This is a genomic window from Polycladidibacter stylochi (assembly GCF_001562055.1).
GTDB lineage: Bacteria > Pseudomonadota > Alphaproteobacteria > Rhizobiales > Stappiaceae > Pseudovibrio > Pseudovibrio stylochi.
Map to the genome: position 1 here is coordinate 115,057 of NZ_LLWE01000042.1, position 57,671 is coordinate 172,727.

The window sequence follows — 57,671 nt, forward strand, 5'->3', positions numbered from 1 at the left end:
TCTTGCAGCTGCTGGAACTTTTTCTATTTCAGACACGGCAAAACTATTGCGCACGCGCGGTCAGGCCATGCAGGCAGCTGTACCAGTAGGTGAGGGTGCGATGGCAGCTCTCCTTGGTTTGGACTTTGATGCTGCGATGAAAGTTGCGGACGAAGCCGCTGAAGGGGAAATCTGCCAAGCAGCAAACGACAATGGTGGTGGTCAGGTCGTGGTTTCCGGCCATAAGAGTGCTGTTGAGCGTGCCTGCGAAATCGCCAAAGCAAATGGCGCTCGCCGCGCTGTTATGCTACCTGTATCCGCACCGTTCCACTGTGCGCTCATGGCGCCGGCTGCAGAAAAAATGGCGCAAGCACTTGAAGAAGTACAAATGAATGCCCCATCTGTACCGTTGGTGGCAAACGTTCTGGCTAGCGAAATTGTCGATCCGGCACAAATCAAGCAGCGCTTGATTGAGCAGGTGACAGGAACCGTTCGCTGGCGTGAGTCCGTTTCTTTCATGGTTGGCCAGGGGGTCGATACATTGCTTGAGATTGGTGCAGGTAAAGTGCTGTCGGGCATGGTGCGGCGTATCGAAAAATCTGCAAAAGCTGTGGCGATTAACGGCAGTGAAGATATTGATGCATTTATTGCGCAAATTACCGAAGCCTGATTGGCTTCGAAAGCAATCGTAATTTTAAAAAAGCCGAGGAGATAAGCGGCATGTTCAATTTAGACGGCAAACGTGCACTGGTCACTGGTGCGACCGGCGGTATTGGCGAAGAAATCGCCCGTGCATTGCATGCTCAAGGGGCGGTGGTTACATTATCCGGTACCCGCGTTGAGAAACTTGAAAAGCTTGCTGCAGATCTTGGAGAGCGCGCATTCATTAAAGCGGCGAACCTTTCTGATCGTGCCAGTGTTGACGAGCTGGTACCTGGTGCCGAAGAGGCTATGGGTGGCCTTGATATTCTGGTAAATAACGCTGGCATTACCCGCGACAATATTTTCATGCGCATGAAAGATGACGAGTGGGATCAGGTGCTGGAAGTCAACCTTTCTGCAACTTTCCGTATTTGTCGCGCTGCCATTAAAGGCATGATGAAGCGCCGTACTGGTCGCATTATCGGTATTACCTCTGTTGTTGGCGTCACAGGTAACCCGGGTCAGGTGAACTATTCTGCGGCAAAAGCTGGCATGATTGGTATGTCCAAGTCTTTGGCCCGCGAAGTTGCTAGCCGTGGTATCACTGTTAACACCATTGCACCTGGCTTTATTTCCACAGCAATGACTGATGAACTCAATGATAAACAACGCGATTCGATTTTAACAAGCGTTCCTGCCGGACGTCTTGGCGAAGCGGCTGAAATTGCCTCTGCGGCTGTTTATTTGGCGAGTGATGAAGCTGCATATGTGACAGGTCAAACGCTGCACGTAAACGGCGGAATGGCCATGATTTAATAACCGGAGAGGGCAGATTATTGCCTTTTCTTTTGAGAACTGAGGCTTCTTTCTTTGATGGGTGGTCAACGCAAATAAAGTGTGCTACCAACCCGCCGATTAGAGTTTCCTCTTGCAAGCGGGGGTCCGGTTGAGATCACTATTACAAATACTAATGGCAATAATGATCTGAAAAACTCAAGATGTTATAGTATACATCAATCAACCATATGAAGGGCCCGCGCTGCGGACTGAAAACTACCTTGAAACCACTTGAGGACTAAAAATGAGCAATGTTGCGGAACAGGTAAAAAAAATCGTTGTTGAGCACCTCGGCGTTGAAGCCGACAAGGTTACTGAAGCTGCTAGCTTCATCGACGACCTGGGTGCAGACAGCCTGGACACCGTAGAGCTGGTTATGGCTTTCGAAGAAGAGTTCGGCGTTGAAATCCCTGACGATGCAGCAGAATCCATCCAGACTGTTGGTGATGCTGTTAAGTTCATCAGTTCTAAGCAGAACTAATCACCAGAAATGGTATCATGGCGATGAGCTGTTTACAGCTCATCGCCTATTTCTGTTTTATTTACCATAAATCCATTGGGCTTATGGTCTTTTTGAAAAGTGCAAGGTCATGCGTCGAGTCGTCATCACTGGTATTGGCATGGTGAGCCCGCTAGGAAGCGGAGCAGAAATTTCATGGCAGAGAATTCTTGAAGGCAAAAGCGGTGCCGCACGCATCGAAGGCTTCGAAACAGACGATCTTCAAACCAAGATTGCCTGTCAGGTGCCTCTTGGCGACGGAGCCGATGGAACCTTTAATCCAGATGACTGGATGAGCGCAAAAGAGCGCCGTAAGGTTGACGATTTTATTCTATTTTCCATTGCAGCCGCTGATATGGCTCTGGAAGATTCAGGTTTTAAAGCCGAGAGTGAAGAAGAAAAATGCCGCGCTGGCGTGTTGGTAGGTTCCGGTATTGGTGGCTTGCAAGGTATTGCTGAAACCGCCGTTATGATGGAGCAAAAAGGCCCGCGCCGTGTCAGTCCGTTCTTTATTCCTGGCCGTTTGATTAACTTGGCTGGTGGCCAGATTTCCATCCGTCATGGCCTTAAGGGGCCAAACCACGCTGTTGTTACAGCCTGCTCCACCGGTGCGCACGCCATTGGCGATGCCGCCCGTTTGATCGCTCTTGACGATGCCGATGTAATGGTTGCAGGTGGTACTGAAAGTTCTTGCTGTCGTATTGGTATTGCTGGCTTTAACGCCTGTAAAGCACTCTCCACCGGTTACAATGATGAGCCGGAAAAGGCATCGCGCCCCTATGATAAAGACCGTGATGGTTTTGTAATGGGTGAAGGCTCAGGCGTTGTCGTGTTGGAAGAATACGAGCACGCCAAAGCACGTGGCGCAAAAATATATGCCGAAGTTGTGGGTTATGGCCTCTCTGGTGATGCCTACCACATTACAGCACCAGCCTCAGATGGAGATGGTGGTTATCGTTGTATGCAGGCCGCGCTAAAACGTGCTGGCATCTCACTGGCTGACGTTGATTATGTCAACGCCCATGGTACTTCAACACCACTTGGTGACGAAATCGAATTAGGTGCCGTAGAGCGTTTGGCTGGGGATTCCGCTAAAGATTTGACCATGTCTTCGACTAAATCATCTGTTGGTCACTTGCTTGGTGCTGCAGGCGCCGTTGAGGCAATTTTTACCGCCTTGGCCATACGTGATCAAATCGCACCGCCGACAATCAATCTTGATAATCCTTCTGTGGAAACACCAATCGATTTGGTGCCAAACAAGGCTAAGCCAATGAAGATTGATTATGCATTATCCAACAGTTTTGGATTCGGTGGTACAAATGCATCGCTTGTACTTAAAAAAGTTGATGCATAATCGTTGATCCCTAAATAGTTAAGGGGCCAGAATTCGCAGTGCGGTTTCTGGCCTTTTTTTTAAGGTCTTTAAGATTTAATTGCCTTGTAAAAGGGCGATGTAATTAGAGGTGAGTATGGCACAGTCCACTGACAACGGGCAGAGTGAGGGTAATAACCCAGAAGCGCCAGCGCAAAATAACGTCGAATACAACAGACCCAAAAGTGCGCGCCAAGCAATTATTCCCGATGTGCCCCCACCACCGGTAAAGCGTAAAGGGCGTAGTCCGTTTATCGCCATTTTGAACTTTTTACTTACCTTGGCTGTCTTTGCTGTTATCGCGGCTGTTGTGGCAATTTACATTGGTAAGACATCGTTCGATGAGCCAGGACCTTTAAAACAAGAAACCGCATTTATGGTTAAGTCGGGTGCACGGCTACGCGACATTGCTAATGAGCTGGAAGCGCGGAAAATTATTCGCGATGCTTATATCTTTGAAGCAGGTGTGCGCATCTATGAACAGCATGCCCATCTAAAAGCAGGTGAGTACGCCTTACCAGCCGGTGTTTCCATGCACAAAATTATGGAAATACTTACCAGCGGCAAAGCTATTTATTATTCGATTACCTTCCCTGAAGGCTGGACATCCAAACAAATCGTTCAACGTATCAATGCAAACAAGGTATTAACTGGTGAGCTAAAATCCACGCCGGATGAAGGTTCGTTACTGCCAGAAACATATAGCTTTGCCCGTGGTATGACCCGTCAGGAACTTGTTGCTAAAATGCAAATGGCTATGAAAAAGCAACTGGCTTTGGCTTGGGAAGGTCGCGATCAGAATTTGCCAATAAAATCTCCTGAAGAGTTAACAACTCTCGCCTCTATCGTTGAAAAAGAAACGGGCGTTGCCCATGAGCGACCAATGGTCGCTGCGGTTTTCGTTAATCGTTTGCGTAAGAAAATGCCTTTACAATCTGATCCGACTATTCTCTACGGATTGTATGGGGGAGATGCATGGACAAAAGACCGCTCTGCGATAAAACGCTCTGAGTTAAAAGCTAAAAACCCATATAACACCTATCAAATTCGCGCCCTTCCTCCAGGACCAATTGGCAACCCGGGCCGTGATGCTCTGAATGCAGTAGCGAACCCGGCCAATACAAAAGACTTGTACTTTGTGGCTGACGGTACTGGTGGACATATTTTTGCGCAAACCTATAAACAGCACCAAAGAAATGTTGTTAAATGGCGCAAAATAGAGCGTGAAAAGCGCCGCAAGCAGGCCGAAGAAAAAAAGAACAACTAAACGCCAAGAGGGCTGTTTTCTTGCAGCCCTCTTTCGCACACTCAAACTGATATTTTGGAGTGTATGATGACACTGTCAAGTATGACAGGCTTTGCACGCCTTGAGGGCAACTGGAAAGAATACCATTGGGCCTGGGAAATAAGGTCCGTTAACGGCAAGGGGCTGGATATACGTATGCGCTTACCACAGGTTGGTGATAGCATCGAGGCCACGTTAAGAAAAAAAATATCCGCAGTGCTGCGTCGTGGTAATATCTCTCTTAATCTTCAATTCCACAAAGACCAAAGCGACCTGCAATTGGTTGTAAATGAAACGGTATTGAAACAATACCTTTCAATTGTAGACAAACTACAACAACTATTGCCGGATGCGCCTTCACCTACAATTGATAGTATCCTGGCTCAAAAAGGTATCTTGGAAGCTCAAGAGACAGAAACAGAAGAAGCAAAGCAGCAGCTGCAACAGCAACTACTTATCAGCTTTGATATGCTTCTAGTTGAGTTACAGGCCATGCGTAAAAGTGAAGGCGAAGCCATTCATAAGCTTTTAACTGACCAGCTCGGCAAAATAAGTGATTTAACAGCAACAGCAGAGGCTTTGCCATCGCGTCAGCCCGAGGCAATTAAAGCCAAACTTGTAAAACTTCTTGATGATATAATGAACGCGAGTGCCGGAAAACTGGATGAGCAGCGTCTTTATCAAGAAGTTGCCATTCTAGCAACGAAAGCCGATATTCAAGAGGAATTGGACCGCTTAAAGGCACATGTAGAGGCCTGCCAGCAATTGCTCGACAAAGATGGTAGCGTCGGCCGTCGCATGGACTTCTTGGCTCAAGAGTTTAACCGCGAAGCCAATACCTTATGTTCAAAGTCTAACAGTGTTGAACTCACAGCAATCGGATTAGAGTTGAAAACTGTAATTGACCAGCTCCGAGAGCAAACGCAAAACGTTGAATAAACGATAAAAACACCTTTAAAGGAAGTTTGCTATTTCATAGAAGCACTCAAACTGCTTTAAACTATTATTTTGACGCGTATTCATAGCCGAAAACCGGTATCCACTTTTCAGGAATACGCTTTAAAAAGAAGAGAGCACAACATTGTCGTTAGCAAATGGTTCACTCAATCGCCGCGGCTTAATGCTGGTTTTATCCTCGCCATCAGGTGCAGGAAAGTCAACTTTGGCGAACTTACTTTTATCTGATGAAGATAAGCTCGTCCTTTCTATTTCGGCAACCACACGTGCAAAAAGGTCGACAGAGCAAGATGGTGTACACTATCACTTTCTAGATAAGCTGACGTTTGAAAACCGCATAAAGGAAGGCAAGTTCCTGGAGTGGGCGCAAGTACACGACAATTACTATGGAACACCAAAAGATGTGGTTGAGCAATCACTTGCTAATGGGAATGATGTTCTGTTTGATATCGACGTTAAAGGTAAACGTCAGCTATCTGAAAAAATGCCGGATGATGTGGTATCAATTTTTATCATGCCCCCTTCTGTTGCTGAAATGCATAACCGCTTAACAAAGCGTGCTGAAGACAGTGAAGAAGCAATCAAGCGGCGTATGCAAACGGCTGTAAGTGAGGTCGAGGCGTGGCAAGCCTATGACTATGTTCTTGTCAATGATCGCTTATCTGAAACGCTTGAACAAATAAAAGCAATTTTACGAGCCGAAAGGCAAAAGCGAACACGCCAGCAAGGGCTTTTAAACGAGATGAGCACCTTCATTGAAGATTTAAAGAAAAAAATATCGCAATAACAAACCACTAGCAAAACACGTTGAGCTAATCATTCAATTAGATGGTCCAATTTATTAAAGTAAACTGGATCACAAAGTTGAGCCAAATAACGACAGAAGCTATTATCTTGAAGTCAGTTTGAGCAGATGAACCACCATCAAACTGACTTCAAGAAAAAATCAATTCTCGCCTTAGACGATATTTGCTACGCGCTCATTGCAGCATCAAACTTATTTGCCAGCGCAACAAAGCCTTCCACATCGACGGTCTCGGCACGTTCAGTCGGCTTTAAGCCAGCTTCCACGATAATAGCTTCGGCATCTTTAGAAAGTGATTTCAGGCTTGCTCGCAACATCTTGCGCCGTTGACCAAATGCAGCCGCCGTGACACGCTCCAGACTTTTCAAATTGCACTCAAGCGGGCTTTCTTTAGGGTGTAATTGTACGACAGCTGAAACAACTTTTGGCGGTGGAGTGAAAGCCTTTGGATTAAGATCAAAAAGAATTTCCGTATTACAACGCCAGTTTGCCAAAACGCCAAGACGCCCATAGGCCTTGCTGCCCACTTTAGCCACAATTCGCTCGGCAACTTCTTTTTGGAACATCAAAGTCAGCGATTGCCAAAAACTTGGCCACCGGTCACTGGTGATCCAATTCACCAGCAATTGAGTACCTACGTTATAAGGAAGGTTTGCAGCAATTTTAATTGGGCCATCCCCTAAAATACTTGGGTCAAACTCAAGAGCATCTCCCTCAATTACCTGCAAACGCCCAGGGTAATGGGCACTTATTTCCTCAAGTGCAGGTAAACAGCGCCGATCTTTTTCAATCGCAATAACCTTAGAAGCGCCTTCTGCTAACAGAGCGCGTGTTAATCCCCCAGGTCCTGGACCAACCTCTAAAACACAAGTGTTTTCAAGTGGTCCCGCATTTCGCGCGATACGAGATGTGAGATTTAAATCCAGCAAAAAATTCTGGCCAAGAGACTTGCGCGCATCAAGGCCATAAGTCGCGATGGTTTCACGCAGGGGGGGGAGGTCGTCAATTTGGGCCATCAAAGGCTTTCCGGTTCACTAAATGCGCTTGCCAGTCGAAGGGCAGCAGCAAAGCTTTCTGGGTTTGCAATACCATGTCCGGCAATATCAAACGCTGTACCATGGTCGGGTGAAGTGCGAACAAAAGGTAATCCCAATGTCGCATTAACAGTTTCGTCAAAGGCTATTGTCTTAACCGGTATAAGCGCTTGATCGTGATAAGCGGCCAGAACGACATCATAGTTTTGTCGTGCCCTTTCATGAAAAAGCGTATCTGCAGGATGAGGGCCGGTTACAGATAGTCCTTCATCTTGCAGCTGCTTAATAGCAGGACGCATGAATTCGATTTCCTCACGTCCCATACTGCCGTCCTCGCCGGCATGCGGGTTCAACCCAGCTATGGCGATACGCGGTTGCTGTATTGCGAGGTATTTTTGTAAATCTCTATGCACACAGCGGGCAATAGATATCATCGTTTCACTTGTCAAAGTGTTTGCGACATCTTTCAAAGGGATGTGTACCGTCATCGGAACAGTCATTAAGTCAGGGCCTGCAAGCAACATGACCGGATCAACATCCTGATTATAATATCGCTTGGTTAGCTCCCCAAGAAACTCGGTATGCCCAGGGTGCTTGAAACCAGCATCATATAAGACAGATTTTGCTATTGGATTAGTTGTCACAGCACGTGCAAAACCCTGTTGAACGTGGCGAACGGCACACTCAATAGACTCAATAATAGCGCCAGCATTTGCTGACGTTGGTGCGCCAACACTGGATTTAAACTGCTGCTTTAAAGGTATGACTGGCAATTGATTTGGATCTAACTCAACGAGTTGATCCTCTTCAATAACTTGGAAAGGTATATGGTAACCCAGTTGCTCGGCCCGTTCCTGCAGCATGTCAGGACAAGCTATGCAGTAGAACAATGGGAGTTCCAACTCGAAGCGTTTTAACCAACTTAGAAGCGTTATTTCAGGTCCAACCCCGCAAGGATCGCCCATAGTTACAGCAATCGGTTTTTGCAAATGTAGCATTAAACAGCTTCCCAAGTTAAACACATACCAAGTGATCAATACATCTTATATGCATTTACTACAATGAAGGGCTAAGGCAACTGTATAATTCATAAACACAAATACCTGCGCATTTGTCATGCACAGGTATTCATTTTCAAAAAGAAAAGCGCTAACGCTGTTCGATCACAGCACGGGTTCGAAGGTCACGAAGATAGCGGCGAGACATTTGTTGCCCCTCTTTATTACGCAGCTCACCTTCAGCCTCTTGTCGAGCACTCGCATCACTGTTAATGGAGCGCTTGCCGCAAAGTGCGATCATCTCGTAACCGGCACTAACTTTTGTTGGCGCAGTTAACCGACCAACAGACATTTTTTCAAGTTGCTCAAGGTTTGCTCTTGGTATTTCCGTTTCTAAACGGCGCCCAACAGGCTTTACGACAACTTCTTTAAGTCCTTTTGCAAGTTCCAGCCCTGAAGTGCATGATGTAAAACGAGAGCGTAACTTTTTCATCTCCGACTTACGTTTATTGACCAGTGCCTTACTTGCTTTTTCCGGAACGACAAATAAAACGCGCTGTAGATTGTACTCTACAGTTTTCTCATTACTTTTCGCACCATTAGACTGCATAGCTGCAATCACATCAGATTCATTAATGCGTACAGTAGCCCGAAAACGCCGCATAACTGCATGCGACCAAGCAATTTCAGCACGAAGCCGTTTTTTCAAGGTTCTCGGATTAACGCCGTTTTGTTTAAGCGCACTACTAAAATTTGCTGGGCTTAGTTTTAAGCGTGCGGCAATGGAAGCATAAGCGCTATCAACTTCTTTATCTTGCACTTTCACACCAACGCGCTTGGCTTCTTGCAGTTTAAGTGTTTCGTTTATCAACTCTTCTCTAGCACGTCGTTTTGCAAGCGCAGAATTAGCACGTGTGGTCAGCGCTATTAATTTACTTCTCTGCTGGAGCTCATAATTTGTAATAGGTTGGTCATTGACGACCATTTCTATTCTCGTAGCAGCCTTCAAGGGGAGACTAGAGATAAGAACAAAGCTAAGTAGTAAAAAAGTTTTATGAAACAGGTTTATTATTTGGCCCTGAATCCTTGGCATATTTAGGCTCCCACTAGCAAAAATGACGTTATCTCTTTAACGTAAGTGATAATTGGCACAAATTTCTTTAAAATGAAAGACTTCTAGTACCATTATTATAATCTGACGCACTTTGGATTAATCGCAGATGAAGGCGGCGTTTTTATTTACCAACGCTGGAAGAAAAGTCGGTACCACCAATGGTTCTGAAGTTAAACCGGAAGAAATAGATTTGATTAACGGCTTCGCCGTCATTGCGGCTTCTATCTTCGCTATAGGAAACCGACATGGAAAAACCTTCGTCGTCATAGCCAAGGCCTACAGTGTCTTGCACGAAGTTCTTATTTTGCAAATCATAACGGGCAGAGCCGTATAAACGCCAGCTGTCAGCCAGCCGAAGGGCGCTTGAACCCAATACTTCTTCACGGTCATCAGGCACACCGGCATCCGGGCGCGCTTTCAAAAAGGCGTAACCAATAGAAGAGGTGAGGGGACCAAAGCGTCCACTTGCATTAACTTCCGTTCTTTGTAAATCAAAGCCGCTTTCATCAAATCGGGCGTTGGCACCAAGCCTAAAGCCACTATTTGTATCAATATAAAGTGAACCAACGTAATCAGAACCGGACGTCTCTAACCCGGAATCTCCGGTTGCAAACAAAATATCAGGGGTGGCATATGAGTTTTGACCGGCAAGTTGATATGAGCGCCCAAACAAGGCACTAACAAACGATCCTTGATCAAACTGCAGTCGATATTGCAACCCTAGATTTGCTCGAACACCGCCTTCATTACGGTCAAAGCCGGAAAACTTATCCCAGTTAAATAGGGTCGAAGCATCAAAAACAATACTCTGCGCATCTTCATTGGGTAGTTCGCCAATATGCGCTTCATTTGGCCGAGCAATAAGTTGGGCAATCGGTTCAATAACCTGATTACCACCTTTAAAGCTGGCCAACATGGGATATCTATATTCAAGCCCGACGGCTGGCATACCGCGAAAGACCACGGCATCACCGGTTAAGTCAGGTATATTGTGGTCAACTGTCCCTAAAAAATAAAGGTTCGTTTTAGCGTAAGCAAAAGGTGTGAAAACCTGTCCAATAGAATCTATATAGGTTCTGCGCCAGTTCAGATTAGCGCTCAGTCGTGTAAATGTTCCCTCAACCCCGCGAAAACGGTTGATGCCATTTATACTAAGCGCATCTGTTGTACTACGTGTTAGGCTGGTTAAATTGCCATCAAAGGAGAGTTCTCCCCCCATAACACTTTGATCAAATATAATAGAATTGTCGATTACGGGATGTATGATAGGCTGTTTGCTTTGTAACTCATCATTAAGCGGTGAGAACTCAGCGCTCGGATTGTTAGGGTTACCGCTCCAAGGGCGATCTTCCTGACTAAGTTGAAAGCCCATTATGCGTGCATCAAAGCGATTTTTGTCGTTTATTCCTGTTAAATACACCTCTGACTTATCAGAGGCGGTTCCTAACTGGGCAAAAGAGTAATCATTCACAACTGCCCGGTCACTTTTATAGGTGCCATCCCAACCTAATGTCCAGCCGGAGGCAATGCTGAAGCTACCGCTCGAATTGAGCATGAACCTATTATCAACATTTCCGCTTGAGCCATTATACTCCTGCGGATTAAATTGATGTATTCCACCGAGTGTCGCTTGATAGGAACCACTAGCAAGCTTTTGTCGCCATTCAACTTTTCCAAAAGCACCTTGCTTTGTAAGTGGTATAAGCGTCGCGGTTAAATCATAGCTCGGATCCAAGGCCCAATAATAGGGAACAGCTGCACCGTATCCTGCACGGTCCGTATGCACATATTTGGGTGTAAGAAAGCCAGATTGCCGTTTTACCGTAGGGTCAGGCATTGTGAAGTCAGGAAATAACGCTATAGGTATACCAAGAAACTCAACACTAGCCCCTTGAAACGTAATTGTTTTTTCTTTTTCGCGGTGAATTATTTTTGTGGCTTTAATTTTCCAAAGCGGCTTTTTCTTAGTATAGGCAGTATATTCACCCTGATCCAGAATAATATCTTGGTTGGCTTCTCTTGTTGCCCGCTTCGCTATCATCTTTGTAAATTGTGGCGTATAAACTGTAACAGCCTCAATAAATCCTTGGGCAAAGTCATCGGAGAGCTGTAAATTATCGGCCTCGATTAAATTCCCATTGGGCTCAGTCATCCTGACATGGCCATGCGCACTAAATTGGGCACTTTTACGATCATATACAACTTTACGTGCTGTAACCGTATAGGCTTCGTAGTAAATCTCCACATGCCCTTGAGCTGTGATCACATCTTGATCGATATTATAGGTAAGCTCATCAGCTTCAAGCATCATCGGCTGATTATCAGCAGCTTCTGCTCCAATATGTTTTACAGAAGAAAGTGGCGTAGCGTCAGCACTTAATGGAATAAGTGCATTACTCCCGCTAACCAACAAAGCGATTACAGAAGTTGTTTTCAAAAGCGAAGCAACGAATACCTTGCCGGTCATTTCAACTCGCCAACGCGGGAACGGTCTTGGCATTAGCCGTCCTCCTTGTTTAAGAGAATTGAATAACCCATAAGTACTCCAAATACACCTGGCGCCCAAGCAGCTACAGCAGTTGGTATAATGCCGGCGCCACCTAAATCCTTCATTAGTTCAGATACTACGTAAAGCACGAACCCGCTAATAATACCACCCACAATAAGGTGTCCTATCCCCCCAAAGCGAGAAATTCTGAGGGAAACTGCCGCAGCGATTAAAATCATTGCAATTAACAGCAGCGGTTTAGCTAATAAGCTATAGTATTGAAGCTCATAACGATAGGCAGGAAGCCCCGCACGTTGTGTGAGTTCAATGAATCGGGGCAAGCGCCAGAAGCTAATCGATTCGGGCGTTCCGATAGTCTCTCGAATTTCTGTGGGTGTGAGAAAAGTACTTACAGTATAGTTTTCATAGTGCTGCGGCTCTCGATCCTGAGAGTAAACGATAGCGTCCTTTAACTGCCAATTATCATTAGCCAAAAGTGCGGTTACAGCTTCGATGCGCTCAAAGAAATCGCCATTTCTATTAAACGAAAAAACGGTAACTCCGTTCAGTTTTGCGCCGTGTTTCATTACATGATTGGCATGAATGATCGACTCGCCATCAATACCGTCTTGCCGCAACCAAACTTCTCCAGAGCTGTTCAGTATATAACTCTGGTCAATACTGAATAGACCTTCTGCAAAACTATCGGAAATCTCCTTCAAGCGAACAGCAGCTGGATTGTAAACCACAACTGCAAATATGCCTAGAAAAAGGCCAGTAAGTACAGCGGGCGCTGTAAATTGCCAAACAGACATCCCAGAGGCTCGGGCAATCACTAGCTCCAAGCTTCGAGAAAGGGATACGAAAGCCCACATTGACCCGAAAAGTACAGCAAAGGGGATAACCTGTTCTAAGAGCAATGGAACTCTGAACAGGGAAATGAGTAATACGGTGGTGATAGAAAAGCCATCTCTATCGCCACCGCGACGAATGAGCTCCAATACATCAAAAAGAAAAATCAGGCATGCAGCGAACAAAAAGAGTAAAATAATTGACTTAAAAAAACGACTTGAAATATACCATTGCAAGGTGAAGCCACGCGTTAAGAACATGTGATTAGCCCCCATGTGCTGTGTTTTTATTGCGTGAAGTAATTTTCCTCATAAAATAGTCAGCGTAATCACCAAGCTTTCTTAACCAGCGAACTTCACGGCCAGAGAGTATCGACCATAAGCAAAACAAAAATGCAGTTAACGGAACTGCGTATAATACCGGGTATGCACTAGGTATGGCTGTTACAAGCATTGTTGCGCCGAAACCGGCTGTGCGTAATAGAATACTCGTCGCCATTGCACCGAAAATAGCCGCCCCAGAGCCTTGCCGAGTTGTTCTGGCTCCACCCATAAAAATAAAGGCAATCATGCCGAAAACGATTGGATAAAGAGGTTGACTAAAGCGGTCATGAAATTCGGAAATAAAACGACTTCGTTTTCGTAAACTATACGCATCTTTATAATCGGTACGTATCAAGTCAAATGTTGGGCGTTCACTTGCTTTTAAAACGGGCGTTTGCTCCTCGGCTACCATACTGGATAGATCAAAGCCATAATTTTCAAAGCTAACGATCGAAAGGTTGTTATCTTCAACCGAACGTCTTTGAATAGTGCCATCAAACATTACCAATAGTGTCCTGCCGGAAATTTCGACAATGCGCCCTTGCTTAGCGGTATAGGTAAACCATTCTTTATCTTCTCGGCGATCGTTTAACAATAAACTCTCAAGTAAACCGTCCCCCGAGCGATTGCGTATGTGAAATACCAACCCCTTCTCGATACCAATAAAGCGCCCAGGCTTAATGATATTGGCGACCAAGTCCACACGAACGCGAGTTATTTCTCCGCGCAAAAGTGCCATACCAGTTGGTGAAAGCGATAGCGTTAAATAAGCAATGAACCCTGATATTAGAATAGCAAAAAGCATGATAGGCTTAAGTATGATACTTCTGGAAGCCCCTGCTGCGTTCAGGACGATAAGTTCACTATCCCGAGACATACCGTTAAGAACTATTACCATCGCGATTATCATTGCAAATGGGGCAACAATAACAACAAGAAAGGGTAGCGCCAGCGAGGTGATATATAAATACTGAAGAAGTGTTTGACCTTTAGCTGTAACGAGATCCAGTTGTCGTAACGCTTGCGTAGCCCATACGACGCCCGTCATCGACAATAGTGTTATTAAAAACGAGCCAAGGGCTTTTTTAATAATATAGCGTTCAATGGTCTTCATTGGTACCTTGGCAATTATTCATCGGAAAGCAATGATATGCGCTGTCACAGCCACATAAACGATTGATTCATCACTTGCATAGCATGGATTATGCTTAAGCGCTCATATAGGTTGTTTTTTTAAAGTATTTTATGTGCATTTCCATAATCGAAGTTATGCTGTGAATGAAATAAAACATTCACCAGCTTTAAGACATTCTTTTGGGGTCAGTTGCTGTTTATTCCCTTGAAAACAATCAAAACAACCGCCATTGTCACCCTACGATTTAAGATAAATCTCGCCAGCTTTGTAACGGTCAGCACTCTTCAAGAGTACAATCCTTTCAAATGCTTGCTGTAAATGACTATATATAATTAAAAACAATGGTTGCATGTATCCTCATATATTTGAAGATCGTGCTTTCCCTATGAAAGAAGGATCATATGGCAAAATTACCAAATATTACATTTATAAAAGCTGGATCAACGACAAGCGAAACGCTGGTGCTTCCGGTAGCTAAAAACTTAGAGCTTTCAAGTACTGTTGCTGAAGTAGTTTCTAATTGCGAAAAAACAATCAAAACAGCAGCAGATATTTCAAAATTCACTGGAAAAAAATCTACATTCTTAAACCTGTTGACCCCCGCAGGGACTGAACTTGAGCGTCTTCTGCTTGTCGGGCTAGGGGAGCGCCAAAAGTTAGAAGAAAGCGATCTTGTTTATTTAGGCGGTGATATCTGCGGCAAACTATTGGCTCTAAAAGCTAAGAGTGCACACATTCTGAGTGATTTTACCAGCGAAGAAGCTGCATTGTTAGCCGAAGGGGCCTTGTTGCGGGCCTATAAATTTGACCAGTTTTTGACGAAAAAAGATGAAGAAGAAGATGCTGACATTCAGCTAAATCTATCGTTTATTGTTTCCGATGTGGCGCAAGCTGAAGCCGCATGGCAACAGCGAAAAGCCGTTGCTGAAGGTGTGCTTCTTGCACGCGAGGTGGTTAATCTGCCCCCCAACTATCTAGGGCCTGTCGAATTTGCACAAAAAGCACAAGAGCTTTCCAAAGTCGGCATCGAAACCGAAGTCCTTGATGAAGAGCAAATGCAAGCGCTGGGTATGGGAGCGCTCTTGGGCGTTGGTCAAGGATCCGAGCGGCCATCACGTCTTGCTATCATGAAGTGGAATGGTGGCAAACAAGACGAAGCGCCTGTTGCTTTCGTTGGTAAAGGTGTTGTGTTCGACAGCGGCGGTATTTCATTAAAGCCCGGTGCTGGCATGGATGAGATGAAAGGCGATATGGGCGGCGCAGGCGCAGTAATCGGCTTGATGCATGCCGTGGCAAGCCGCAAAGCAAACCTCAACATTATCGGTGTTCTCGGTCTTGTCGAAAATATGCCAGATGGTAAGGCTCAGCGTCCAGGTGATATCGTTACTACAATGTCCGGGCAAACCATCGAGATCTTGAATACCGATGCTGAAGGTCGTCTCGTTTTGGCTGATGCACTCTGGTACACGAATGACCGTTTCAAGCCGCAGTTCATTGTTGATCTTGCAACACTTACAGGCGCCTGCATGGTTGCCCTAGGCAACCATCATGCAGGTCTCTTCTCTAATGATGATGATTTAGCTGCACAGATTACGCAATCAGGTCAAAAAACTGCAGAGAAAGTCTGGCGTCTGCCATTGGGTAAAGAGTATGATAAAATGATCGACACCCCCAATGCAGATATGAAAAATACGGGTGGCTCGCGTATGGCAGGCGCAACAACCGCAGCGCAACTCCTGCAGCGATTTGTCGGTGAAACCAAGTGGGCCCATATTGATGTTGCAGGTACTGCAATGGGCTCAACAAAAACATCAATTTCCAAAGGTTGGGCTTCTGGCTTTGGTGTTCGTTTGCTTGACCGCTTCCTTGCGGACTTCTACGAAAAATAAAGCATAGCTGAGAAGCAATGTAGGCAACCAAACATGGGCTTGGAAAATTTCTTAGCCCATGTTTGGTTCCAATAGTTATTTTTCAAAGGGTGGGTCGATAACCCCATAAGAACTAAAGCCGCAAACATCCATAAGTTTGATATATGCAGCTGTAAATCCTCTTAGCGATATTTTAATCGAAAGCTGATCACCGCCATAAATCGACATTGTTTTATTGCGTCTCATGGCTCGCAATAACGGTTGCAAGAGCTCTGGCGCTGCAGTAGCTGTTGCCCGCTTGATATTATATTCATCTGTAAAGCCATGGCCAAGAGCTGGTATAATAATACCGTTATCAAATACAAAACGGGTTGGTTTCTCTACGGAGATAACTGGGCGACGACCATTATGCGTAAAGTCCTCGTAATAAATATGAGGATACACATGTGGAGGTCCCACATCGCCATTCGAAATAGAAAGTGTTACAGTTGGCTGGCCGCGCCCTCTGCGCCCAATTGCACGTGTAAAGGCGTTGCAAGTAAGGCGGACATCTTCTCCCGTATCAACCTCGTCAATATAAACGGTCCAGTCGTGAAAGGAAAAGGTTGGTTTGGGTTCAGCATTAACCTTTAAGGTTGATACAACAAAACTCATAACCAAAAATAATAGTAATCTCATGTACATACCACTTTCTAACAAAAGGTCTTGCACACTTAGATTGGCATAAATATTCACCTATTTCTATCAATAAAGACAGGTTTAAACATAACTTGAACGAAAACTCTTATGATGAAACAAAAAATCCCAGATTTGGAAATAGCAGAAGAGTAAGAAGTTACTCTGCCATATCTAACAGGTCTTATAATGTTCGCACTGGGAACTTTTTTCAGGCAGCATCGCGCCGACAGCAGCTGTAACACCAACGAGAGCAAAAACCAAAACTATAAAAATGCTTACTCTTTTAATCATTGTTATCACTCAGAACTCGAATCTATTTATAAATAGCGTGTAGCATAGCTAAAGAATGACTCGCCACAAGCACAAACTGTTGGATACTTTTGCAAGCCACAACGGCAATATCAAGGCAACAAAACACAATACCCACACTAAAATATCGTTTAAAATTATATAGTTATCCTTTTATTAGTTTCGTAAAATTTGTTCGTCTTTTGATCTGATCACTCTGGCTATTCACATGGATTATCAGCAGATTAATTCCCACTAACTTCGAGTTTGTATATAGAAATAAAACCAATAAAACAAAATTACGAAATAGCTGTTGCAGCTTGAGTTATAAATGGCACTTACGCCAAGTATTGTAGGCATCCCGAACCTTAGGGCCCAGTGAATGAGCGAAATACTATTTTATCAGCTTTCAAAATTTCCATTAGATCGAGCGCTGCCCAAACTACTGGAAATTTGCTTAGAAAGAGACTGGGTCGTTGCAGTGCAATTCAGCTCCAAACAGCGTTGCGACGCGATGAATAATTACCTCTGGACTTATGCTGAAGATGGTTTCTTGCCTCATGGTACGAGAGAAGATGGCCATGAAGAGTTACAACCCATTTATTTGACCTATGAAACCGACAATCCCAACAATGCGATGGTGCGTTTTGTTGTTGACCGCGCTTCGATCACCAACCCAGAGAGCTACCAGCGCGTAGTCTATATATTCGATGGTAATGATAGTGAAGCCCTTCAAGAAGCGCGGCAACAATGGAAGCTCATGAAGGCGAGTGAACACCAGTTAACATACTGGGCGCAAACAGAGCAGGGCGGTTGGGAGAAAAAAGCATGAGTTCTATCACCAAACATAAGGCGCAGATTGACAGCTTAAAGGGTGCTATGGGTGGTACTATCAGCGAAAGAAACCAGTGGTTTAATGAAGTCTATCTCGCTGCCCATGAAGATGCAGAAAAGGTGCCATGGGCCGAATGTAAGCCTAAGAGTGAACTGGTGAACTGGCTTCAAAACAATCCGGGAGATGGAACGCTAAAGGCTTTGGACGTTGGTTGCGGTCTTGGAGATAACACCCAAACACTGAACGAAAATGGCTATCAAGCAGAAGGCTTCGATATAGCACCAGCAGCAATTCAGTGGGCTCAAAAGCGGTTTTCAAGTCATGCCAAACGTTATCACTGCGCAGACCTATTTGATCCCCCCAGTCACTGGGTTGGGAAATATGACCTTATCTATGAATGCTATACGCTGCAGGCTTTAGAGCGTAAAAGACGTATTGCAGCCGTTAGTGCATTGAAAAAATTGCTAGTACCAAACGGACGATTGCTTATTTTATCCAGGTACTCACCGCAGATGATGAGTGACGAGTTAAAGCCACCGCTACCATTGGTTGACCAAGAGATCGCAGCTATTTGCAACCTAAATATGAATTTGTTTGCCAAGCACTTCACCCACCAAATGAAAGCTGACGGCCGCCAAATAAACCATATAATGTTGGAGTTGGTTAATCGCTAAGCGATTGTATTTGCTAAGGCAATTTTTGAGCTTTTAAAGCGTGGATTTATAACTTTGAAACGTAGGGGCGACACTTCAAAAGCGCTCCGACGCCTTGGTTTCACATATAAAAAATCACTGGTGGCAGCATAGCAAGACAAACCTGATGTTCGCAAAACGCGAGTCGAGTGACTTGAAAACCGTCAGTGCTGATTTCTATTCCAGCCGCCAAATTCTTCTGACTTCAAACCAATCGAGATGGTGTTTTCAAAACCCAAAATCCGCCTGCGGCGTATAGGGACCTGAACTAGGGTTTTGCAATATTGAATAGGTGCTGTACTTTTGAGTCCCTGATGGACGTCTTTGGCCAGTTCCAGGATGGTCGCGCTAGTGCGCTGGAAGGCCACCCTTATGGCGTGAGTGGCCGTGGCGCTGCCGTGCAGAACTTGTCGCATGAAGCCTCCCGAAGTGAGGAAAGAAAATGTAAACTGATTCCATCTCTCCACGGGACTGAGCATTTAGGTTATAAAGCTTAGTTCAAACTTAATGCTTTCCGCACAAGAAACCCCTACAGTGCTCAAGGCAGGCACTGTAGTAACGCTAGTTGCATGGGATCTATTGTTCTTTAGCAGCGAAATTAATTTAAGCAGATAAGCCTCTTATTCCTAATTTGATTGTTGCGGACAGGCAATGCCATATTGATTGTGTAAGAACTGGTCAAAGTCCTGTTCCGCTCCGGCTTCCATTTGAGCATGGGCCACTCTTGATTGCGCGACCATCGCCTGTTGATGGCGCTGCTCGTCAATATCAAGTGTCATTGCACGGAAATTATCTGTTTGTGCTTTGGAAAGAGCTTGCACGAAATCTTGCCAAGAGCCGTAGTGCTTGGCGCGTTCCAGAACCATTGCACTTGGTGTTTTTTGCACATCTTCCAGTTTCGCCAATTGGTCCTCAACGGCTTGCACATGATCAGCAGCTACACCACCATCTAATAGCAAAGCAACTTCCCGTGCCTTGGCTAAAATGTCATGACCGGCATTTTTCAGCGTTGGTGTATTCTCAATTGCAGGCATTTTTAAACCCGGTCGCCGCCCTTCACGGGCAACAAGCAACTGTTGGGCTTGTAAAGCCCTTTGTTCTTCACCTGAAATGGCCGGACTTTGTAACAGCGACATCAACACCAAGAATGTATTGAGGAAATTTATTTGCTCTTCGTCAATACCGACACGCAAGAACGGGTTGATATCCAACGAGCGTAACTCAATGTATTCCACCCCTTGATGACAGAGGGCTTCGATAGGACGCTCGCCATTGCGCGCCACACGCTTTGGCCTTGCAGAACCGTAAAGCTCGTTTTCCAACTGCAACTGGTGGGTATTGATTTGCTTATAGCTGCCCCCTTCTAAAAGGCCAATGTCTTCATACAGCTTTTCAGAGGTTGCCAAAGCGCTTCGCAGACCCTGCAAATAGTCTTTCATCGAGTTAAAATGAATATCCAGCTTGCCTTGCACAACAGAAGAATATCCTAAATCACTCATACGCAGCGACGTGGCAAATTCACCTGCTAAACTGTGGTCACCCAAAGGCTCAAGACCTTCAACCTTTTGATTCACATAGGAACTATCCAGCACTGGGGATGCGCCGAACAAATACAGCAATAACCAGCCATGGCGTTGTAAATTGCGAATGAGCGCCAGATAGCCATCGCTGCGGAACTCTTGCATGGCACGCTTATCATGCTGTTGCTTACGCAACAGCTCCCAAAACTCGTTGGGAAGCGAAAAATTATAATGGATGCCCGAAATAGTTTGCATTGTCTTGCCATAACGATAGGCAAGACCCTGACGGTAAAGAGTTTTTATCCGTGCCGCATTGCAGTTGCCATATGTCGCGATAGTTATTTCATCCTCGCCGTTAATGGCTGGGGGCATGCTGGCATTCCACAGCAACTCGTTTTGAGGCAATGCTTTTGCTGTAAAGACATGTAGGTTCAGCAAGGTTTCCAGCGCTGTTGGCATATGGCTTTCAGCGGGTGTAATAAATTCAAGCTGTGCCTCGGCAAAATCGGTTGTAATGTATTTGTGGGTCAGTGCTTGGCCCAATGCCTCTGGGTGTGGATGCTGCGAAATACTTGCATCTGGGGTAACACGCAAAGCTTCTTTTTCAATACCAACCTTTAACGCGCCGCGTAATACGCTGGCGTGCTCTTCGCTGATGGGGGTAAGGTTGAGACGGGATTTTCCTGCCATGGGCGCATTCTTTCCAAGCTATAAATCAGGCTGTTGTTTTTGATGGAACAGCCTTGGCGATGGTTTTTAGGCAAGTTTGCAAATGCAACATATCTTTTTCTGGCACCTCAACGAGTAGCTTCGATATGTGTCGTTTTTGCGATGCCGCCATCTGGCGTAATTGTGTATGGCCCAGCTCGGTTAATACAAGTTTACGCAAGCGAGCATCATTGGTGTCAACAAATGTTTCGATTAGTTGTTGTTCAATTAGTCTTTTAACCATACGCGAGGCCCCACTTTTTGTAATCCCCAACGCACAGCCTAAGGCTTGTACCGGGCAAGAAGGTGTATCGCGTATGACTTTTAAGGCCTGATATTCTGCGGGTATCAGCGGGCTATCATCGCAGCATTGGTTGCCCAAGTACCAGGAAATAGACAAAAGCGTATCGCAAATATTCTCTTTTGGACAGCAATCATCCATAGAACTTTAGCCCTTAAGTTTCGTTTTCATAATCTGGAAACTAGATAGTTGATCGCGTCAACTATTTCAAGGGCTATTTCTATGTATTTCAATATAGCATTTTGAGTTACTACGAAATCCGCAGCAAAAACTATTTCTTATCAATCACTTACGTTGGTGTAATTTTACAGTATCTTGAATACATATGATTGGGTTAATCGCTCAAACTGACGCTGTAATGGGTATTATCAACATAACATTGTAAACAGTTCTATCTTGTAAAGTGTGAGGATGACATTGGCTGCGATCAGTTATAAACGTCAGTGTCTCCCACCTAAGATTATAACTCACGTGTTTTGGTTTTACCATCGCTTATCCTTCAGTATAGGTTCTCCGCCTACAGTACAAAGATGTAAGTGATTCAAATGTATGGTACCTTGATGTGGTTGTAGTTATGTTACAAGGACATCGATATTCCTTGTAGTGCACTTTGGATCAGGATGGTTAAATTCTGGACAAAACTCTGCAAAAACGACACTACATCAAGACTGTAAAGCAATTGCTATGGTGACATTTGACGAAGAAAGAAGTCGCGCCCTAATGAATTGTCACCGAAAGATTTGGATCTTACTTCGTAACGATTAGCAATTTTACGCAAAGAGAAGAGCAATCGCAAAGACCACAACAATCGTGCAAAGAGCTCGCATTTGTCTTGAGTACAGTGGAGCAAAAGCGCAAATCTCGATCTCAAAAGCGTACCCAGAAAAGGCTAATGCCACCTCAGTTAGATTAAACTAATATGTAATATATGGGTTTGTTGCCAATATATTAAATCAGCTTATCAAACTATTTTATCAAGAACTAAGGCTCTCAATTTCCTCGGATAACTCCAACCATTTCTCTTCGGCGGTTTCGATTTGCTTTACATAACCAGCGCGGCGAATTGCATGCTCACTAGCCTTGTCAGGGGCCTTGATATAAATCTCTGGATCCCCCAAAAGGGCATCAAGCTTCTCAATATAGCGTTGTAGCTTGGCGATCTCCCTATCAAGAGCACTTAACTTATTTTTCAAAGGCGCTAACTGGGCGCGTTTTTCTGCGGCCTCACGCCGTCTATCTTGAGCCGATATAGATGTCGCACCGGCTTCAAAGTTACTGGTATTGGTAGACGCGCTATTGCTAGGCTTAGAATCACCTTGCAAAATCAAACGGCGGTACGCCTCCATATCGTCATCATAAGGGCGCACCGTTCCTTCTCCCACAAGCCATAGCCGGTCGGCACATGCCTCAACCAAATGCCTGTCATGGCTGATGAGGATAACAGCCCCTTGATAATCATTAATAGCGTGCACAAGTGCTTCGCGACTATCAATGTCCAAGTGGTTTGTCGGCTCATCAAGTAGGACCAGATTGGGGCCGGTGAATGTGGCAAGCCCTAATAGCAGACGGGCTTTTTCACCGCCCGAAAGATCTTTTGCAGGCGTCAGCATACGATCTGTTGGTAAGCCAAAGCGATCGACACGTGATCGAACTTTGGCTTCCGGTTCATCAGGCATCAAGCGGCGCACATGCTCAATTGGATTGGCCTCCGGGATCAAGTCATCCAGCTGGTGTTGTGCAAAAAAAGCCGTGTTTAGTTTCGTCGACACGCTCATATGGCCATCCATAAGTGGCAAGCGGCCCGCCAGCAACTTGGCAAAGGTCGATTTACCGTTGCCATTGGCCCCAAGCAACGCAATCCGGTCATCATGGTCAATGTTGAGGTTCAATCGCGAGAGTATTTTTTTCTCACCATAACCAACGCTGGCCTGTTCCAGTTTAATGATAGGTGGAGAGAGTTTAACCTCAGGTTGGGGGATCGTCAGCGGCAATCCCGAGCTTTCATCTAAAACCATAATCGGTTGAAGCTTTTCAAGCATCTTAACACGAGACTGCGCTTGTTTTGCTTTAGTTGCTTTAGCCCGGAACCGGTCAACGAACGCCTGTAAATGCTTGCGCTCTTTTTCTTGTTTTTCCGCTGCCTTCTTTTGCAAAACGATGGTTTCGCGCCGTTGGCGGTCAAAGCTGTCATAACCGCCACGGTAATAGGTCAGCTTGCCGCTATCCATATGCACAATGGAATCAACCGCATTATTCAGCAAATCACGGTCATGGCTGATCAAAATCACCTGATGCGGATAGCGGGCTATGAAGTTTTCCAGCCAAAGGGTACCTTCAAGATCAAGGTAGTTGGTTGGCTCATCAAGCAGTAGAAAATCTGGCTCGGAAAACAAGAGGGCAGCCAAGGCCACCCGCATGCGCCAGCCACCAGAAAAGTCTTTACAAGGGCGCTGTTGCGCTGTCGCATCAAAACCAAGTCCATGTAAAATCGCCCCGGCACGTGCTTCCGCGCTATGGCTATCAATATCGGCAAGGCGGGTATGAATTTCGGCAATCCGGTGCGGATCGAGAGCGGTCTCAGCTTCAGCTAACAATGCGCTGCGCTCGGTATCTGCCGCGAGCACCACATCCAGCAAACTGTCGTCTGTACCCGGCGCTTCTTGCGCAACCTGTCCGACCTTTGCCCGGCGCGGCATATGCACATCACCGCTTTCTGGGGTAATGTCGCCAACCAATAGTTTAAAAAGTGTCGATTTTCCAACGCCATTGCGGCCCACAAGGCCAGTCTTGGCGCTGGAAGGAATGGTAACCGTGGCATTATCAATCAACAAACGCCCGGCAATTCGGTAGGTCAGGTTCGAAATCTGTAACATGCATCGTGTTTGACGCGTCTACCAATGCATTTCAAGAGTCTAAAGCTGTTTTCTTGATATAATCTGCAAATTTGTCAGCTACAAAGTTCCTCGCCTATCAGACCTTGATGAAACTACTGAGTCTCAACCTTGTCTTCATCCCGTGACATACCATGACCCGTTTCACGTTGGAAATAAATCATATCAAGCGCCGGCGGCTTATGCCCCAATTGTGTGAGGAAACTGTGCACCTGACCACGGTGATGCGTTTGGTGGTTAAAGAAGTGGAAGAGGGCGGCCCCTAAAGGTTGTTGCATAACTAAAGGTTTGCGGATGGTGCGGTATATAAGCGTGCGTAGTAAGTCGGCTTCACGCATCTGTTCTACGACCCCGCAAATACGCTCATCCAATCGCTCACGCCGTGCACGTAAATCGTCAAAATCACCGCAAATACTCTCGTCAAGCGAGGTTACCGGGTCTCCCTCACCAGTAAAACGCTGTAACCAAGCTCTATCGGCAATGAGTTGATGCTCTAATGTACCATGAATGGAATGGAAATATCCCTTTAAATCCTTGTGATAGTCATCACTGGGTATTGCCGCGCAACAATCAAGTAAAAGGTTATTGGCCCACTTGTTATAAGCAGCGTACATAGTGAAGGCAGCCTTCATTGATCCGTCCTCAGGTAGAGCGCAAAGCGCTGTAAAGTGAAATGCGAAACAATTATGAGGCGCTGGCCCCATGAGTTCAACTCAAGTTACCCTCGATTGATACATAGAAAAATGACCGGTATCAATTTGTGAACTCGCACCTAAGGAAATGAAGCCCCTTCGTTACCTTGGTGATTTTAATCAAGGAATGATCGATTTCTTTCTAAGATTATCAAATATCAAATTCACGCTGTTTATGAGCACCTTTGCACGATGACTTTCAAAATACGGCAATAAATTTAGATTTTGTCACCCCTTTAAAATAATCGTAATTACTTAAAAAATTACGGGATAAGCACAGTTTGTAACTCTCAAGAACTCCTCGCAAACTTGCTTTTTAGCATTTTTTGAACGTATATCTCAACCGCATGGGGTTGCTAGAAGCAACTTGAAAACAAACGAATCTACAAGGTCCAGGACCGGCAGCATTGCTGTTAAATTCAAGGCAGATTTCTATGGCTATTGAACGCACTTTTTCCATGATTAAGCCAGACGCAACAAAGCGTAACCTCACCGGTGCTATCACCGCAAAGTTGGAAGAAGCAGGTCTGCGTGTTGTTGCCTCCAAACGCGTATGGATGTCTTTGCGCGAGGCAGAAGGCTTTTATGCAGTACACAAAGAGCGGCCATTTTTTGGTGAGTTGACCGAATTCATGTCATCCGGCCCAACCATCGTTCAGGTTTTGGAAGGCGAAAACGCAATTGCCAAAAACCGCGAAGTAATGGGTGCCACGAACCCAGCGGATGCTGCAGAAGGTACTATTCGCAAAGAATTCGCGCTTTCAATTGGCGAAAACTCTGTTCATGGTTCTGACGCTCCTGAAACAGCTGCTGAAGAGATTGCCTACTGGTTCTCCGGAACTGAAATTGTTGGCTAATACTTTGGCCTAGAATTGAGCGAAAAGGGCTGCTTTTGCGGCCCTTTTTTGTATCTTATCTTTGACAGCAAAAAGACTATTCTTTATCTCTTATTTTCTGCAACTAAGTACTCCTACATAAAATACTGTTAGATCTATGAGGCTGAGCGGTAAATGAGTGTCACCAAGAAAACAAAAAAAATAACCATACCGACAATTCAGGCAATGAAAGGCGATCAGCAAATAGTTTGCCTGACGGCCTATACCACGCCTCAGGCCAAATTACTCGACCCGCACTGCGAACTGGTACTGGTCGGCGATAGTGTGGGCATGGTGTTGCATGGTATGGAATCAACACTCGAAGTCACTTTAGAAATGATGATACTGCACGCAAAAGCCGTCAAAAAAGGGCTGAAGCAAGCAGTGATGGTTGTTGATTTGCCCTTTGGAACATACGAGCAAAGCCCTCAGCAAGCTTTTGAAGCTGCTGCACGTGTTATGAGCGAAACCGGCTGTGATGCGGTAAAGCTTGAGGGGGGTGCTTATATGGCAAAAACCATTGAATTTTTAACAGAGCGCGGCATTCCGGTTATGGCGCACCTTGGCTTGACACCGCAATCGGTAAACTCATTTGGGGGATACAAGGTGCAAGGGCGCGGTGAGGATGGCGACAAAATTCTTCAAGACGCTATTGCCGTTTCAAACGCCGGGGCTTTTGCCGTGGTACTGGAAAAGCTCCCCACGCAACTGGCAAAGCAAATAACAATGGCGATTACTATCCCGACTATCGGCATAGGCGCATCCAATTTAACCGACGGGCAGATATTGGTGACCGAAGACATGCTGGGCCTATTTGCTGATTTCCAGCCCAAATTTGTCAAACGCTACGCCAATTTACAGGAGAACATCTCCAAAGCTGTTGCCGAATATGCAAGTGAAGTCAAAAATCAAAGCTTTCCTTCCGAAGAGCATAGTTTTAAATAAATAGAATAGTTCAAATTAGTCCTCCATTTGTGTTTTCTAACGAGGACAAAGGGCATTCTTCAATGCAAAAATATAAAACAGCATGTCCGCATGATTGCCCTTCAACTTGTGCTCTGGAAGTAGAAATTACTCCGCAAGGTCGTTTGGGGCGTGTTTATGGCTCCAAAAAGAATGCCTATACCGCCGGCGTGATTTGCGCCAAAGTCGCCCGTTATAGCGAGCGCCAACACCACCCGGATAGACTGCTATACCCATTAAAGCGAACTGGAGCTAAGGGCTCGGGAAAGTTTAAGCGCATCAGCTGGGATGAAGCACTGGAGAAAATAACCCAAAAGTTTCTTGAAGCAGAACAACAGCATGGCCCGCAAGCCGTGTGGCCCTATTACTTTGCCGGTACCATGGGGCTGGTGCAGCGAGATAGTATCAATCGCCTACGTCATGCCAAAGGGTACTCGGGCATGTACCAGACCTTTTGTACCAATATGGCTTGGACGGGCTATATTGCCGGAACGGGCAAACTGGCAGGACCAGACCCTAAGGAAATGGCGGTTTCTGATTGCGTGGTCATATGGGGTACCAATCCCGTGGCCACGCAAGTGAATGTGATGACCCATGCCATCAAGGCACGTAAAACCCGCGCTGCCAAAATCGTTGTTATTGATGTTTACGATACGCCCACGGCGCAGCAAGCCGATATCAAACTGATACTACGGCCCGGTACCGACGGTGCTCTTGCTTGTGCCGTAATGCATGTTTTGTTTCGAGATGGTTATGCCGATCATGCCTATATGGAAAAATATGCAGATTGCCCGCAGGAGTTGGCGGAGCATCTGCGTGAAAAAACACCCGAGTGGGCCGCCCAAATAACTGGGCTAAGCGTTGAGCAGATCGAAGATTTTGCCGCTTTGGTAGGGCAGAATAAGCGCACATTTTTCCGTTTGGGTTATGGTTTTACCCGTCAGCGCAATGGCGTGACGAATATGCACGCGGCCTCTTGTATCGCTGTTGTTGGTGGCCACTACCAGTATGAGGGAGGCGGTGCGTTTCATAATAATGGCGCAATTTATGGTCTCAATACCTCCCGCGTTGAAGCGCGTGAGTTGGCAGACCGCCATAGCCGCCAACTGGATATGTCGCAAATTGGCCGTGTTCTCACTGGAGACGACACAGCCTTACACGATGGCCCGCCTGTAAACGCACTATTTATCCAGAACTGCAATCCCGCTAGTGTGGCACCTGAGCAAACACTTGTGCATCAGGGGTTGAAGCGGGAAGATTTGTTCACTGTGGTGCATGAACAATTCCTCACCGAAACCGCCCGCTTTGCTGATATTGTATTGCCAGCCACCATGTTTACCGAGCACGACGATATCTATAAGGCAGCCGGTGGCCACTCAATTTTATTGGGCCCCAAACTCATGCCAGCCCCGGGAGAGGCGAGAGAAAACCTTTGGGTTTTAAACGAACTTATCAAACGGCTGAATGGTACGGATCATAAGGGGCATCACATGAGCGCTCGCGAGCATGTGGACTGGATATTGCAAAACTCCGGTCATGGCACTTTGGCAGAGATGGAAGAGCATGGGTTTAAGGATTGTCAGCCTGATTTTGAACAAGCGCATTATCTGAGTGGTTTTGGGTATCGCGACAAAAAATTCCGCTTTGCTCCAGATTGGAGTAAAATTCCAGCACCAAATGCTGGCCCAATGGGACCATGGCAGCAAATGCCTCGCCTGCCAGATCATTGGGAGGTGAATGAGGCGGTAAGTGAAGAGGTGCCATTTAAACTGGTGACGGCACCGGCGCGCTCATTCCTGAATTCGTCCTTTAACGAAACCAAGGGCTCTCGCGACAAAGAAGGCCGTCCTTACGTGCTGATAAATGCCGAAGATGCCCAGCAATTGGGTATAGAAGAAGAAGCGCCGGTAGCACTTACCAACACCCGCGGCCGTGTTGAGCTTCATGCTAAAATTGCAAAAGACATCGGATCGGGAGAGGGGCAGCAGCGCGGCATTTTAATCAGCGAAGGGATATGGCCCAATGAGTGCTTTATTAACGGCTGCGGCATCAATACCTTGACAGGTGCAGATCAAACCGCGCCCTATGGCGGCGCTGCTTTCCATGACATTGCCGTGCGCCTTGAGCCAATATAACAGCTGCTAAAGAAACAGCGCCCCTTTGCCTATGCCAGTTTAAGACCAATCACCCCGGTGATAATCAAGAGCACTGATACCATTCGTATAGCGTTAAGAGTATCGCCAAATAATACGACACCTACCGCGAACGTACCTGCGGCTCCGATGCCGGTCCAGACCGCATAGGCTGTGCCCATAGGAATGGTCTTTTGTGCATAAAACAGCATCGCTCCAGAGAGTGTCATCGAGACAATAGAAAATGCGATCCAGCCCAAATTTGTACCGGCCTCGGAATAGCTGTTTTTCAATCCTAAGGGCCACCCAATTTCAAACAACCCGCCGAGAATTAGTGCCAACCATGCTAAACTCATAACAACCTCATCTGGCTGGTGATTAGAAAACACGCCGTTCAATTGAACGGCGTATTACCTCTTTTTCAAACAATTTATCTTTGTACAATGCGAACCAAGGCCGTGATAACAGGAAAATTGGGACTACTTGTCCGTCGCCAGCACACGCATACCGTGAATTCGATAGTTGCCACTAGCAATTAACCGCAGGGCTTGCGGGTAGATTTGGTGTTCGATTTCAAGAACTCTTGTACCAAGACGATTGGCATCATCGGTATCTTCTACTTGCACAATGCCCTGTGCTATAATCGGCCCAACATCCATTTCGGCCGTGACAAAATGCACCGTCGCACCATGCACCTTTACGCCGGTTTCAATGGCCCGTTCATGGGTATCAAGCCCGGGAAAGGCCGGCAGTAAGGCCGGGTGGATATTAATCAAGCGGTTATGCCAGCGGTTAACAAACCACGGGGTCAGCAGCCGCATAAAACCGGCCAACACTACCAGTTCTACGCCGTTCTCTTCAAGCTTTGCATCAAGATCCCGTTCAAAGGCCTCACGGTCCTTGCCATATTGTTTATGATCAAGGGCAAAACATGCAATGCCCTCGTTTCGGGCATAACTTAGCCCCGCCGCGTCGGGGCGGTTAGAGCCGACCACAACAATCTCAGCGGGAAAATCCGCAGTTCGAGTTGCATTAATCAACGAAATCATATTGCTGCCGCGCCCGGAGATGAGTACGGCAACTTTCTTCCGGTAAACGCTCATTGCGAAAATCCAAGTGAACCGGTGAATTGGACTGCTTCACCATTACGTGGTTCCAGCACACCCAGTTGGCAAACGCGTTCGCCATTTTCTTCCAGTATACGAGTAACCTCAGCCACCTTGTCGGCACTCACAGCAACCACCATACCAACGCCGCAGTTAAATGTCCGCAGCATTTCACTTTCAGCCACATTACCAGCTTGAGCGAGCCAGCCAAATACAGCGGGTGCGTTAATTGCTGTCAAATCGATTTTTGCACCTAAATCATCTGGTAGAACACGTGGCAGGTTTTCTGGCAATCCACCGCCAGTAATATGGGCCAAAGCTTTCACGCCTTGTGTACCACGAATGGCAGCCAGTAGGGACTTCACATAAATACGGGTGGGTACCATTAGCTCTTGCCCAAGGGAAGAGTTTGGGGCAAATGGAGCAGGGGAGCCAAAGCCTAAACCAGCATGCTCGATGATTTTTCGCACCAAGGAAAAGCCATTAGAATGGACACCCGAGGAAGCAAGACCTAGTAGTACATCGCCCGCTTGTAAATCGCGACTTGGCAACAATGCACCTCGTTCTGCTGCACCCACAGCGAAACCGGCTAGGTCGTAATCTCCCTTAGCATACATACCCGGCATTTCAGCGGTTTCGCCGCCAATAAGGGCGCAACCAGCTTGCTTGCAGCCCTCGGCAATACCAGAGACCACGGAGGTTGCCTCGGTAACGTCCAACGCGCCACAAGCATAATAATCAAGGAAGAAAAGCGGCTCGGCACCTTGCACCACAAGATCATTCACGCACATAGCCACAAGATCAATGCCAACCCCGCTATGCTCGCCAGTTTCAATGGCAATTTTCAACTTTGTGCCCACACCATCATTGGCGGCAACCAAAATAGGGTCTTTAAACCCGGCCCCTTTCAAATCAAACAAGCCCCCGAAGCCGCCAATCTCGCTATCAGCACCAGGACGGCGCGTGGCTTTAACCAATGGACTGATCTGCTTGACAAGGGTATTACCCGCATCAATATCGACACCGGCTTCACTATATGTAAGACCGTTATTCCCAGTCTGGTTCATTCTCAGGGGTTCCTTTTTCAATCGACTCTGGCCTATGGAAAACCAGATGTGTAATGAAGGCTATGGGCTGGCATAGAACCCAAAAGACATTATAAATGCAAGAGTGATATAAAGAGAATTGAATGCTTAATCACAGTAGTTCTAGGGTTAATTCGGGTATTTTCTCTAAATCTGCTAGAAACTTTGATTGTGGACCGGATGCATGAAGTGTTTTTGAAATGATTTCACTTTATGAATAGTTTTTCATTTAAACCTTCACTGCTGTAAAGAGGGCATAATGACATTAAAAAAGAAAATATATTTCTGGCTTGGAACCTTTGCGGTCTTCATTTTATTTATGCTGCTCTTTCAAGACATTCTCCTGCCATTCATCGCTGGTTTAATTCTTGCTTATCTGCTTGATCCCATTGCCGATAAGCTGGAAGAAATTGGTATGAGCCGAACTTGGGCAACTCTTACTATCTTGTTGAGTTTTCTCATTATATTTGTTGTTGCACTGCTTATAATGTTTCCATTGCTTGGGGATCAGTTATTACAATTGGTTGCAGCTTTACCCGAGCTTCTTAGAAAGCTTCAGGTTATCTTAAACTCTGTTATAGGAAACCGTTTGGAAGCCATTGGTTTTACAACCGATAAGCTTCAGTCCCAAATGGGAGGATTGGTAACACAAGCGGCAAGCTGGCTTGGAACATTACTTCTTTCCATATGGAGCAGTTCGCAAGCGCTGCTTTCCTTACTATCGTTATTCGTGATTACGCCAGTAGTAGCCTTTTACATTCTGCTAGACTGGGACCGTATGATGGAAAAAATCGATAGCTGGCTGCCAAGAGATCAACACGACACCATTAAAGAACTTGCAATGGAAATGCACAGGGCTGTAGGAGGTTTTATCCGCGGTCAAAGTATGATGTGTCTGATTCTGGGGACATTTTATGCGGTTAGCCTCATGGCTGTGGGGCTTCATTACGGGTTACTTATTGGTTTTACAGCGGGTATTGTCAGCTTTATTCCCTATGTGGGGGCATTGGTTGGCTTTCTGTTGTCAATAGGTGTGGCTATTGCACAGTTTTGGCCAGATTATTTTATGATTGTTACGGTATTTATCATTTTCTCAATCGGGCAGTTTTTAGAAGGAAACATTCTGCAACCTAAATTATTAGGCAATAGCATTGGCTTACATCCAGTGTGGTTGATGTTTGCATTGCTGGCTTTTGGTTCTTTACTGGGGTTTGCGGGGATGTTAATCGCAATTCCGGCTGCTGCGGTGGTAGGGGTACTAGCGCGATTTGCATTAGAGCAATATCTTGCCAGCAAGTTATATAGGGGCGCTGCGCCCACAGAAAATACTCAGGAAGAGTTGGAATGAATGAAACGGCCAATCCGCAACAATTACCACTAGTGCTCCCACACGAGGAGGCATTGGGAGCCGATGACTATTTGGTAACCGATACGAATCAGGCTGCATATAAGCTGGTAACCAGCTGGCCCGAGTGGCCATCACCTATTGTGATGGTCAATGGTCCCGCTGGCTCGGGAAAATCGCATCTGGTGAGTGCGTGGAGCGAAATAAGTGGTGCAAATATATGCCAAGCTAAAGAGCTGACACCACAACTGCTGCCTGAACTGGTTGAAGCCGGTCCCGTTGCGATTGAGGATTTACATGAAGGTTTTGATGAACGAAATATGTTTCATCTATTCAATGCCGTTCGCCAACAAAACTCTTTTATGCTTTTAACATCACGCAAACCAGCCGCAGCATTAAATATACAAGTCCCTGATTTATCTTCACGTTTTCGCGCAACAACACCAGTTGAAATACATGAGCCCGATGATATGCTGCTGAAAATGGTGATGACAAAACTCTTCGCAGACCGCCAGGTTGCTGTTGATTCAACACTTATAGATTATCTGGTTTTACGTATCGAACGCTCCCTTTACGCTGCAAGAAATGTTGTTGAGCTGCTCGACCGGCAAGCCTTGGCAAGTGGAACGAAAATAACCCGCGTTATGGCCTCTAGACTATTAGAAAACCTTAATGAATAATCAAAGGTAGCTGTCATATTCTTGTCATGACGCGTGATGAATACCTGTTTCTTATTGTTTATTAATCAGAGCGGAGAAAAAAGCCCATGAACACCAGTAATGACGGAGCCACTCAAAAGCAACAAAGCTCCATATCGGGTGAGGGCAAGAAGGCGATAATTGGCGCAAAACTGATGGAGCGACCAGAGCGTTTTGTGAATCGCGAATTATCATGGTTGCAGTTTAACCGCCGCGTTCTCGAAGAATCGATGAATCCAAGCCATCCTTTATTAGAGCGGCTTCGTTTTCTTTCAATTTCCGCCAATAATTTGGATGAGTTTTTCATGGTCCGCGTGGCTGGTTTGCGGGCACAAAAACGAGCGGAAATTAGCAAAGTTTCGGCTGATGGCCTCACTCCTGCCGGACAGCTTGAAAAAATCTCTGTTGCAGTTGGTCGCCTTCAAAGTGAACAGCAAGGCCGCTTTCGCCAGTTAAAAAGTGAATTAGAAGACGAAGGCATTTACATCATAGATGCCAACGATATGAGTGAAGCGGAGGCTGATTGGCTTGAAGGGTATTTTCTAAATCATATTTTCCCTGTACTGACACCACTGGCTATCGACCCAGCGCATCCATTTCCTTTTATTCCCAACTTTGGCTTTTCGTTAATTCTGGATTTAGTGCCAGTGAACGGAGGCCCGGGCATGACAGCGCTGCTTCGAATGCCAAACCAAATTGGCCGCTTTGTAATTTTGCCAAAAGCGAAAGGTGCTGCAAGTCATATTACCCGTTTCATCCCTGTTGAAACTATCGTTAGTTTATTCATAGGTAAGCTTTTTCCTGGATATGAGGTGCGCGGGAAGGGCGCTTTTCGTGTCCTGCGCGATTCTGACTTGGAAATTGAAGAAGAAGCAGAAGACTTAGTACGTGAATTTGAAACCGCCCTAAAGCGCCGGCGTCGTGGCTTGGTTATCCGTTTGGAGATTGAGGAAAGCACACCGGCTATACTACGGGAATTTGTCGCCGAGCAATTGGAAGTCCTTGAGGAGGAAGTTTTCCTCGTCAATGGATTACTAGCTTTGAACGATCTTTCGCAAGCTGTTGGCTTAGATAGGGATGAGTTAAAATTTTCACCGTATTCACCGCGCTATCCTGAACGGGTGAAAGAGCAAAACGGCGATTGTTTTGCCGCCATTCAGCAAAAAGACATCTTGGTACACCACCCCTATGAGTCGTTTGATGTGGTCGTGCAATTCTTACTGCAAGCTGCACAAGATCCCGATGTGGTGGCAATTAAACAAACACTTTATCGCACCTCTAACAACTCACCCATTGTCAAAGCATTAGCAGAAGCTGCAGAGGCAGGGAAATCGGTTACTGCACTCGTGGAGCTGAAGGCACGTTTCGATGAAGAAGCCAACATTAAGTGGGCGCGTGATTTGGAGCGGGCAGGGGTACAAGTGGTCTTCGGCTTTCTAGAACTGAAAACGCATGCAAAAGTTTCGATGGTCGTGCGCCGCGAGCACAATGGTTTGCGCACCTATTGCCATTTTGGAACGGGTAACTATCACCCCATCACAGCAAAAATCTATACGGATATGTCGTATTTTACTGCCGACCCAGGCATGGCGCGTGATGCAACGAAGGTATTCAACTATATTACGGGCTATGCCCAACCGGGTGGCCTTGAGGAGCTATCATTCTCGCCTGTCAGCTTGCGCCGGAAAATCCTCGAACATACCGAGCAGGAAATAGAGCACGCGAAAGCAGGTGAGCCGGCTCAAATCTGGCTCAAAATGAACTCTCTTGTCGACCCGGGTATCATTGACGCCTTATACCGCGCCTCGCAAGCGGGTGTTCAGGTTGATCTAGTCGTGCGTGGCATATGTTGCTTACGACCAGAAGTTCCCGGTCTTTCCGATAATATTCGTGCAAAATCTATTGTTGGCCGCTTTCTTGAACATAGCCGCATTTATTGTTTTGGTAACGGCCATGGCTTACCATCGCGCGAGGCGAGCGTATATATCAGCTCGGCAGATTTGATGCCCCGCAATTTGGACAGGCGCGTGGAAACACTCATCCCCATAAAAAATCCTACTGTTCACGAACAGATGCTGGATCAAGTTATGGTAGCAAATCTGGAGGATAACCAGCAAAGCTGGCGCTTGTTACCCGACGGATCGCACGAGCGAATTATCGCAGCACCGGATGAAGACCCATTCAACGTGCATCAATACTTCATGACACACCCGTCGTTGTCTGGTAGAGGAAGCGCGTCAATAGATGATAAACCAAAACCATTCGACGAACGAGACTAAGGTGCCAGACACTTTGCATGATGGGAGTCCCAGGGGGCGTTTTACGGCTGCTGGCTCCCTTGGAATTATAGATATTGGTTCAAACTCCGTACGCTTGGTGATTTACGAGCGTGAGGCAAGGTTTCCAACGGCCCTGTTCAACGAAAAAGTGTTGGCAGGGCTTGGTCGCGGTGTTGGTGAGACCGGGCGATTATCCGATAAAAGCGTGCATACAGCATTAGAAGCTTTAGTGCGTTTTCGCGCCCTCTGCGATCACGTGGGGGTCAAAAAACTCTCGATCATTGCAACAGCTGCTGCAAGAGAAACCGAAAACGGCCCTGATTTCATAGCTGAAGTTGAAAGAATATGTGGTGTAGAAGTCAAAATTCTTTCAGGCTTTGATGAAGCGTATTACTCAGCTATGGGCGTGCGTTCGGGCTTTTGGAAGCCCGATGGTCTGGTTGGAGACTTGGGAGGCGGCTCTCTTGAGCTGGTCGATATCAACGCTCATGGGCTGGGCGAGGGGCATACTTATCCACTTGGGGGGATACGCCTACAAGAAGCGGCGGGTAAATCTCCTGAAGCCGCTGCGAAAATTGCATCGGACATACTGGCAACAGCTCCCTGGATTTCGCAGGCTGCGATGCGGAAATTCTACGCCATAGGTGGAACTTGGCGCTCACTAGGGCGCTTACATCTCTTTCAAGAGCGCTATCCACTACATGTGATGCACGATTATGCAATTCCGGCAGAAGTAGCCATAGATTTTTGTGAGCGTGTCGCTTTCACCCCGTTATCCAGTCAACCAAAAATTGAAGTGGTTTCAAAAGCACGGCGATCATTATTGCCCTATGGTGCCGTTGTGCTTAAAGAGGTTTTGCAACGTTCAGGCGCAGACCAGGTTGTTTTTTCAGCGCTTGGAATTCGAGAGGGGCTGCTGTTTGATAACCTGTCTGCAGAAAAGCAAGAACAAGATCCACTGTTGGAAGCTGCCAGAGAACTGTGCGTATTGCGATCACGCTCCCCCCGTTACGCTCAAGAACTCATGGAGTGGACGGAAAAAATACTCACAATTGCAGGCATAGAAGAAAGTGAGACCGAAACAAGGCTTCGCAAAGCAGCCTGTTATTTGTCAGACATCGGTTGGCGAGCGCACCCGGATTATCGTGGGAAACAGTCCCTCAATGTCATCTCGAATATGGGTTTTATAGGCATTAACCACTCAGGCAGAGCCTATTTGGCCTTAGCGGTTTTTTATCAACACGAAGGTTTGATAGATGAGGCCGTTTCCCCAAAAATTAAAGGACTTTGCACACCGCGCCTCATGCGCCTTGCGCGAATAATTGGTGCCTCTATGCGTGTTGCTTCACTCGTTTCCGCATCAATTGATGGTGTCTTGCTCAATGCCACAATAACGGTTGAGAGTGATGCTCTCGTTTTAGCCCTGCCAGAAAAACTATCAGCGTTAAATGGTGAACGTTTACAAAAACGCTTGCATCAACTTGCAAAAATATTGGAATTGCGCGGCGAAGTTCGTACGCGTTGCTAACTTGCACATTAGAGAATCAAACCCAATCGCAAACTTACGTGGGGCGATTGGGTTCTCTTCTCGTTCACATTAAACCGTTTTGGGTTTACGCGGTTTCGCCCGTGTGCTTCTTTGCTTGGCAACGCGTTCAATTGGCTCGCCTTGATTGCAAACAACAATATCGCGACCATTAAATGCCAATCCAACACGGCCTTTCTTCAAGTTCAAAGCATCTTCGCCAAACAACTCGCGGCGCCATCCCTTTAAAGCGTTCACATCAGCCTCTTCATGAGAAGCAATTTTTTCAAGGTCATCAACTGTCGCAATTAGTTTAGCGGCAACCCCAGACTGCTCGCTTTTTAATTTAAGCAAAACCTTGAGCAAATCGACCGCGGCGCCAGAGCCTTCTGGCATCGGTTTACCCTTTGGGACCTCGGGTAAATCCTCTTTGGCAATTGCATGAGCCCGCGCTACAGCAGCCAGTATTTCGTCTGCCTGTTTAGAACGCTCAAAACCACGTGGAACACTACGTAAATGCCCGAGCGCTTTAGAGCTGGTTGGTTGCTGGATGCTGATTTCAAAAATCGCATCATCTTTAATCACCCGTGAGCGAGGTACATCACGCGATTGAGCTTCACTTTCACGCCAAGCTGCCAACTCTTTTAGGATAGCAAACTCCATTGGCTTTCGAATGCGTAACTTTAACCGCTGCCAAGCTTTTTCGGGCTCGCTACGATACGTCTCCTCAGAGCGCAGCGTATCCATTTCACCATCCACCCAATGCGTACGCTGCTTTCCTTCAAGCTCACGCGTTAAGTATTGGTAGACTTCTCGCAAATGGGTGACGTCCGCTAGTGCATATTCTAGCTGCTTCTCGGTGAGAGGGCGGCGTGACCAATCAGTAAAACGAGAACTTTTATCAATCCGTTCACCGGTAATCTTATTCACCAGTTGATCATAGGAGACAGAATCGCCAAATCCGCAGACCATGGCAGCAACTTGCGTATCAAATATGGGAGCCGGAACAAAACCACCAAGGTGATAGATTATTTCTACATCCTGTCGCGCAGCGTGGAAAACCTTAACAACAGCAGAGTTGCGCATAAGCTCGAAAAAAGGTTCCAGTGAAAGCTCAGGTGCAAGCGCATCAACGATTACCGCTTCTTCATCACTTGCAATTTGAATAACACAGAGTTTAGGCCAAAAAGTTGTTTCACGCAGAAATTCTGTATCTACGGTAACAAAACTAAACTGGGAAAGGCGCTCGCAAGTTGCTGCGAGTTCGTGAGTTGTTGTGATCATTTTCATGGTTGCGAACCTATACCCCACACTGCCTAAAATGTCGCGTAAAAAGTTGTAAGCCGCCACAAAGCGTCGCGGTTTATGCATGTTTTACAAGGGGCTAATTAAGCCCAAAACTTGTAATTAGTCAAAGCCTAGTGAAAATAGGTATTTCACAATAAGTTTTATAGAAAATACCTTATGTGTCGGCTCAAGCTATCAACAAAATAGTTTTAAAATGGCGTGATTTGTAATTTTTCAGGGCATTTCCACTGCTAAACTTGACATTGTTGCTCGAGCATGTCTTTTCCAACCTTGGCCCATGTTATAGGGCAAGACTATGTAATTTTAATATTAGAAATACCAAGGCTGAGGACGCTATGCATCGCTATCGGAGCCACACCTGCGGAGAACTGCGGGCAACGAATGAAGGTGAAACGGCACGCCTGTCCGGTTGGGTACATCGTGTACGCGATCATGGCGGTTTGCTATTTATCGATCTACGAGACCACTACGGCATGACCCAATGTGTGGTCGATCCTGATTCTCCAGCGTTTAAGCTTGCAGAAACCGTACGCGCCGAATGGTGCTTGCGCATTGATGGTGAAGTGAAACCACGCTCTGCAGAAACTAAAAACGAAAACCTTGCTACCGGCGATATCGAGGTATTCATCCGCGATATTGAAGTGCTGGGTTCTTCTAAAGAGCTGCCGCTGCCTATTTTTGGTGAACCGGAATACCCAGAGGACATTCGCCTTAAATACCGCTTCCTAGATCTGCGCCGCGAGACCCTGCACAACAACCTGGTAAAGCGCACCAAGATCATTAACTCCATGCGCCAGCGCATGAACACCATCGGGTTTAATGAATTCCAGACCCCGATCCTGACCGCATCTTCCCCAGAAGGTGCGCGTGACTTCCTGGTGCCATCGCGTATCCATCCTGGTAAATTCTACGCATTGCCGCAGGCGCCACAGCAATTCAAGCAGTTGCTAATGATGTCCGGCTTTGATCGCTACTTCCAGATCGCCCCTTGCTTCCGTGATGAAGATCCTCGCGCTGACCGCCTGCCGGGTGAGTTTTACCAGCTTGACGTGGAAATGAGCTTCGTCACCCAAGAAGACGTGCTGCAAACCATGGAGCCGGTTATTCGCGGCGTATTTGAAGAGTTCGCAGAGGGCAAAGCTGTCACCAAAGAATTCCCGCGCATTGCCTATGCCGACGCCATCCGCAAATACGGCTCCGACAAGCCGGATCTGCGCAACCCGATTGAAATGCAGGCTGTAACCGAGCATTTCGCCGGCTCTGGCTTTAAAGTGTTCGCCCGCATGATCGAGAGCGACCCTAAAGTGGAAGTTTGGGCAATCCCGGCTCCAAAGGGTGGTTCACGTGCCTTCTGTGATCGCATGAACTCTTGGGCGCAAAGCGAAGGCCAGCCGGGCATGGGCTACATCTTCTTCCGTGACGAAGAAGGCGCTACAGTAGGCGCTGGCCCTGTTGCTAAAAACATTGGTACCGAACGTACTGAAGCCATGCGCATTCAGCTGGGGCTGGAGCAGGGCGATGCGGTCTTCTTTGCCGCCGGGGATCCGAAGAAATTCGCCGACTTTGCTGGTAAAGCCCGCACCCGCGTTGGTGAAGAGCTGAACCTGATCAACGAAGATGCCTTCGAACTTTGCTGGATTGTTGACTTCCCGATGTTTGAATGGGACGAGGAAGAAAAGAAGGTCGACTTCTGCCACAACCCGTTCTCCATGCCAGAAGGTGGTCTGGAAGGCCTGAATACCAAAGACCCGCTGGAGCTCAATGCCTATCAGTATGATGTGGTTTGTAACGGCTTTGAAATCGGTTCCGGTGCGATCCGTAACCACTCTCCAGAGGTCATGAAAAAAGCCTTCGAAATCGCGGGCTATGAAGTGGAAACGCTGGAAGAGAAATTCGGCGGCATGCTGCGCGCATTTGAGTACGGCGCTCCACCGCACGGCGGCATGGCAGCGGGCGTAGACCGCATTATTATGCTGCTCGTTGGCGCTAAAAACCTGCGTGAAGTGACCCTGTTCCCGATGAACCAGCAGGCGCAGGATCTGCTCATGGGCGCGCCAAGCGATGTCTTCCCGGCGCAGCTGCGCGATCTGCATATTCGCTTGAACCTGCCGGAAGCATAAACTTCCAAGTCTGAAATGACTACAAGTATTAAAGCAGGCAGTTGTTATAAGCAGCTGCCTGCTTTCCTGTTTAGGTCCACTTGCCATACCGACGCAATACTATCAAATAGGCTCTATTGCTTGTAATACTTGCCACCTGAGAGATGTGAGGTTCAATCGTGTTCAAAGCGCTACAAAACAAATTATTCAAAGACCCTGAAAGTGCCGGTAGTTTGATTAAGCGCTTGCTCAAAGAGAATTTTCACCATTACCGCGGACAGTATCTGCTCGCCTTCATATTGATGGCTCTTGCAGCCGGGGCAGGGGCGGCCAGTGCTGCCATCATGAAAAATATTATCAACGAGGTTTTTATAGCCCAAGACGCCACCATGGTTTATGTGATCTCGTTCACGGTAATGGCAATATTTACGATCAAAGGTTTGGCAACATATGGCCAACTGGTCATTCTTAGTCGCGTTGGGAACTCAATAGTTGCAAAACTGCAAAAGAAGATGTTTGCAAAAACACTCGGCCTTGGTATTCGATATTTTGATCGCACAAGCTTTGGTGATTTAGCAACCAGATTTGGACAAAATACAGCTGCAGCGCGTGCAGTTATGGATTTGGTGATCCTCACACTGGGCCGTGATATAATGGCAGTTGTTGGTCTTGTTTCAGTGATGGTCTATCAAAATCCTCGATTGAGTTTGATTGCATTCGTGATAATGCCGCCAGCAGTTTTTGCCGTATCAAAGCTGGTACGGCGCGTTAAGCGTATTGCGAAAAGCCAGTTCATCTCTCAAACTAAAATACTCTCATTAGTAAAAGAAATGGCTCTTGGCATTCGCATTATTAAGTCGTTTCGTTATGAAAACCAGATGCAAACGGCCATGACTACCGCCATATCCGAGGTCGAAGGGCAAGCAAATAAAATCGCGCGGCTCACAGCTCGAACTTCTCCACTAATGGAAACGCTTGGCGGTTTTGCTATCGCTATGATTATTCTTTATGGCGGTTATGCGGTAATACACTTGGGGCAAGACCCAGGTGCATTCTTCTCGTTCATCACAGCACTTTTATTGGCTTATGACCCTGTAAAAAGACTTGCGCGACTACAAGTGAATTTGAATACACAGCTTGTAGGCGTGCGCTTGATGTATGAAATTCTTGATCAAGAGGATGCACACCCCGATGAAGAAAACAAAAAAACGCTACAAATCACTCATGGTGAAATTAAGTTCAATAACGTTGATTTTTGTTATGGTGAAGAGCGGGTACTAAAAGCGTTAAGTTTTACAGCGAAAGCCGGAGAGGTGACCGCGCTCGTCGGCAGTTCGGGAGCTGGTAAGTCTACAGTATTTTCGTTGATTGAGCGCTATTATGACATTGAAAATGGAACGATTGCAGTTGATGGCCAAAACTTGAACGAGGTCAGCGTTACTAGTTTGCGCAGCAATGTAGCGATTGTTTCGCAAGACACTTTTTTGTTTGACCGTACAGTTGCCGAAAATATCGCCATTGGCAAACCTGGAGCCACAAAAGAAGAAATACAAGTGGCCGCTCAAAATGCACATGCTCACAGCTTCATTTGCGAATTGGAGAATGGCTACGATACAATCGTTGGTGAAGGTGGTGGCAGGTTGTCCGGCGGTCAAAGGCAACGTATTGCCATAGCGCGGGCGATGCTTTCAAGAGCACCTATATTATTGCTGGATGAAGCGACTTCAGCACTAGATGCAAAAAGCGAAGCACATGTCCAAGATGCCCTGAAGAAACTTATGCATGGGCGTACTACAATTGTTATAGCACACCGATTAGCGACAGTTCGCAACGCTGATTGTATCCATGTAATGGATAAGGGACGCGTAATTGAAAGTGGTAGCCATGAAGAGCTTTATGCACAAAATGGCACATACCATCACCTTTGCGATTTACAGTTTAATGGCAATAACTGAATACCATAGAAACACAACAGACGGGTGCTCTCGCGTTACAGTGCTCAAAATTAGCGGTTGCATCCTGTTACTTATTATCAACGCGTATAGGTTACTATCTTTGCCGTTAGTTGCCTTAGATAGGCAAACCACACTCGTGGTTATAGGTGACATAAACAATAAAATTCCATAATATTTATTATGCGAATTATATATTCCTATAATAATAGTCATACTCTCTCTAATCAGCTTCGTTCCACCATCTATTTTTGTTATCTCGCTTCGGATTATAATGTGAGCGCGTTGCCCAATCATCTCTAATAAATATGACGGGCTCTTCATAATGGTGCTGCTCAAGTATTTTTCAAAACTCTATCCAATAATGCAGTATCTTGTTTAATTGAGATTTTAAGCTCAACCACAGGGAAGCTATCTATATCGCCCTTCTTGTATCCTTCCCTATGAATGGCCGTAGTCGTCCCCATCTCTGCTCGATAGGTTTCTTGTCCAACAGCGCTGATGCTAGCATTGCGTTGATAGCGACCATAGCTTAACGGGCAAACGGTCATCACCGCATCAAGAATACGATCACAATCACCTGGACGCGTTTGAACTTCTATAGTCCAGACTTTTTGTAGGGAACAGCTTTGTAAATCAGGTAGTTACTTCATGTTAGCCTCCTAATTCTGGCGCTCAATCAAAGGTATTCTTTCAGCAGCACTTCGAATAGATAAACCGAGTTTGTTTCCTTCCTTAAATCCTAGTTTTTTATAGAACCCAACGGCTTCTCCCCTGAGGCCAGTTTGTAACATAATTTTATAAGCACCCGAATCCTCAGCCAGAGCGATTGCGTAGTCCATAACTCTGCGTCCAAATCCACTTCTTTGATGTCTATGTTTGGTCACCACATTCTCAATAACCGCATAGGGTCGGCAGAGCCTTGTAAAATTAGGTAAGAGATGAAGCGTTAGCATACTAACGACCTCCCCCTCATACTCAGCGCCAATCATAAACGTTCCTGGATGTTCTAGGATTGCTGTCACACCGTCAATACGATCAGCATTGCATGAAATTATTTCTTCCTCACCAACGAGTTCTATGTACAAAGCAATAATATCATCAATATCGTTGATGTTTAAAATTCGAGCAGAATCCACACTCATCAAAAATCCTTAACCAAATAAAATGATCATTCCGAAATGGAATACGCTGCACTATAATTGATTCACAACTATGCTGCGATGCAAAATGCTCATTTGGTGTTCCTTTAAAAGAAGCTGCAAGTTCAACAAATAATGAGCCATAAAAAATCCCCGCATTTCAATTATGAAATGCGGGGATTTTTATTTATAAATAACAATGTCTTATAGTTTTTATTTAAGTAAGTCATATAGGGCTGTTGCAACAACCCAGCTGGCTCCTTTTAAATCATTCATTCGTAAATGCTCATCAATTCCGTGAGCCCCACTTTCGGCCAGCGTTTCAGGTCCTGCCCCATAAACAACGGTGGGTACACCGGCCTCTGCATAATGGCGCGCATCTGTAAATAACGGAGCACCTTGTATCGTCACACTCTCGCCAAAGCAACTTCTGGCTTTAGAGTATAACAGGTTTGTAAGTGTATCTTGTGCTGGCGTAACGCGTAGAGGTTCTGCCAACATGAGTCGACGGCACTCAACCTCCACCCCAAGCTCAACCGGTACACTCTTTTCAATCAGAGCGACCAAAGCTTCTTCCTCATCCTCACCAGCTTCTTCTGGGGTTAGTCGGCGATCAATTTTAATGGCCACTCTTTCAGGAACAACATTTGTATGTATCCCCCCCTCGATAACACCAACTGTCAAGCGCGGACCTGCAATACCTTCTGTCTCGCTAGAGATCGAAAGCAATCGCTTACGCTCTTTATAAAGGGCAGATAAAACATAATGCGCCCCCTCAAGCGCATCACAACCTAATTCAGGTTTTGCCGCATGCGCCTGTCGTCCTCGGCAAATCACCTCTAGGTGTAAACAACCATTATGCGCTCGAACAACTTCATAGGAAAATCCGGTGGTAATGGCATAATCTGGAGTACTCAAACCTTGCTCAAGCAACCACTTAGGCCCCACATGCCCCCCCATTTCACCATCGAAAGTAACATGTAGCTCCACTTGCCCCTGCAAGTGATCGCTGCATTTTTTTAAAGCTTTTAGAGCAAATAAATAGCTGGCAATATCTGATTTTGCGATCACTGCGCCACGGCCGAATATTTTATCGTCACTAATCTTCGCTTCAAAGGGATTACTAGACCAGCCCTCGCCCGCCCCTACAACATCCGCATACGAATTTAATGCGATAGTAGGACCATTCCCGTCACCAAACTTCTGCCGAACAATCAGGTTGGTAATTGAAGTCATCCCATGTTGGCGAACAAATGGTTCCGGGACCGGATAAGCCTCAACCTCAAACCCTAGTTCTGTAATGAGTTTGGCGATCTGCTCAGCCGCTTGGTCATTATCTCCTGGTGGGTTCTCGCTTCGAATGCCGATTAATTGCTTAAGAAATGCAACCTCTTCCTCAAAGGACTGCTCAATAGCGGCATCCATTTTAATTCAACCTCTTCTATTGGTATACATCATTAAGTTTATGACACCTTATCACGGCCAATCACGAAGACAAGCGCACATCACAACGCACAAATACGGTATATCCAATAAAAAAGCCCTCAACTTTGGAGGGCTTTTCAAGTCAAAAATTAATTGGGGAGTGGTGCTTTCATACCTTCCAAGAAAAAGTTCATTTCAAGGAGCTGCTTGTCTGTTGCAACTTCACCATCTTTGAGAAAGACCGTTCCATCTTGCCGCTTTAGCGGCCCTTTAAAGATGACAATCTTTCCATCGCTAATCTTCTTTTGTGTATCTTTAGCGAGCGCAACAAGTTCGGCATTAACATTTTTTACAGGTGCCATATGCACCATGTCCTGGTTAAAGCCACCCCAGGTATTCTCTGCCTTCCAATTCCCATCCAAAACAGCCTGTATGCGGCGCTTGTAATAAGCCCCCCAATAATCAACGATAGCTGTTATTTGCGCATCAGGAGCAAATCGCGACATGTCGGAAGCTTGGCCAAATCCTTTAATACCGCGTTCTTGTGCAACTTGTAGCGGAGCCGGAGAATCTGTGTGCTGCACCATAATATCAACACCCTGGTCAATAAGCGCTTTGGCAGCATCGGCTTCGCGGCCCGGATCATACCATGAGTTCACCCAGACCGGTTTAATCTGGAAGTCAGGGTTAACTGTTCGAGCCCCTAAAACAAAGGCATTCATACCACGGATGACTTCTGGTATGGCGAATGGGGCAATATAACCGGCAACACCAGTTTTTGAAACCTTAGCGGCAAGCTGGCCAATTACAAAACGTCCCTCATAAAAACGTCCACCGTATGGTGCAACATTTTTAGTCAGCTTATAACCTGTAGCCGTTTCAAACTTCACACGAGGAAATTTGCGTGCCACTTTGATAGTTGGATTCATATGGGAAAATGAAGTGGCAAAAATCAACTCATACCCACTTCTTGCCAACCGTTCTATAGCCCGCTCGGCATCGCTGCTTTTTGAAACACTTTCGATAAAGCTGGTCTTGATTTTATCACCAAAGTATTTCTCAACCTCGATACGCGCCTGGTCATGCTGATAGGACCAACCATGGTCACTAATCGGCCCCACATATACAAATCCAACCTTGAGAGGTTCTTTTGCCTGACTAGGCAATACACTAGTCATATTAAGGGCGAATGCTGCACAGGCAGCGCTGATCATTGCTATTATTTTACGCATTTGCGTTTTTCCTCATTCTAGAGGTTCTTATTATGAGCTTTTTGCTCTTATAGAGGCTGGGCATACGTTGACGCCAACCCAAAAAAATCTATGGCAAACAAATAGCTAAAGTCTGTTCCACCATTTACTGCACCAAAAAAGCACGCGGTCAGTTAAAACCGCGCGCCCAAAACCGTCGATTATTCAGGGAGTTTATCGTCGATCCCTTTTATGAAGAAGTTCATGCCAAGCAATTGTTTATCACTCGCAATTTCTCCTTCTTTTAAAAATACGGTACCATCTTGCTTAATGATTGGACCTTGGAAGACTTGAAGTTGGCCAGATTGAATTGCATCCCGTGTTTGGCTAGACTTCACTGCAACCTCTTGGCTAACATTAGTGAAAGGAGCCAAGTGCACCATCTCTTTATCAAAACCGCCCCAGGTATCCGTTGAGCTCCAAGTATCATCAAGCACAGCACGAACCCGAGCAATATAATAGGCATCCCAGTAATCAACAATCGCTGTTGTTTGTGCCTCCCGAGCAAATTTGATCATGTCGGAAGCTTGACCAAAACCTTTAATGCCGCGCTCCTGAGCAACCTGTAAGGGGGCTGGCGAGTCAGTATGCTGCACCATAATATCAACACCTTGGTCAATAAGCGCTTTGGCAGCATCAGCTTCGCGGCCCGGATCGTACCAAGAGTTCACCCAAACAGTTTTGATCTTGAATTCAGGGTTTACGGACTGCGCCCCAAGCATAAACGCATTCATACCCCGTACCACTTCGGGAATTGCAAAAGACCCAATATAGCCCGCTGTTCCACTCTTGGAAATTTGTGCCGCCATTTGCCCTAGAACATAACGCCCCTCATAAAAACGTGAGCCATAAGTGGAAACGTTTTTAGCGCGCTTGTAACCTGTTGCGTGCTCAAATTTAATTTTCGGATATTTTTTGGCAACCTTAATCGTAGGGTTCATAAACCCGAACGAGGTTGTAAAAATCAAATCGTGCCCACTGCGTGCAAGACGCTCAATCGCACGTTCAGCATCCGGACCTTCAGAAACACTTTCAATGTAGGTCGTTTCAACCAGATCACCAAAGTGTTCTTCAATTGCCTTTCGCCCCTGATCGTGCTGGTAAGACCAGCCATGATCACTCACAGGCCCCACATAAATAAAACCAACTTTGACTTTATCTTTGGCCAAGGCCATTCCGGCAGAAACGCCCAATGAAATGGCAGCTGCGGTTGCAAGCTTTAAAAGTGTGCGCATCAAGCACCTCCCCTCAAGCAACGGCTCCAAATTTGGAAGGTTTTTGCGCCATACGAGCCGCTTAATATAACGCAAACAGAATTCTTTATCGGTCAGGACGAAATGGCTTACCCAAACATGCCGGTGTATTTATTTTTGTAAGTTGCTTATTGCCCGAGATAATCACCAGAACAAAAATAGTGACGATATAAGGCAGGCTAGACATTAATTGCGATGGCAAGGCAATTCCGTATGCTTGAGCATGAAATTGCAAAACAGACACAGCTCCGAAGAGATAAGCGCCTAATAACAAACGTAATGGCCGCCAAGAGGCAAATACAACCAGCGCTAACGCAATCCATCCGCGACCTGCTGTCATCCCCTCTGTCCACTGCGGTGTGTAGGCCAGAGAAAGATAGGCCCCAGCCAAACCGGAACATGCCCCGCCAAACAAAACAGCACCATAACGCACTTTGCGTACAGAATAGCCCAACGCATGCGCGGAGCGGTGATTATCACCCGTTGCGCGTATGATTAGCCCTAGGCGGGTTCGAAACAATACGAACGAAACCAGAATAACGCCCAGTATTGAAATATAAACAAGGGCATCTTGTGCAAATAAAAGACGACCGACATAAGGCAGCTCACTTAAAAACGGCAGTTCAAGCTGCGGAAGCTTATGTCCGGGTTCACCAATAAAACTCTCACCGATCAAGCCGGACAACCCGAGGCCCAAGATAGTTAAAGCCAAGCCGGTCGCTACCTGATTACATAATAAATGTAATGTGAGAAAACCAAAGAGAAGTGACATTATCATCGAGCAGACAACAGCAGCAATAACACCAAGGCTCATAGAACCCGTTGTATGCGCCACAGCAAAACCGCAAACAGCTCCGATTATCATCATCCCTTCGACACCGAGGTTTAAAACTCCGGCACGTTCACAAATCAGCTCACCAAGAGCCGCTAATAGCAGCGGTGTAGAAGCCGTAACAATTGTGAGTAGTATAGGCTCAAGCCACGTCATTACCGGCCTCCCTAGGGTTAACCAGTCGAACCCGATAGTGTATGAGTATATCGCAGGCCAATACAAAAAAGAGCAGCATTCCCTGAAATACGTTTGTCATTTTATTGCTTATGCCAAGGCTAACTTGTGCTGCTTCACCGCCAATATACGATAGGCCTAGTAACAGTCCCGCAAAGATAATGGCGATTGGATTCAATCGTCCCAAGAATGCAACAATAATTGCCGTAAAACCGTAGCCAGGAGAGATAACAGGGGTTAGCTGTTCAATGGATCCGCTAACTTCAAACACTCCCGCCAAACCAGCAAAAGCCCCAGAAAGCAAAAAGCCAAACCAAACCATTCGATTACTGGAAAATCCTGCAAACCGCCCTGCCCTTGGGCTTTGCCCTAGTACTTTTATTTCAAAACCCTTCAAGGTTTTGCTCAGTAAGAACCAGATTAAAATAGCAACAACAATTGCTATCAACACCCCGAGGTGTAAGCGTCCATCCCCAAACTTGGGAAGGACATGTGCACTATCAAAGATGCGGCTTTCAGGGAAATTAAATCCGTCCGGGTCGCGCCAAGGTCCGCGCACAAGATAATCAAGAAGATACTGGGCAACATACACGAGCATTAACGAGGAAAGAATTTCGTTCGTGCCAAAGCGGGTCTTCAATAAGGCAGGAATGCTAGCCCAAAGCATACCGCCAATTGCACCCATAAGGATCATCGCGGGCAATGCAAAGCCACTAGTCCATTCAGGATATAAAATCGGAATTATTGAACCAAAGATAGCGCCAATCGTAAACTGCCCTTCAGCCCCAATATTCCAGGTATTTGAGAGGAAGCAGACACATAAACCAACCGCTATGAGAATTAGCGGCCCTGCCTTTACAAGCAACTCTTCAAGAGACCAATAGCTATTCAGCGGCTCGATAAAAAACGCATAGAGCCCCTCAAGCGGTGAAACCCCGTAAAGCGCAAAAATTCCGCCACCAAGTATTACGGTTAATGTAATAGCAAGAATAGGAGAAACGACGACCATTAGCCGTGAATGCTCTTGCCTTTTAACAAGTTCAAGCCGCATAAGGACCCTCATTATCCTGTTGATTTTCTGCCATTCCAGCCATGAGAAGACCTATTTTTTCACGGCTAATAGTTGCGACAGGTTCCGCCTTTGAGAGTTGCCCTCGGGAAATAACGCTAATTCTATCAGCAACTTCGTAGATTTCGTCAAGATCTTGAGAAATAACAACCACAGCAGCCCCACTGCGTGCCAGATCAATGATTGACTGACGTATGAGTGCCGCCGCCCCCGCATCAACACCCCATGTCGGCTGATTTATCACCATCACTCTGGGGCGTCGGTCGAGTTCCCGGCCAACTATGAATTTCTGCAGGTTCCCACCTGATAGAGCACCCGCTTCCGATCCAGGGTGAGCCATACGAACATCATATTCATCAATAATGCGTGCCTCCAGCGCATGACACAGCGACTTGTTCACCATGCCAGCAGAAACAAGCGCATCACCACTACGATGGCGCGTTAACAAAACATTCTCTGTCAAGGACATATCAGGTACAGCGCCATGCCCCAGCCGCTCTTCCGGGACAAAAGCAGCCCCAAGGCGGCGGCGCGCATTCACCCTGCGTCGACCACAAGGTACGCCAAGGTATTTTATTGCGTAGCTATCTTTTAGGCGCGTTTCACCCGAAAGCACATCAAAGAGCTCCCCTTGCCCATTCCCGGCTATACCGGCAATAGCAACAACCTCGCCACCTTGCACCTGTAAGCTTATATTTTTTAAAGATACAGAAAACGGACCGCTACCTTCAAGGCTGAGCGCATCAATTTCGAGCAGCGTCTTACTTGTTGCTGTTTGTCGGTGCGATGTAATAGAGTGAACTTCTCCACCCACCATCATTTGCGCAAGGCTTGCAGCCGTTTCTTTGGAGGGATCACATGAGTGTACAACTTTCCCATGCCGCATTATCGTCGCGTTATGGCATATGAGTTGCACTTCTTCCAACCGGTGGCTGATGTATAAAATGGAACACCCTTCGTCAGTAAGTCGCTTCAAGGTAACAAATAGCTGCTCGGCCTCTTGAGGCGTTAGAACCGAAGTCGGCTCATCCATAATAATCAAGTCAGGGTTTTGTAAAAGGCAACGCACAATTTCTATGCGCTGGCGCACACCAACGGGCAAATCTGCAACCAATGCATGCGGATCAAGCGGCAACCCGTAGGAGTGCGATACACGTGCAATTTGCTCAGCCAGTTGCTTCTTTTTAAATCCTTTTGGCAGGGCAAGTGCAATATTCTCGGTAACGCTCAGTGAATCAAACAGCGAGAAATGCTGAAAAACCATTCCAATTCCCAGCTTACGCGCAGCTGAGGGGCTGGAAACCTCGGCAGGTTTCCCCTTCCAAAATAACGTTCCCGAACTTGCTTTTAGGGCGCCGTATAATATTTTTACGAGTGTAGATTTTCCGGCACCATTTTCACCAAGTAAAGCATGAATTTCTCCAGGCTTAATGGCAATGTTTACACAATTGTTCGCAAGGGTACTGCCAAATTGTTTTGAAATATTACGTGCTTCAATGAGGTAATCAGCATGATCATCCTCACCACTGGTCTGCAGCTCATCAGGCACGATAACAGAACCCCTTCTTCTCTCCCGTAAAACCGGGTATGATTGCAAGACCATTCAAGATAACAGATGGCAAAATACTCCAAAAACACAATGGAGAAAGCACAAGAGGCGCACAAACCACATAGCTGTACGTTCTCACCTGTTTCTATTTGTCATAGCAATAATTAAAGTTGCCAAGACCACACCAAATTGACACACATATCTAAAGAAACCCTAGCTATTCTAGGGGATTATGACTTAAATGATGTCCATATCGTCTTGTTCGCCGTTCCTTTAGTTCATAGTGAACCAATTGAAAAGGTCTAGAACAACGAAATTAATTGGCAGGGCGCGTTTATCCATTCGTATGGTAATATCTCTCAGCGTGAGAAGTTGATAAATATCAATAAAAACAATAATTTAATTAATCCATCACTATAAAAGTGATGGATTTTTCTCCACAATACATTTTTTTCACCCTACAAAACTCGGGTATTTCAACATCAATTCGGGCGCGAAAAAATATTACTGAATCGAAAAATAATGCAAAGCTGCGGATTAATTTTCGCGCTGCCCAATTATGACTTGCTGGAGGGCACCTGCTGCAAAAAGATAACAACTCGTGGCAGTTATGACCCAATACACCAGATCAGAGATTACAAAGCTTTGAGCAAATGAAGTAGCCAAGCCCCCGACCCAAACAGCCAATACGATCAGTGTAAAAGGACGCCACATTTTTGTTCGGACAGGATGAACAAACTCGACAGGCAAAAACGTTAGTATTGTGCAAAGGGCGACCATAAATAAAATGACGCTTTGCGAAGCCTGTAACCCAATCAAAACAGCAATAACCATATTCCAGACACCTGGAAAACCGCTAAAGCCGCCGCTGCGCGTTTTCATATTACCATCTGCAAAATAAATCGCACCGCTATATACGATAACTGAGCCGCATATTAATGCCCACAAATCAGAGGTTAGGCCGCTTTGGTAAAGCGCAAAGGCGGGTAAAAAAACATAGGTAGCGTAATCAATCACTAAATCGAGAATAGCACCACTCCAACGAGGTAACCGCTTGGCAACTTCAAAGTGGCGCGCTAAAGGCCCGTCCAAACCATCAACAAAAAGAGCGATAAACAACCAAAGAAACATCAATGGCAAATCATTTTGTGCGCCAGCAATAACAGCAAGTAAAGCCAATGGTGCCCCTAGTGCTGTGAGCAAGTGTATTGCAAATAGCTTATTATTATTTTTCAAGCGCACTATTTTAGCCCTTTGCTGTTATTAATCTATCTAGATTATGTACCCATAAGCCGGTCAATGAAGTGTTGTAGAACGGGCAGTTCATCAGTAGCAAAATATAAATAACCACCACCCCATATAAGAAGCAGAACCCCGATAGCATAACTTAACTGTCGAGTTCCATAACTTTTTTCAAGCGCCATCACAAGACCAAGTATTGCGATCCAGAAGATGTTCATAACCCCTACGGCAAACATCAAACACATCAAAACCCAGCAGCAGCCAAGACAATAAACACCCTGCTCTAATCCAAATTCAAAGCTTGCCTTACCGGGTGACTTCATCGATTTACAACTGGCATCCACTGCCTTGGCAATTACAGGGACACGGCAACGGTAAAGGCATGCCTGCTTAAAAGATGTAAACTGATAAAAACCCGCGACTATTATGACTGAGGCTGCAAAAAACGATAGTGCCGGTGCCATCATGGGGTTCAACCCACCCAAGGCATGTAAGGCAAGCTGCAATGCGCTGGCAATAAATGAAAATACGCCCCAAACGCATATATACCCAAGCACCACCCAAATGACAGCCCAGTCAGAACGCCGACTATGGTAACTATAAAGCATCGGATAAGCTGTAGGCAACATCATAGCCAACACCATCATCAGCCACATGATAAATACCATTGTAAAGTCGTAGAAGCTGAAACTGATGAGATCTGGCATACCAAAAGACTCACCCGCTAGCGGCAAGCATAAAGCCGCCAGTTGCGCACGAACTTCTGGCGCAAGCCCTGCAAACATGTTCATTTCGTTAAACAGTGCCATACCGGGGCCCATTTGCCCCATATCCATGCGCTGCACCATATCGGCAACCATCAGCCCTAAGTACAACCAGCCTGCCATCATGCCAATTGCAACAATAATGAATGCCAAATATGTGTGAGTAAACCGATATAGCGCACCAGCAGTCTCTGGCCGATACATTTTATTACCGCTCATAACTCATTACCCCACAACCCAACGACAACAGCTGCCTAACGAAACAAGATAGGCCATATACACAGCTATCAGAGAACCATCATATAAACAAATATGAGATGTCTTGCATTCACGCCCATGGCAAGACTTGCTTTAACAGAAGAAATACCTAGATTGCCAATAGAAACGACGAAGCGATGGCAATTCAATGCAAAAAATCACTCAATCAATGCCCCCAAAAAACTATAGTATAGCAATCGTTGGTGCAGGACCTGCAGGTATAATTGCCGCCTTAGCACTATCAAAACAGATTGAAAATGGAAAATTGCCTCCTAGTTTCAACATTGCCCTCGTTGGACCTCAACCAAGCTTGACAGACTGCCGCTCTACGGCGTTGATGCAAGCATCAAAACAGTTTCTTGAAAATATCGACCTATGGCAACCCCTTGCCAGTAAGGTGACGCCACTGCAGAATATGCGGATAATTGATGCCACAGAACGGCTCATACGCGCACCGGAAACAATTTTCAGAGCTGAAGAGATAAATCAAGATGCTTTTGGCTACAATATTTTAAATAAAGACTTAAACCTAGCTCTCGTTGCTCAGCTTAAAAAATCGCCTCACATTACATGGCACAACACTACATTTGAAACATGTGATGAATATGAGGAAGGTAGACTAGTTAGATTAAGCGATACCTTAACTTTCACCAGTCAACTCATTGTTGCCGCTGATGGACGTAACTCGAAATGCCGTGAGCTGGCAAATATAAATATTAAAAAATGGCAGTACCCACAAACGGCGCTGGTACTGAACCTCAAACACGAGCGAGCACACAATAATACATCCATAGAGTTCCACCGGGCAACGGGCCCATTTACACTCGTGCCGATGCCTGGAAATGAATCTTCTCTGGTTTGCGTCCTCTCCCCCTCAAAGGCAGAAGAACTGAATGCTTTAACCGATGATGAGTTGGCACTCGCCTTGGAAAAACTAGCTTACTCCACGCTCGGAAAATTCACCGTTTCTTCCAAGCGGCAACTTTACCCTATGTCTGGCTTTAGCGTGAATAAGCTTGCCCATCAACGCACCGTCCTCATAGGTGAAAGCGCACATGCCTTCCCGCCCATAGGCGCACAAGGGCTAAACCTAACAATGCGCGATATTGCGCAGCTAAGCAGTCAGATTACATCCGCATTTGAAACTGACCCTGAAACTCCAGAGATTGGTAATGAAACCTTCTTACAAACATATGATCAAAAACGTAAACTAGACGTCAGTACGCGTACAACAGCTGTCGACCTACTCAATAGATCATTACTCTCCAACGCAATTCCAATTCAAATGGTGCGCTCAATAGGACTTTACACGCTCGCATCTCTCCCCCCCCTACGGCGCCTGATAATGAACGAGGGCATCGCCCCCATGTGGCGCACACCTAAGAATATGCGCAAAGCAAGTAATGAGAGAAACGGCTAGCTGCCTGGTAAAATATAGGTGTTGACCAAATATATCATCAAGGGCACGCTAATAACGGAAACAAGCGTGCCGATTAAAACAGCACTGGAGGCTCTGCGCTCATACGCTTGATAGTGCTGTGCCATAATATAAACATTTGCCGCAGGTGGTAGGCTTGCCATTAAAACGGCTGCAGCAAGCCAAACAGGGTCGACCCCCCCGACGAAACTGAGCAGCAGATAAACAAGCGCCGGGTGCAAAAACAGCTTCATAAGCAACAGCAAAGGTATTTCAGCGGTAAATCGCTCACCTTTTTGCAGCGCAACAGTAATACCCATGGCAAATAAAGCACAAGGAGCTGCCGCATTTCGAAGAAGTGAAAGCGTCTCATCGAGAAAAGTTGGCAAGCTAAGCTTCAATGCAGCCACAAGAACACCGGCGGCAACAGAAATAATAAAAGGGTGCGTGCCAATTTTCACAGTGATTAACACCAGAACTTGCAGCAAGCTCTGTTGTCGATTTCCACTAATCGACATAAGTAATGGCACGAGCACAAACAACAATATGGTATCAAAACATAATATCAAAGCTGTCGGCACAGCAGCCTGCTCCCCCAAAACGGCAAGCGTAACCCCCGGTCCCATAAAGCCAATATTTGAATACGACCCCACAAGCGCTTGAATTGTTGCATCTGCCATCCTGCCGGAACTCGCCAAGACGCCGACAAAAAAGGCAAGCGTGAATGCGCAATAGGTAGCTGCCGTTGTCGCGGCCACAAAATCAAAGGAAGCAAGCTTATCTAATGGCGTTTGTGCAACCATTTGAAACAACAGGGCTGGCAGAGCCAAATAAACAACGAAAAAATTCATCCAGGAAAGGCCGTCTTTAGGATGTCGCCCCAACCTGCCAGAGATATATCCTATAAATATCAATAGGAAGAAGGGAAGTGCTAAAGTAAAAACTTCAATCATCACCTACCCCTTTTCCCTAGATATGTGATCACAATTACTTGTTACCCACCACTTCAAGGCAGGATAGCATCGTTTTCCATCAAAGCAGTATATCCTATAGGAACTTATTATCACACCACAATTGATTTCACTGGATTTAAAGAGTATTGAACCTTCCTAGTAACGCCCTTATCGCAGTCAATGCATCAGCAGTCTGCCAAAATGAAAAGTTTGTTCTGTTTAAGATGTTCTCACAATACAAAGCACTCATAAAACCTTTCAGGGGAGCACTATCCTATCTGGCAAACTATTCAGAATATTTGGGCCTAATTCTTGTAAGCAGCATTTTAAGGGCAATGTCTTTGGATCGTGCCTCCGCTTTTATGGGGACATCATGGCGCGTTATTGCGCCGCTAACCAAACGCCACGAAAGAGCACGCCAACACTTGCAAACCGCTTTCCCTGAACTATCAAAGCAGCAGCAAGATACAATACTCCTGCAAATGTGGGAAAATTTGGGCCGCGTAGCAGCAGAAACACTCTTACTTGACCAATTGATTGCACAGCCCGAACGCGCAACCATAATCGATCAGAACGTATTAGATAATGCAACTTCCAAAAGCAAAGCATGTGTTTATGTAACGCTTCATGCTGGAAACTGGGAGGTCGCGGGCCTGCGCACCGATGCCATTGGAAATGGTATTGCTGGGGTCTATCAGGCACTATCAAATAAGCGCTCTGAGGACTTTTTAATGCGCCGCCGTCTCCCCCTCTACAAATACGGTTTATTTCAAAAAAGCCACAGCACAGGGCCGAAATTAATGTCTGTACTCAAACAGGGCGGTTCGGTTGCTTTTGTCGCTGACGTGCGAGACAAGCGAGGCGTTCAAATCAAGTTTATGGGTAATGAAGCCACGGCAACACATATCCCCGCTTTGTTGGCCCGCGCTTTCAAGGTGCCGTTGGTGGCTATCTACGCGCAGAGAACAAATGGAAGCCATTTCAATATTCGGGCGCAAGAAATCCCCGTTTCCATTACAAAAAATCGCACCCAAGATGCTTTAGTTACCACACAGGCCATTCACGACTGTTTTGAAAACTGGATCAAGGAAGACCCCGGTGCTTGGATGTGGATCATGCGTAAGTGGTTTACATAGGAACGGAGAAGAATAAACTCCACCAATAGGTGGATTTTTGCAGTGCACAATTTCTGTTAGAGTTGAACCAACATTATACAGTTGGAGTGCACCCTATGAAAAATTATCGCTCATTCTATTCCCCTCTCGCCATGGGAGCGCCTCAGCCCTTTCGACAAATGCCCACAAAAGTGGAGCGAATGATTCACTTTATCCCCCCGCATTTGGAAAAAATCCACCAGAAACTGCCACAGATTATTTCGCAGGTTGATGTTGTTCTTGGCAATCTAGAAGACGCTATCCCAATTGAAGAAAAGCAAAATGCGCGCCAAGGGTTTATTAAACTTGCCCAAGAGAATAACTGGAACGAAACAGGCTTGTGGGTGCGTATAAATTCACTCGAAAGCCCTTGGGTACTAGACGACATAACACAAATAGTCGAAAAATGTGGTAACCAGCTCGATGTGATAATGCTACCGAAAGTAAACGGCCCTTGGGATATACATTATCTTGACCAATTGCTTGCTCAGCTTGAAGCTCGTAGCGCGATTACAAAGCCGATATTGATTCATGCAATCCTAGAGACAGCAGAAGGCGTGAATAATGTCGAAGCCATAGCGGCAGCCTCGCCACGTATGCAAGGCATGAGCTTAGGGCCCGCTGATCTTGCCGCCTCGCGTGGTATGAAAACAACACGTGTTGGTGGTGGTCACCCACATTACAGAGTGCTGGCTGATCCTTCGAACACTGAAGATAATTCCAAACCTGAGCGGGCTTACTATCAACAAGACCTCTGGCATTATACACTTGGCAAAATGGTAGATGCCTGTATGGCTCACGGCATTAAACCATTCTATGGCCCCTTTGGCGACTTTGCTGATATTGACGCCTGCGAGGCTCAATTTCGCAATGCATTTCTTATGGGATGTATGGGGACCTGGACACTCCACCCTTCTCAAATTGAAATCGCACGCCGTGTCTTTTCACCAGACCCAGAAGAAGTCGATTTTGCAAGACGTATTATACAAGCGATGCCCAATGGTGCAGGTGCCGTGATGATAGATG

At 46.1% G+C, this 57,671-nt stretch carries 48 protein-coding genes and 1 pseudogene (2 of these 49 only partly in view); 22 read left to right on the forward strand and 27 right to left on the reverse strand.

Annotation, left to right across the window (positions count from 1 at the left end; genetic code table 11):
- From fabD to gmk, 7 genes are all read left to right on the forward strand, one after another.
- A protein-coding gene (fabD, locus tag AYK67_RS16345; RefSeq protein WP_068089396.1) for an ACP S-malonyltransferase crosses the window boundary here: on the forward strand, positions 1-649 show its 3' portion. It extends 299 nt beyond the left edge of the window; only the last 649 of its 948 coding nucleotides appear in the window; the start codon falls outside the window, past its left edge; the stop codon is at positions 647-649.
- 50 nt (positions 650-699) lie between these two features.
- Entirely contained in the window at positions 700-1,437 is a 738-nt protein-coding gene (gene fabG, locus AYK67_RS16350) for a 3-oxoacyl-[acyl-carrier-protein] reductase (RefSeq protein WP_068089399.1), read from the forward strand.
- A 265-nt stretch (positions 1,438-1,702) separates the two neighbouring features.
- Positions 1,703-1,939: an acyl carrier protein gene (locus AYK67_RS16355; RefSeq protein ID WP_068089402.1), complete on the forward strand. Its 237-nt coding sequence runs from the start codon at positions 1,703-1,705 to the stop codon at positions 1,937-1,939.
- 109 nt (positions 1,940-2,048) lie between these two features.
- On the forward strand, positions 2,049-3,314 hold the full coding sequence (gene fabF, locus AYK67_RS16360) for a beta-ketoacyl-ACP synthase II (protein ID WP_068089405.1): 1,266 nt from the start codon (positions 2,049-2,051) through the stop codon (positions 3,312-3,314).
- Positions 3,315-3,429: 115 nt separating this feature from the next.
- A complete protein-coding gene (gene mltG, locus AYK67_RS16365; protein ID WP_068089409.1) occupies positions 3,430-4,599 on the forward strand; it encodes an endolytic transglycosylase MltG in 1,170 nt (389 codons plus the stop codon).
- A gap of 66 nt (positions 4,600-4,665) precedes the next feature.
- Entirely contained in the window at positions 4,666-5,556 is an 891-nt protein-coding gene (locus AYK67_RS16370) for a YicC/YloC family endoribonuclease (protein ID WP_068089411.1), read from the forward strand.
- Positions 5,557-5,698: 142 nt separating this feature from the next.
- Positions 5,699-6,361, forward strand: coding sequence for a guanylate kinase (gene gmk, locus AYK67_RS16375; RefSeq protein WP_068089414.1), 663 nt, complete (start codon positions 5,699-5,701; stop codon positions 6,359-6,361).
- A 185-nt stretch (positions 6,362-6,546) separates the two neighbouring features.
- Here gmk and rsmA read toward each other — a convergent pair whose 3' ends face one another.
- The 6 genes from rsmA to lptF form a co-directional block, all read right to left on the reverse strand.
- On the reverse strand, positions 6,547-7,395 hold the full coding sequence (rsmA, locus tag AYK67_RS16380; protein WP_068089417.1) for a 16S rRNA (adenine(1518)-N(6)/adenine(1519)-N(6))-dimethyltransferase RsmA: 849 nt from the start codon (positions 7,393-7,395) through the stop codon (positions 6,547-6,549).
- A complete protein-coding gene (gene pdxA, locus AYK67_RS16385; RefSeq protein WP_068089420.1) occupies positions 7,395-8,411 on the reverse strand; it encodes a 4-hydroxythreonine-4-phosphate dehydrogenase PdxA in 1,017 nt (338 codons plus the stop codon). The genes rsmA and pdxA overlap by 1 nt, the downstream gene beginning before the upstream one ends.
- Before the next feature lie 151 nt (positions 8,412-8,562).
- The gene (locus AYK67_RS16390) at positions 8,563-9,504 is read right to left on the reverse strand and encodes a SurA N-terminal domain-containing protein (RefSeq protein WP_082735890.1); all 942 of its coding nucleotides are present in this window, start codon (positions 9,502-9,504) and stop codon (positions 8,563-8,565) included.
- Between the two features lie 142 nt (positions 9,505-9,646).
- The gene (locus tag AYK67_RS16395; protein ID WP_068089426.1) at positions 9,647-12,025 is read right to left on the reverse strand and encodes an LPS-assembly protein LptD; all 2,379 of its coding nucleotides are present in this window, start codon (positions 12,023-12,025) and stop codon (positions 9,647-9,649) included.
- Positions 12,025-13,125, reverse strand: a complete 1,101-nt coding sequence (gene lptG, locus AYK67_RS16400; RefSeq protein ID WP_068089429.1) for an LPS export ABC transporter permease LptG — start codon at positions 13,123-13,125, stop codon at positions 12,025-12,027. The genes AYK67_RS16395 and lptG overlap by 1 nt, the downstream gene beginning before the upstream one ends.
- Before the next feature lie 4 nt (positions 13,126-13,129).
- The gene (lptF, locus tag AYK67_RS16405; protein ID WP_068089432.1) at positions 13,130-14,302 is read right to left on the reverse strand and encodes an LPS export ABC transporter permease LptF; all 1,173 of its coding nucleotides are present in this window, start codon (positions 14,300-14,302) and stop codon (positions 13,130-13,132) included.
- 422 nt (positions 14,303-14,724) lie between these two features.
- Between lptF and AYK67_RS16410 the strand changes: the two genes are divergently transcribed.
- Positions 14,725-16,212: a leucyl aminopeptidase gene (locus tag AYK67_RS16410; RefSeq protein ID WP_068089435.1), complete on the forward strand. Its 1,488-nt coding sequence runs from the start codon at positions 14,725-14,727 to the stop codon at positions 16,210-16,212.
- A gap of 75 nt (positions 16,213-16,287) precedes the next feature.
- On the opposite strand, the gene AYK67_RS16415 is transcribed toward AYK67_RS16410, so the two are convergent.
- Positions 16,288-16,869 carry an invasion associated locus B family protein gene (locus tag AYK67_RS16415; protein WP_156453203.1) on the reverse strand — a complete coding sequence of 194 codons (582 nt, stop codon included), beginning with the start codon at positions 16,867-16,869 and terminating at the stop codon, positions 16,288-16,290.
- Between the two features lie 670 nt (positions 16,870-17,539).
- Here AYK67_RS16415 and AYK67_RS16420 point away from each other — a divergent pair.
- Positions 17,540-17,989, forward strand: coding sequence for a DNA polymerase III subunit chi (locus tag AYK67_RS16420; RefSeq protein WP_068089441.1), 450 nt, complete (start codon positions 17,540-17,542; stop codon positions 17,987-17,989).
- Positions 17,986-18,666, forward strand: coding sequence for a class I SAM-dependent methyltransferase (locus tag AYK67_RS16425; RefSeq protein WP_068089444.1), 681 nt, complete (start codon positions 17,986-17,988; stop codon positions 18,664-18,666). The genes AYK67_RS16420 and AYK67_RS16425 overlap by 4 nt, the downstream gene beginning before the upstream one ends.
- 182 nt (positions 18,667-18,848) lie before the next feature.
- On the opposite strand, the gene AYK67_RS16430 is transcribed toward AYK67_RS16425, so the two are convergent.
- From AYK67_RS16430 to AYK67_RS16450, 5 genes and pseudogenes are all read right to left on the reverse strand, one after another.
- On the reverse strand, positions 18,849-19,100 hold the full coding sequence (locus tag AYK67_RS16430; RefSeq protein WP_156453204.1) for a hypothetical protein: 252 nt from the start codon (positions 19,098-19,100) through the stop codon (positions 18,849-18,851).
- 258 nt (positions 19,101-19,358) lie between these two features.
- Positions 19,359-20,894, reverse strand: a pseudogene (gene gshA / locus AYK67_RS16435) (glutamate--cysteine ligase); the annotation flags it as partial.
- Between the two features lie 25 nt (positions 20,895-20,919).
- Positions 20,920-21,354 carry a MarR family winged helix-turn-helix transcriptional regulator gene (locus tag AYK67_RS16440; protein WP_068089452.1) on the reverse strand — a complete coding sequence of 145 codons (435 nt, stop codon included), beginning with the start codon at positions 21,352-21,354 and terminating at the stop codon, positions 20,920-20,922.
- Between the two features lie 833 nt (positions 21,355-22,187).
- Positions 22,188-24,086: an ABC-F family ATP-binding cassette domain-containing protein gene (locus AYK67_RS16445; RefSeq protein ID WP_068089455.1), complete on the reverse strand. Its 1,899-nt coding sequence runs from the start codon at positions 24,084-24,086 to the stop codon at positions 22,188-22,190.
- Positions 24,087-24,199: 113 nt separating this feature from the next.
- Complete coding sequence (locus AYK67_RS16450) at positions 24,200-24,736, reverse strand: DinB family protein (RefSeq protein WP_068089458.1); 537 nt, start codon at positions 24,734-24,736, stop codon at positions 24,200-24,202.
- 494 nt (positions 24,737-25,230) lie between these two features.
- Here AYK67_RS16450 and ndk point away from each other — a divergent pair, with 494 nt between their 5' ends.
- The 3 genes from ndk (at position 25,231) to AYK67_RS16465 (ending at position 28,769) form a co-directional block, all read left to right on the forward strand.
- Positions 25,231-25,653, forward strand: coding sequence for a nucleoside-diphosphate kinase (gene ndk, locus AYK67_RS16455; RefSeq protein WP_008551976.1), 423 nt, complete (start codon positions 25,231-25,233; stop codon positions 25,651-25,653).
- 153 nt (positions 25,654-25,806) lie between these two features.
- Positions 25,807-26,616, forward strand: a complete 810-nt coding sequence (panB, locus tag AYK67_RS16460) for a 3-methyl-2-oxobutanoate hydroxymethyltransferase (protein ID WP_068089462.1) — start codon at positions 25,807-25,809, stop codon at positions 26,614-26,616.
- A gap of 62 nt (positions 26,617-26,678) precedes the next feature.
- Entirely contained in the window at positions 26,679-28,769 is a 2,091-nt protein-coding gene (locus AYK67_RS16465; RefSeq protein ID WP_068089465.1) for a molybdopterin-containing oxidoreductase family protein, read from the forward strand.
- 29 nt (positions 28,770-28,798) lie between these two features.
- On the opposite strand, the gene AYK67_RS16470 is transcribed toward AYK67_RS16465, so the two are convergent.
- The 3 genes from AYK67_RS16470 to purM all read right to left on the reverse strand — a co-directional run bounded on the left by AYK67_RS16470 (position 28,799) and on the right by purM (position 30,939).
- Positions 28,799-29,122, reverse strand: coding sequence for a DMT family transporter (locus AYK67_RS16470; protein ID WP_068089468.1), 324 nt, complete (start codon positions 29,120-29,122; stop codon positions 28,799-28,801).
- A gap of 123 nt (positions 29,123-29,245) precedes the next feature.
- A complete protein-coding gene (gene purN / locus AYK67_RS16475) occupies positions 29,246-29,869 on the reverse strand; it encodes a phosphoribosylglycinamide formyltransferase (protein WP_068089470.1) in 624 nt (207 codons plus the stop codon).
- Positions 29,866-30,939, reverse strand: coding sequence for a phosphoribosylformylglycinamidine cyclo-ligase (gene purM / locus AYK67_RS16480; protein ID WP_068089472.1), 1,074 nt, complete (start codon positions 30,937-30,939; stop codon positions 29,866-29,868). Before purM ends, purN begins: the two co-directional genes overlap by 4 nt.
- A gap of 277 nt (positions 30,940-31,216) precedes the next feature.
- On the opposite strand from purM, the gene AYK67_RS16485 reads away from it, so the two are divergent.
- The 4 genes from AYK67_RS16485 (at position 31,217) to AYK67_RS16500 (ending at position 36,807) form a co-directional block, all read left to right on the forward strand.
- Entirely contained in the window at positions 31,217-32,305 is a 1,089-nt protein-coding gene (locus AYK67_RS16485; protein ID WP_068089475.1) for an AI-2E family transporter, read from the forward strand.
- Positions 32,302-32,982, forward strand: coding sequence for a P-loop NTPase family protein (locus tag AYK67_RS16490; RefSeq protein WP_068089478.1), 681 nt, complete (start codon positions 32,302-32,304; stop codon positions 32,980-32,982). The genes AYK67_RS16485 and AYK67_RS16490 overlap by 4 nt, the downstream gene beginning before the upstream one ends.
- An 86-nt stretch (positions 32,983-33,068) precedes the next feature.
- Positions 33,069-35,279, forward strand: a complete 2,211-nt coding sequence (locus AYK67_RS16495) for an RNA degradosome polyphosphate kinase (RefSeq protein ID WP_082735891.1) — start codon at positions 33,069-33,071, stop codon at positions 35,277-35,279.
- Positions 35,245-36,807 (forward strand): Ppx/GppA family phosphatase, encoded by a 1,563-nt coding sequence (locus AYK67_RS16500; RefSeq protein ID WP_082735892.1) that lies wholly within the window; start codon positions 35,245-35,247, stop codon positions 36,805-36,807. The genes AYK67_RS16495 and AYK67_RS16500 overlap by 35 nt, the downstream gene beginning before the upstream one ends.
- Positions 36,808-36,876: 69 nt before the next feature.
- Here the strand turns inward: AYK67_RS16500 and rnd are convergent, their stop codons facing one another.
- Positions 36,877-38,088: a ribonuclease D gene (gene rnd, locus AYK67_RS16505; protein ID WP_208976331.1), complete on the reverse strand. Its 1,212-nt coding sequence runs from the start codon at positions 38,086-38,088 to the stop codon at positions 36,877-36,879.
- Between the two features lie 359 nt (positions 38,089-38,447).
- Between rnd and aspS the strand changes: the two genes are divergently transcribed.
- Both aspS and AYK67_RS16515 read left to right on the forward strand, forming a co-directional pair.
- On the forward strand, positions 38,448-40,232 hold the full coding sequence (aspS, locus tag AYK67_RS16510; protein WP_068089481.1) for an aspartate--tRNA ligase: 1,785 nt from the start codon (positions 38,448-38,450) through the stop codon (positions 40,230-40,232).
- Between the two features lie 158 nt (positions 40,233-40,390).
- Positions 40,391-42,166 (forward strand): ABC transporter ATP-binding protein, encoded by a 1,776-nt coding sequence (locus tag AYK67_RS16515; protein WP_068089485.1) that lies wholly within the window; start codon positions 40,391-40,393, stop codon positions 42,164-42,166.
- Positions 42,167-42,498: 332 nt separating this feature from the next.
- Here the strand turns inward: AYK67_RS16515 and AYK67_RS17480 are convergent, their stop codons facing one another.
- From AYK67_RS17480 to AYK67_RS16565, 10 genes are all read right to left on the reverse strand, one after another.
- Entirely contained in the window at positions 42,499-42,714 is a 216-nt protein-coding gene (locus tag AYK67_RS17480) for a hypothetical protein (protein WP_208976325.1), read from the reverse strand.
- A gap of 111 nt (positions 42,715-42,825) precedes the next feature.
- Positions 42,826-43,308 carry a GNAT family N-acetyltransferase gene (locus tag AYK67_RS16525; RefSeq protein WP_068089488.1) on the reverse strand — a complete coding sequence of 161 codons (483 nt, stop codon included), beginning with the start codon at positions 43,306-43,308 and terminating at the stop codon, positions 42,826-42,828.
- A 210-nt stretch (positions 43,309-43,518) separates the two neighbouring features.
- Entirely contained in the window at positions 43,519-44,730 is a 1,212-nt protein-coding gene (locus tag AYK67_RS16530; protein WP_068089491.1) for an ArgE/DapE family deacylase, read from the reverse strand.
- Between the two features lie 149 nt (positions 44,731-44,879).
- On the reverse strand, positions 44,880-45,962 hold the full coding sequence (locus tag AYK67_RS16535; RefSeq protein ID WP_068089494.1) for a BMP family ABC transporter substrate-binding protein: 1,083 nt from the start codon (positions 45,960-45,962) through the stop codon (positions 44,880-44,882).
- Between the two features lie 179 nt (positions 45,963-46,141).
- On the reverse strand, positions 46,142-47,218 hold the full coding sequence (locus AYK67_RS16540; RefSeq protein ID WP_173645127.1) for a BMP family ABC transporter substrate-binding protein: 1,077 nt from the start codon (positions 47,216-47,218) through the stop codon (positions 46,142-46,144).
- 82 nt (positions 47,219-47,300) lie between these two features.
- A complete protein-coding gene (locus AYK67_RS16545; protein WP_068089500.1) occupies positions 47,301-48,221 on the reverse strand; it encodes an ABC transporter permease in 921 nt (306 codons plus the stop codon).
- Positions 48,208-49,290 carry an ABC transporter permease gene (locus AYK67_RS16550; RefSeq protein WP_068089503.1) on the reverse strand — a complete coding sequence of 361 codons (1,083 nt, stop codon included), beginning with the start codon at positions 49,288-49,290 and terminating at the stop codon, positions 48,208-48,210. The genes AYK67_RS16545 and AYK67_RS16550 overlap by 14 nt, the downstream gene beginning before the upstream one ends.
- On the reverse strand, positions 49,280-50,911 hold the full coding sequence (locus tag AYK67_RS16555) for an ABC transporter ATP-binding protein (protein ID WP_082735893.1): 1,632 nt from the start codon (positions 50,909-50,911) through the stop codon (positions 49,280-49,282). The genes AYK67_RS16550 and AYK67_RS16555 overlap by 11 nt, the downstream gene beginning before the upstream one ends.
- A 483-nt stretch (positions 50,912-51,394) precedes the next feature.
- Positions 51,395-52,099, reverse strand: coding sequence for a CDP-alcohol phosphatidyltransferase family protein (locus AYK67_RS16560; protein WP_068089506.1), 705 nt, complete (start codon positions 52,097-52,099; stop codon positions 51,395-51,397).
- Positions 52,100-52,134: 35 nt separating this feature from the next.
- On the reverse strand, positions 52,135-53,082 hold the full coding sequence (locus AYK67_RS16565) for a DUF2182 domain-containing protein (protein ID WP_208976326.1): 948 nt from the start codon (positions 53,080-53,082) through the stop codon (positions 52,135-52,137).
- 187 nt (positions 53,083-53,269) lie between these two features.
- Between AYK67_RS16565 and AYK67_RS16570 the strand changes: the two genes are divergently transcribed.
- Positions 53,270-54,541: a UbiH/UbiF family hydroxylase gene (locus AYK67_RS16570; protein WP_068089508.1), complete on the forward strand. Its 1,272-nt coding sequence runs from the start codon at positions 53,270-53,272 to the stop codon at positions 54,539-54,541.
- Here AYK67_RS16570 and AYK67_RS16575 read toward each other — a convergent pair.
- Positions 54,538-55,491: an AEC family transporter gene (locus tag AYK67_RS16575; protein ID WP_068089512.1), complete on the reverse strand. Its 954-nt coding sequence runs from the start codon at positions 55,489-55,491 to the stop codon at positions 54,538-54,540. The genes AYK67_RS16570 and AYK67_RS16575 overlap by 4 nt on opposite strands.
- Positions 55,492-55,715: 224 nt before the next feature.
- Here AYK67_RS16575 and AYK67_RS16580 point away from each other — a divergent pair, with 224 nt between their 5' ends.
- On the forward strand, positions 55,716-56,627 hold the full coding sequence (locus AYK67_RS16580; protein WP_068089516.1) for a lysophospholipid acyltransferase family protein: 912 nt from the start codon (positions 55,716-55,718) through the stop codon (positions 56,625-56,627).
- Between the two features lie 95 nt (positions 56,628-56,722).
- A protein-coding gene (locus AYK67_RS16585; RefSeq protein WP_068089519.1) for an HpcH/HpaI aldolase/citrate lyase family protein crosses the window boundary here: on the forward strand, positions 56,723-57,671 show its 5' portion. The gene runs 83 nt beyond the window's last position; 949 of the gene's 1,032 nt are visible here — the first part of the coding sequence; its start codon is at positions 56,723-56,725; its stop codon lies off the right edge, out of view.

Bases quoted from the DNA above. Each gene is read 5' to 3' on its own strand.
- fabG (WP_068089399.1), top strand. From the start codon at position 700: ATGTTCAATTTAGACGGCAAACGTGCACTGGTCACTGGTGCGACCGGC.
- AYK67_RS16355 (WP_068089402.1), top strand. From the start codon at position 1,703: ATGAGCAATGTTGCGGAACAGGTAAAAAAAATCGTTGTTGAGCACCTC.
- fabF (WP_068089405.1), top strand. From the start codon at position 2,049: ATGCGTCGAGTCGTCATCACTGGTATTGGCATGGTGAGCCCGCTAGGA.
- mltG (WP_068089409.1), top strand. From the start codon at position 3,430: ATGGCACAGTCCACTGACAACGGGCAGAGTGAGGGTAATAACCCAGAA.
- AYK67_RS16370 (WP_068089411.1), top strand. From the start codon at position 4,666: ATGACACTGTCAAGTATGACAGGCTTTGCACGCCTTGAGGGCAACTGG.
- rsmA (WP_068089417.1), bottom strand. From the start codon at position 7,395: ATGGCCCAAATTGACGACCTCCCCCCCCTGCGTGAAACCATCGCGACT.
- pdxA (WP_068089420.1), bottom strand. From the start codon at position 8,411: ATGCTACATTTGCAAAAACCGATTGCTGTAACTATGGGCGATCCTTGC.
- AYK67_RS16390 (WP_082735890.1), bottom strand. From the start codon at position 9,504: ATGCCAAGGATTCAGGGCCAAATAATAAACCTGTTTCATAAAACTTTT.
- AYK67_RS16395 (WP_068089426.1), bottom strand. From the start codon at position 12,025: ATGCCAAGACCGTTCCCGCGTTGGCGAGTTGAAATGACCGGCAAGGTA.
- lptG (WP_068089429.1), bottom strand. From the start codon at position 13,125: ATGTTCTTAACGCGTGGCTTCACCTTGCAATGGTATATTTCAAGTCGT.
- lptF (WP_068089432.1), bottom strand. From the start codon at position 14,302: ATGAAGACCATTGAACGCTATATTATTAAAAAAGCCCTTGGCTCGTTT.
- AYK67_RS16410 (WP_068089435.1), top strand. From the start codon at position 14,725: ATGGCAAAATTACCAAATATTACATTTATAAAAGCTGGATCAACGACA.
- AYK67_RS16415 (WP_156453203.1), bottom strand. From the start codon at position 16,869: ATGAGATTACTATTATTTTTGGTTATGAGTTTTGTTGTATCAACCTTA.
- AYK67_RS16420 (WP_068089441.1), top strand. From the start codon at position 17,540: ATGAGCGAAATACTATTTTATCAGCTTTCAAAATTTCCATTAGATCGA.
- AYK67_RS16425 (WP_068089444.1), top strand. From the start codon at position 17,986: ATGAGTTCTATCACCAAACATAAGGCGCAGATTGACAGCTTAAAGGGT.
- AYK67_RS16430 (WP_156453204.1), bottom strand. From the start codon at position 19,100: ATGCGACAAGTTCTGCACGGCAGCGCCACGGCCACTCACGCCATAAGG.
- AYK67_RS16440 (WP_068089452.1), bottom strand. From the start codon at position 21,354: ATGGATGATTGCTGTCCAAAAGAGAATATTTGCGATACGCTTTTGTCT.
- AYK67_RS16445 (WP_068089455.1), bottom strand. From the start codon at position 24,086: ATGTTACAGATTTCGAACCTGACCTACCGAATTGCCGGGCGTTTGTTG.
- AYK67_RS16450 (WP_068089458.1), bottom strand. From the start codon at position 24,736: ATGAAGGCTGCCTTCACTATGTACGCTGCTTATAACAAGTGGGCCAAT.
- ndk (WP_008551976.1), top strand. From the start codon at position 25,231: ATGGCTATTGAACGCACTTTTTCCATGATTAAGCCAGACGCAACAAAG.
- panB (WP_068089462.1), top strand. From the start codon at position 25,807: ATGAGTGTCACCAAGAAAACAAAAAAAATAACCATACCGACAATTCAG.
- AYK67_RS16465 (WP_068089465.1), top strand. From the start codon at position 26,679: ATGCAAAAATATAAAACAGCATGTCCGCATGATTGCCCTTCAACTTGT.
- AYK67_RS16470 (WP_068089468.1), bottom strand. From the start codon at position 29,122: ATGAGTTTAGCATGGTTGGCACTAATTCTCGGCGGGTTGTTTGAAATT.
- purN (WP_068089470.1), bottom strand. From the start codon at position 29,869: ATGAGCGTTTACCGGAAGAAAGTTGCCGTACTCATCTCCGGGCGCGGC.
- purM (WP_068089472.1), bottom strand. From the start codon at position 30,939: ATGAACCAGACTGGGAATAACGGTCTTACATATAGTGAAGCCGGTGTC.
- AYK67_RS16485 (WP_068089475.1), top strand. From the start codon at position 31,217: ATGACATTAAAAAAGAAAATATATTTCTGGCTTGGAACCTTTGCGGTC.
- AYK67_RS16490 (WP_068089478.1), top strand. From the start codon at position 32,302: ATGAATGAAACGGCCAATCCGCAACAATTACCACTAGTGCTCCCACAC.
- AYK67_RS16495 (WP_082735891.1), top strand. From the start codon at position 33,069: ATGAACACCAGTAATGACGGAGCCACTCAAAAGCAACAAAGCTCCATA.
- AYK67_RS16500 (WP_082735892.1), top strand. From the start codon at position 35,245: ATGATAAACCAAAACCATTCGACGAACGAGACTAAGGTGCCAGACACT.
- rnd (WP_208976331.1), bottom strand. From the start codon at position 38,088: ATGATCACAACAACTCACGAACTCGCAGCAACTTGCGAGCGCCTTTCC.
- aspS (WP_068089481.1), top strand. From the start codon at position 38,448: ATGCATCGCTATCGGAGCCACACCTGCGGAGAACTGCGGGCAACGAAT.
- AYK67_RS17480 (WP_208976325.1), bottom strand. From the start codon at position 42,714: ATGACCGTTTGCCCGTTAAGCTATGGTCGCTATCAACGCAATGCTAGC.
- AYK67_RS16525 (WP_068089488.1), bottom strand. From the start codon at position 43,308: ATGAGTGTGGATTCTGCTCGAATTTTAAACATCAACGATATTGATGAT.
- AYK67_RS16530 (WP_068089491.1), bottom strand. From the start codon at position 44,730: ATGGATGCCGCTATTGAGCAGTCCTTTGAGGAAGAGGTTGCATTTCTT.
- AYK67_RS16535 (WP_068089494.1), bottom strand. From the start codon at position 45,962: ATGCGTAAAATAATAGCAATGATCAGCGCTGCCTGTGCAGCATTCGCC.
- AYK67_RS16545 (WP_068089500.1), bottom strand. From the start codon at position 48,221: ATGACGTGGCTTGAGCCTATACTACTCACAATTGTTACGGCTTCTACA.
- AYK67_RS16550 (WP_068089503.1), bottom strand. From the start codon at position 49,290: ATGCGGCTTGAACTTGTTAAAAGGCAAGAGCATTCACGGCTAATGGTC.
- AYK67_RS16555 (WP_082735893.1), bottom strand. From the start codon at position 50,911: ATGGTCTTGCAATCATACCCGGTTTTACGGGAGAGAAGAAGGGGTTCT.
- AYK67_RS16565 (WP_208976326.1), bottom strand. From the start codon at position 53,082: ATGAGCGGTAATAAAATGTATCGGCCAGAGACTGCTGGTGCGCTATAT.
- AYK67_RS16570 (WP_068089508.1), top strand. From the start codon at position 53,270: ATGCAAAAAATCACTCAATCAATGCCCCCAAAAAACTATAGTATAGCA.
- AYK67_RS16575 (WP_068089512.1), bottom strand. From the start codon at position 55,491: ATGATTGAAGTTTTTACTTTAGCACTTCCCTTCTTCCTATTGATATTT.
- AYK67_RS16580 (WP_068089516.1), top strand. From the start codon at position 55,716: ATGTTCTCACAATACAAAGCACTCATAAAACCTTTCAGGGGAGCACTA.